28 protein-coding genes, 16 tRNA genes and 2 rRNA genes are annotated in these 40,736 nt (G+C 39.8%); 41 read left to right on the forward strand and 5 right to left on the reverse strand.

Annotation, left to right across the window (positions count from 1 at the left end; translation table 11 throughout):
* The 27 genes from H514_RS0111275 to ilvA form a co-directional block, all read left to right on the forward strand.
* Positions 1-286, forward strand: a 23S ribosomal RNA gene (locus H514_RS0111275); the annotation flags it as partial.
* A 136-nt stretch (positions 287-422) separates the two neighbouring features.
* Positions 423-538, forward strand: a 5S ribosomal RNA gene (gene rrf / locus H514_RS0111280).
* A 35-nt stretch (positions 539-573) separates the two neighbouring features.
* A tRNA-Asn gene (locus tag H514_RS0111285) sits at positions 574-648 on the forward strand.
* 1 nt (position 649) lies between these two features.
* Positions 650-741, forward strand: a tRNA-Ser gene (locus H514_RS0111290).
* Positions 742-753: 12 nt separating this feature from the next.
* Positions 754-828, forward strand: a tRNA-Glu gene (locus H514_RS0111295).
* Between the two features lie 9 nt (positions 829-837).
* A tRNA-Val gene (locus tag H514_RS0111300) sits at positions 838-913 on the forward strand.
* 57 nt (positions 914-970) lie between these two features.
* A tRNA-Met gene (locus H514_RS0111305) sits at positions 971-1,047 on the forward strand.
* Between the two features lie 75 nt (positions 1,048-1,122).
* Positions 1,123-1,199 (forward strand) — tRNA-Asp (locus tag H514_RS0111310).
* A 34-nt stretch (positions 1,200-1,233) separates the two neighbouring features.
* A tRNA-Phe gene (locus tag H514_RS0111315) sits at positions 1,234-1,309 on the forward strand.
* 8 nt (positions 1,310-1,317) lie between these two features.
* Positions 1,318-1,390 (forward strand) — tRNA-Thr (locus H514_RS0111320).
* A gap of 13 nt (positions 1,391-1,403) precedes the next feature.
* Positions 1,404-1,489: transfer RNA gene (locus H514_RS0111325), tRNA-Tyr, on the forward strand.
* A 26-nt stretch (positions 1,490-1,515) separates the two neighbouring features.
* Positions 1,516-1,589 (forward strand) — tRNA-Trp (locus H514_RS0111330).
* 12 nt (positions 1,590-1,601) lie between these two features.
* Positions 1,602-1,677: transfer RNA gene (locus H514_RS0111335), tRNA-His, on the forward strand.
* A gap of 10 nt (positions 1,678-1,687) precedes the next feature.
* A tRNA-Gln gene (locus tag H514_RS0111340) sits at positions 1,688-1,762 on the forward strand.
* A 13-nt stretch (positions 1,763-1,775) separates the two neighbouring features.
* Positions 1,776-1,850, forward strand: a tRNA-Gly gene (locus H514_RS0111345).
* 63 nt (positions 1,851-1,913) lie between these two features.
* Positions 1,914-1,987 (forward strand) — tRNA-Cys (locus H514_RS0111350).
* 7 nt (positions 1,988-1,994) lie between these two features.
* Positions 1,995-2,076: transfer RNA gene (locus H514_RS0111355), tRNA-Leu, on the forward strand.
* 276 nt (positions 2,077-2,352) lie between these two features.
* Entirely contained in the window at positions 2,353-3,102 is a 750-nt protein-coding gene (locus H514_RS0111360) for an SDR family NAD(P)-dependent oxidoreductase (RefSeq protein WP_027447072.1), read from the forward strand.
* 263 nt (positions 3,103-3,365) lie between these two features.
* Complete coding sequence (ilvD, locus tag H514_RS0111365; protein WP_027447073.1) at positions 3,366-5,048, forward strand: dihydroxy-acid dehydratase; 1,683 nt, start codon at positions 3,366-3,368, stop codon at positions 5,046-5,048.
* Positions 5,049-5,765: 717 nt separating this feature from the next.
* A complete protein-coding gene (gene ilvB, locus H514_RS0111370; RefSeq protein WP_154657371.1) occupies positions 5,766-7,484 on the forward strand; it encodes an acetolactate synthase large subunit in 1,719 nt (572 codons plus the stop codon).
* On the forward strand, positions 7,481-7,999 hold the full coding sequence (ilvN, locus tag H514_RS0111375) for an acetolactate synthase small subunit (RefSeq protein WP_027447075.1): 519 nt from the start codon (positions 7,481-7,483) through the stop codon (positions 7,997-7,999). Before ilvB ends, ilvN begins: the two co-directional genes overlap by 4 nt.
* A 36-nt stretch (positions 8,000-8,035) precedes the next feature.
* Entirely contained in the window at positions 8,036-9,070 is a 1,035-nt protein-coding gene (ilvC, locus tag H514_RS0111380; protein WP_027447076.1) for a ketol-acid reductoisomerase, read from the forward strand.
* Positions 9,057-10,601: a 2-isopropylmalate synthase gene (locus H514_RS0111385; protein WP_027447077.1), complete on the forward strand. Its 1,545-nt coding sequence runs from the start codon at positions 9,057-9,059 to the stop codon at positions 10,599-10,601. Before ilvC ends, H514_RS0111385 begins: the two co-directional genes overlap by 14 nt.
* 24 nt (positions 10,602-10,625) lie before the next feature.
* Positions 10,626-11,726: a 3-isopropylmalate dehydrogenase gene (gene leuB / locus H514_RS0111390; protein ID WP_027447078.1), complete on the forward strand. Its 1,101-nt coding sequence runs from the start codon at positions 10,626-10,628 to the stop codon at positions 11,724-11,726.
* 19 nt (positions 11,727-11,745) lie between these two features.
* Positions 11,746-13,152 (forward strand): 3-isopropylmalate dehydratase large subunit, encoded by a 1,407-nt coding sequence (leuC, locus tag H514_RS0111395; protein ID WP_027447079.1) that lies wholly within the window; start codon positions 11,746-11,748, stop codon positions 13,150-13,152.
* Positions 13,153-13,165: 13 nt separating this feature from the next.
* The gene (gene leuD, locus H514_RS0111400; protein WP_027447080.1) at positions 13,166-13,744 is read left to right on the forward strand and encodes a 3-isopropylmalate dehydratase small subunit; all 579 of its coding nucleotides are present in this window, start codon (positions 13,166-13,168) and stop codon (positions 13,742-13,744) included.
* A gap of 9 nt (positions 13,745-13,753) precedes the next feature.
* The gene (gene ilvA / locus H514_RS0111405) at positions 13,754-14,749 is read left to right on the forward strand and encodes a threonine ammonia-lyase (RefSeq protein ID WP_027447081.1); all 996 of its coding nucleotides are present in this window, start codon (positions 13,754-13,756) and stop codon (positions 14,747-14,749) included.
* Between the two features lie 120 nt (positions 14,750-14,869).
* On the opposite strand, the gene H514_RS23990 is transcribed toward ilvA, so the two are convergent.
* From H514_RS23990 to H514_RS0111430, 5 genes are all read right to left on the reverse strand, one after another.
* Positions 14,870-16,531 (reverse strand): ATP-binding protein, encoded by a 1,662-nt coding sequence (locus H514_RS23990; RefSeq protein WP_027447082.1) that lies wholly within the window; start codon positions 16,529-16,531, stop codon positions 14,870-14,872.
* A gap of 196 nt (positions 16,532-16,727) precedes the next feature.
* Positions 16,728-17,609, reverse strand: coding sequence for a metal ABC transporter permease (locus tag H514_RS0111415; RefSeq protein WP_027447083.1), 882 nt, complete (start codon positions 17,607-17,609; stop codon positions 16,728-16,730).
* Positions 17,606-18,475, reverse strand: a complete 870-nt coding sequence (locus tag H514_RS0111420) for a metal ABC transporter permease (RefSeq protein ID WP_027447084.1) — start codon at positions 18,473-18,475, stop codon at positions 17,606-17,608. Before H514_RS0111420 ends, H514_RS0111415 begins: the two co-directional genes overlap by 4 nt.
* Positions 18,476-18,480: 5 nt before the next feature.
* The gene (locus H514_RS0111425) at positions 18,481-19,230 is read right to left on the reverse strand and encodes a metal ABC transporter ATP-binding protein (RefSeq protein ID WP_027447085.1); all 750 of its coding nucleotides are present in this window, start codon (positions 19,228-19,230) and stop codon (positions 18,481-18,483) included.
* Between the two features lie 16 nt (positions 19,231-19,246).
* Entirely contained in the window at positions 19,247-20,173 is a 927-nt protein-coding gene (locus H514_RS0111430; RefSeq protein ID WP_027447086.1) for a metal ABC transporter solute-binding protein, Zn/Mn family, read from the reverse strand.
* A gap of 360 nt (positions 20,174-20,533) precedes the next feature.
* Here H514_RS0111430 and H514_RS0111435 point away from each other — a divergent pair.
* From H514_RS0111435 to odhB, 14 genes are all read left to right on the forward strand, one after another.
* Positions 20,534-20,607, forward strand: a tRNA-Gly gene (locus H514_RS0111435).
* Positions 20,608-20,798: 191 nt separating this feature from the next.
* Complete coding sequence (locus H514_RS0111440; RefSeq protein ID WP_027447087.1) at positions 20,799-22,508, forward strand: ABC-ATPase domain-containing protein; 1,710 nt, start codon at positions 20,799-20,801, stop codon at positions 22,506-22,508.
* Positions 22,509-22,544: 36 nt separating this feature from the next.
* Positions 22,545-23,696, forward strand: a complete 1,152-nt coding sequence (gene queG, locus H514_RS0111445) for a tRNA epoxyqueuosine(34) reductase QueG (protein WP_027447088.1) — start codon at positions 22,545-22,547, stop codon at positions 23,694-23,696.
* A 53-nt stretch (positions 23,697-23,749) separates the two neighbouring features.
* A complete protein-coding gene (locus H514_RS0111450) occupies positions 23,750-24,280 on the forward strand; it encodes a methylated-DNA--[protein]-cysteine S-methyltransferase (protein WP_027447089.1) in 531 nt (176 codons plus the stop codon).
* A 24-nt stretch (positions 24,281-24,304) separates the two neighbouring features.
* Complete coding sequence (locus H514_RS0111455; RefSeq protein WP_027447090.1) at positions 24,305-24,703, forward strand: hypothetical protein; 399 nt, start codon at positions 24,305-24,307, stop codon at positions 24,701-24,703.
* A gap of 79 nt (positions 24,704-24,782) precedes the next feature.
* The gene (locus H514_RS0111460) at positions 24,783-25,655 is read left to right on the forward strand and encodes an amidase domain-containing protein (RefSeq protein WP_027447091.1); all 873 of its coding nucleotides are present in this window, start codon (positions 24,783-24,785) and stop codon (positions 25,653-25,655) included.
* Positions 25,656-25,701: 46 nt separating this feature from the next.
* Positions 25,702-26,175 carry a tRNA (uridine(34)/cytosine(34)/5-carboxymethylaminomethyluridine(34)-2'-O)-methyltransferase TrmL gene (trmL, locus tag H514_RS0111465; protein WP_027447092.1) on the forward strand — a complete coding sequence of 158 codons (474 nt, stop codon included), beginning with the start codon at positions 25,702-25,704 and terminating at the stop codon, positions 26,173-26,175.
* 181 nt (positions 26,176-26,356) lie between these two features.
* The gene (locus H514_RS0111470; RefSeq protein WP_027447093.1) at positions 26,357-27,577 is read left to right on the forward strand and encodes a hemolysin family protein; all 1,221 of its coding nucleotides are present in this window, start codon (positions 26,357-26,359) and stop codon (positions 27,575-27,577) included.
* A gap of 407 nt (positions 27,578-27,984) precedes the next feature.
* Positions 27,985-29,880: a PrkA family serine protein kinase gene (locus H514_RS0111480; RefSeq protein ID WP_027447094.1), complete on the forward strand. Its 1,896-nt coding sequence runs from the start codon at positions 27,985-27,987 to the stop codon at positions 29,878-29,880.
* Between the two features lie 217 nt (positions 29,881-30,097).
* A complete protein-coding gene (locus H514_RS0111485) occupies positions 30,098-32,083 on the forward strand; it encodes a diguanylate cyclase (protein WP_027447095.1) in 1,986 nt (661 codons plus the stop codon).
* Between the two features lie 114 nt (positions 32,084-32,197).
* Positions 32,198-33,739 (forward strand): exopolyphosphatase, encoded by a 1,542-nt coding sequence (gene ppx, locus H514_RS0111490; protein WP_027447096.1) that lies wholly within the window; start codon positions 32,198-32,200, stop codon positions 33,737-33,739.
* A gap of 171 nt (positions 33,740-33,910) precedes the next feature.
* Entirely contained in the window at positions 33,911-36,013 is a 2,103-nt protein-coding gene (locus H514_RS0111495; RefSeq protein WP_027447097.1) for an RNA degradosome polyphosphate kinase, read from the forward strand.
* Positions 36,014-36,221: 208 nt separating this feature from the next.
* Positions 36,222-39,083, forward strand: a complete 2,862-nt coding sequence (locus tag H514_RS0111500; protein WP_407946863.1) for a 2-oxoglutarate dehydrogenase E1 component — start codon at positions 36,222-36,224, stop codon at positions 39,081-39,083.
* Positions 39,070-40,374 carry a 2-oxoglutarate dehydrogenase complex dihydrolipoyllysine-residue succinyltransferase gene (gene odhB, locus H514_RS0111505; protein WP_027447099.1) on the forward strand — a complete coding sequence of 435 codons (1,305 nt, stop codon included), beginning with the start codon at positions 39,070-39,072 and terminating at the stop codon, positions 40,372-40,374. The genes H514_RS0111500 and odhB overlap by 14 nt, the downstream gene beginning before the upstream one ends.
* Positions 40,375-40,736 lie beyond the last annotated feature (362 nt).

A 40,736-nucleotide genomic window follows, 5' to 3' on the forward strand; every position in this document is an offset into this window, starting at 1 on the left:
TCCGTCGTGGGCGTTGGAAATTTGAGAGGAGCTGTCCTTAGTACGAGAGGACCGGGATGGACACACCGCTGGTGCACCAGTTGTTCCGCCAGGAGCACAGCTGGGTAGCTACGTGTGGACGGGATAAGTGCTGAAAGCATCTAAGCATGAAGCCCCCCTCGAGATGAAATTTCCCATCACTTCAAGTGAGTAAGATCCCTTGTAGACGACAAGGTTGATAGGTCAGAGGTGGAAGCGTGGTGACACGTGCAGCTGACTGATACTAATCGATCGAGGACTTATCTATCTCTATTGAAAAAACCGTTACGATGTCTCTTATCTAGTTTTGAAGGTATATTAATTTTTTTAAATTTACTCTTGATTTCTTTTTATAAGGGTTATATAATATATCTTGTCCTTGAATTGAGGGCACAACAAAATTGTCTGGTGGCTTTGGCGAAGAGGTCACACCTGTTCCCATGCCGAACACAGAAGTTAAGCTCTTCAGCGCCAATGGTAGTCGGGGTTTCGCCCCCGCAAGAGTAGGACGCCGCCAGGCAATCTCCATTATAACTTATTCACACTTTCTATTATTCCAACGTAGCTCAGTGGTAGAGCTATCGGCTGTTAACCGATCGGTCGCAGGTTCGAATCCTGCCGTTGGAGCCATGGAGAGCTGTCCGAGTGGTCGAAGGAGCACGATTGGAAATCGTGTAGGCCCATACCCGGGTCTCGAGGGTTCGAATCCCTCGCTCTCCGCCACTTTCAGATATTGGCCCGTTGGTCAAGTGGTTAAGACACCGCCCTTTCACGGCGGTAACACGGGTTCGAATCCCGTACGGGTCACCACTTTTACATGGAGGATTAGCTCAGCTGGGAGAGCACCTGCCTTACAAGCAGGGGGTCGGTGGTTCGAGCCCGCCATCCTCCACCATTCATTTTAATCACATATCAGTGATTATCTCATAGAATAAGTTAGATTTTATATTATCGCGGGGTGGAGCAGTCTGGTAGCTCGTCGGGCTCATAACCCGAAGGTCGCTGGTTCAAATCCAGTCCCCGCAACCAAATTTATTCACTTACTATGTCGAATATTTATCACAGCTAGTGAAGAATAGTAGTACTAGAAAAGTGAAACCAAATGGTCCGGTAGTTCAGTTGGTTAGAATGCCTGCCTGTCACGCAGGAGGTCGCGGGTTCGAGTCCCGTCCGGACCGCCATTTTCAATTAAATAGTTTCTCTTTATTACATAGTGGCTCGGTAGCTCAGTCGGTAGAGCAACGGACTGAAAATCCGTGTGTCGGCGGTTCGATTCCGTCCCGAGCCACCACTTACAATGCAGGCCTAGCTCAATTGGTAGAGCAACTGACTTGTAATCAGTAGGTTGGGGGTTCAAGTCCTCTGGCCTGCACTGTTAAAAAAGTGGAGGGATAGCGAAGTTGGCCAAACGCGGCGGACTGTAAATCCGCTCCCTCTGGGTTCGCAGGTTCGAGTCCTGCTCCCTCCACCATTTTATTTAAAACTAAAAAATAGCGTAGGGGTATAGTTCAACGGTAGAACAGCGGTCTCCAAAACCGCCGATGTGGGTTCGATTCCTACTACCCCTGCCATTTTAAATTGTGGCGGTTGTGGCGAAGTGGTTAACGCACCGGATTGTGGCTCCGGCATTCGTGGGTTCGATCCCCATCAATCGCCCCATTAAAAATATTGGGCCATAGCCAAGCGGTAAGGCAACGGTTTTTGGTACCGTCATGCGCTGGTTCGAATCCAGCTGGCCCAGCCATAATTCAAATTGTGCAGAAGTAGTTCAGTGGTAGAACACCACCTTGCCAAGGTGGGGGTCGCGGGTTCGAATCCCGTCTTCTGCTCCATTTCTTTATTAAGAAGAACATTTAGTCATATTGATCATAATATGATAATATATATGAAGTAACGGCGGCATAGCCAAGTGGTAAGGCCGAGGACTGCAAATCCTCTACCACCGGTTCGAATCCGGTTGCCGCCTCCAATTATTTGCCGGTGTGGCGGAATTGGCAGACGCGCACGACTCAAAATCGTGTTCCTCACGGAGTGCCGGTTCGAACCCGGCCACCGGTATCGTAAAACTTAAGATGTCAACAGAAGTCGCTAAGTAAAGCGATTTTTTTTATGTCCAAAAAAAGTGTAAAAAACAGTTGTGTTGCGCTGAAGAAAATCTTCTTAGGGTGACGTGACCTTTCAAAGATCTTATCCTTCGTTAAAAAACGGAGGATTTTTTTTGTTAAAAGGTAAGTAACATAAGTCGTATATGTAAGCATTCCATTTAACGAAAATGGGAATAATGTGATAGAACGGAAAATGTAATATTCTAATATTACTTTGGAGGTATTTTTTATGAATAAGGTTGCAATTGTTACTGGCGCTGGTAGTGGTTTAGGACAATCCACAGCAGTACGACTAGCAGAAGAAGGCGTGAATATCGTTGCTGTAGATGTTGACCAAGAAGGTGGCCAGAATACAGTTGAGATGGTAGAAAAGTTAGGACAAGAAGCACTGTTTATTAAGGCAGATGTTTCAAAACCTGAAGAGGTAAAAAAATATGTTGATCAAACGGTAGAACATTTTGGGACAATTGACTACTTCTTTAATAATGCAGGGATTTCTGGGAACGGAAATTACTTCTTAGATAACTCAGTTGAAGATATTGAAAAAGTAGTAGGGATAAATTTATTAGGGGCTCTTTATGGTGTCCGTTATGTGGCAGATGTAATGGTTAAGAACGGAAAAGGTGCTATTGTTAATACTGCTTCAAGCGCTGGGGTTATAGGACAAGACTCTGTAGTGACATACTCTGCTACAAAACATGGTATTGTAGGTTTAACCAAGAGTATTGTTGCGGAATATGGTAAAGACGGATTGCGTGCCAATGCTATAGCTCCTGGACCTACTGAAACACCAATGGTTAAAGATTTTTTTGATGCAAATCCAGAAATGAAAGAAAATGCGGAGAAAGGAATACCTCAAAGGCGTTTAGGTACTCCAGAAGAAGTTGCTGAACTAGTGACGTTCTTATTAACTTCTAAAGCTGAGTACGTTAATGGGGAAGTTATTCGTATTGATGGTGGATTCACCAATACGAAATAGATTGTATGTGAAACATGATCAGGATTTAAAACGCTTGGGAACTTTATCCCGAGCGTTTTTTTCTTTTAGGATATACCAAAATCCCATTTATAATATTTTTATTTCAGTACTTCCCACCCTTTACTTACACTACGATTGAACTGCCTCCCATACATATTAACTCATATCAATTATTTACGAAAGAATTAAATTTTTCAGAAAAAATTATTGAACATTAAAACAAAGAGTCCTATAATTATGCGAAAGAAAAGGTGGGATTTAGAATGACAAAAGATTTACGGATTAATAGTAAAGTTTTTAGTGAAAGTGCTATGAGAGCACCGAACCGAGCAATGCTTCGCGCTGTCGGTGTTACGGATGATGATTTTAATAAGCCAATGATTGGCATTGCGAGTACATGGAGTGAAGTGACCCCATGTAATATACACCTTGATGATTTAGCGGTTAATGCAAAAAAAGGGGCAAGAGAAGCAGGTGGCTTACCTTTAATCTTTAACACAATTACTGTGTCTGATGGGATCTCAATGGGAACGCAAGGCATGCGTTATTCATTACCAAGTCGAGATGTAATCGCCGATTCTATTGAGACCGTTGTAGGTGCACAGAACTTGGATGGACTCGTTGCGATCGGCGCCTGTGATAAAAACATTCCAGGTTGTATGATTGCTATAGCAAATGCTGAAGTACCATCTGTTTTTGTTTATGGAGGCACAATTGCACCAGGGTCTCATAAGGGAAAAGATGTAGATATTGTATCTGTCTTTGAAGGAGTCGGTAAATATAATCAAGGCAATATTGATGAAAATGAACTAAACGCTATTGAGTGTAGCGCATGCCCTGGGGCTGGCGCATGTGGTGGTATGTACACAGCAAATACAATGTCTTCTGCTGTGGAAGCTATGGGGATGAGTTTACCGGGGAGTTCATCAAATCCAGCTGAATCGGACCACAAAGCTAAGGATTGTGAGGCTGCCGGAGAAGCAGTTAGATACTTACTTGAGGAGAGTATTTATCCGAAAGACATTATGACAAAAGAAGCTTTTGAAAATGCGATTACTGTCGTAATGGCACTTGGAGGCTCGACGAATGCCATTCTCCACTTGCTTTCTATGGCTCATGCAATTGAAGTGGATTTAACCATGGAAGACTTTAATCGAATTCAAGAAAAAACACCACACATTGCGGACTTAAAACCTAGTGGAAAATATGTAATGCAAGACCTTCATAAAGTTGGAGGGGTACAAGCAGTTATGAAGCTTCTTTATGACAATGGCTATTTACATGGAGATTGCTTAACTGTTACCGGTAAGACAGTTGCAGAGAATTTAGCAGAAGCCCCATCTTTAGAAGAGGGACAAGACATTATATCGTCATTTGATAATCCTAAGCGCGAGGATGGACCTTTAATTACATTGAAAGGCAACTTAGCTCCAAGTGGTGCTGTTGCTAAAGTGTCTGGTGTTAAGGTTGAACGTCATACAGGGCCAGCTCGTGTATTTGATACTGAAAAAGAAGCCACAGAAGCTATTCTGAATAATTCTATTCAAGAAGGAGATGTATTAGTTATACGATATGTTGGTCCTAAAGGTGGGCCAGGTATGCCTGAAATGTTATCGATCTCTGCTTTATTGGTCGGAAAAGGCTTAGGGGAAAAGGTAGCATTATTAACAGATGGTAGATTCTCTGGGGGAACCCATGGACTAGTTGTGGGGCATATAGCACCTGAAGCCCAAGTCGGAGGACCAATTTCTGTATTAGAAGAAGGTGACCTCGTAACAATCGATTCAAACAAAAAAGAGATATTTATGGATGTAACGAATGAAGTACTAGAAAATCGTCGTAAGCATTGGGAAGCACCACCTCTTTATAAGAAAGGGATCTTGGGCAAATATGCTCATAATGTATCATGCTCATCAAAAGGTGCTGTAACGGACTATAAAAATTAAATGGTTAATTGATCGAAAATAACTCCAGTTAAAACACTGGAGTTATTTTTAATATAAACCTTTTATATTAAAAAAAATTTTCGAAAAATTATATAAATAAAAATGCTTTTTTGCTAAGGATGTAAACGCATACAAATATATCTCTCAATTTTGAAATATCAAAAAATTTTAAATAATCTGTTGACCATTGCCTAAAAACGTTATAAGATTGTCAGCACCTTGAACTTACACACAAGAACAAAGCTTTGAATAGAAATGAAGATCTAATAAGAATATAATTTAAAATTTTTAACAAAAAAATAATGATGAACTCAATGACGGGAAAAAGGAACATGTTCAGTGTATTCACAGAGATCTAGGGTTGCTGGAAGCCTAGAAGTACACGTTGTTCTGACATCATCTCTGAGTGACAAGTTGAACGGTTTATCTTACTAGGCTTGTCCGGGTACTTGAACCAGTACCTGTTACCAAAAATAGGCTGACGCACTCAGCCTGTTAAGATAGTATTCGTGAGGATGCTATGAACTTGGGTGGTACCGTGAAAAGAAAGGCTCTTTTCTCCCCAATGATTCTGAATATTTCGTTAATTCAGGATTATAGGGAGCAAAGGGTCTTTTTTTATTCAATTAGCTCCTAAGAGAGACACCTATTTAGCCTTTGTTAACGAAAAGAGTGTTTATAACTAAGTGATATTGAAGGAGGTATGGAGAAGTGAACATGAAGGCAAGACATGAAGTGGAGCAGCACACAAATGAAGTTGTCACTGGAGCAGATGTTCTAATCGACGCATTGGTGGATGAAGAAGTAGATACGTTATTTGGTTACCCTGGTGGCGCTGTCTTACCCATCTATGATGCTATTTACCGAAGTCAAGCATCATTCAAACATGTACTTTCTCGTCATGAACAAGGTTCTATTCATGCCGCTGAAGGTTATGCCAGAGTAACCGGAAAACCTGGTGTCGTTCTTGCCACTTCGGGGCCGGGTGCAACCAACTTAATTACCGGAATTACAGATGCCATGATGGATTCTTTGCCTTTAGTTGTTTTTACAGGGCAAGTGGCAAATAGCGTAATTGGAACCGATGCATTTCAGGAAGCTGATGTGCTAGGGATCACTACACCAATTACCAAATACAATTATCAAGTTAAAAACGTTTCCGACATCCCCAAAACAGTGAAGGAAGCTTTTCATATTGCCACTTCAGGACGTCCGGGTCCAGTTGTTATCGATATTCCTAAGAACATTTCCTCTACAGTTGAATTAGACCAACTTGAAGAGGAGTTTTCACTGCCGGGGTATCAACCGACGACGCAGCCGAATCCTTTGCAAATTGTAAAACTAGCTGATGCCCTAAAGAATGCAAAGCGTCCTCTAATCCTTGCAGGTGCAGGAGTAACATTTGCGGAAGCATCAGATCAGTTAAAGGAATTCGCTGAGAAATATGACATCCCTGTAACGAACACTTTACTCGGATTAGGAAGCTTTCCGGGGTCCCATTCACTCTCCTTAGGAATGGCTGGAATGCACGGAACATACACAGCGAACATGGCAATTTACGAATGTGACCTTTTAATAAATATTGGGGCAAGATTTGATGACCGGCTTACAGGAAACTTAAAGCATTTTGCGCCGAAAGCTAAAGTCGCTCACATTGATATTGATCCTGCTGAAATAGGTAAAAATGTTCCGACTGACATTCCAGTTGTAGCAGATGCAAAAGAAACATTACAGGCACTGTTAAACACAAGCATTGAAAAGCCAGATCATGATGAATGGCAGGATGAATTGCAAGCAAATAAAACCAATTATCCGTTGTGGCATGATAGATCGAATGAGCTTATTTCTCCTCAATGGTTACTTGAACAAATTTTTAATGAATCAAATGGAGAGGCCATCGTCACAACAGACGTCGGACAGCACCAAATGTGGGCAGCTCAATATTATCAATTTGATAAACCAAATCGATGGGTAACATCAGGCGGACTAGGAACAATGGGATTCGGCTTTCCAGCAGCAATCGGTGCACAATTTGGTGCTCCTGACGATTTAGTTGTTTCTGTTGTAGGGGATGGAGGGTTTCAGATGACTTTTCAAGAGTTGTCTATTCTTAAAGAAAGAAACCTTCCTGTAAAAGTGATCATCCTCAATAACGAAGCTCTAGGAATGGTTAGACAATGGCAGGAAAGCTTTTATGACGAAAGATATTCAGAATCCATCTTTTCCTCGCAACCAGATTTCGTAAAGCTTGCTGAAAGCTACGGAGTTAGAGGGTTAAAGGTTGATAAGGAAGAGGATGTAGTTGAAATGCTGCAAGATGTATTCGCTTATGATGGTCCAGTCGTTGTTGATTGCAGAGTTGTTCAACAAACCAGTGTTTATCCGATGATTGCTCCTGGAAAAGGGATTCATGAAATGATAGGGGTGACGAAATGAAACGTATAATCACGGCTACGGTCCAAAATCGAGGTGGTGTTCTCAACCGAATTACAGGGATGCTTCATAAGCGCCAATTCAATATCGAGAGTATATCCGTAGGAGCTTCAGAAACTGAAGGAGTATCCAAAATGACTTTCGTGATTGACGTAAGTGATAATCAAAGCCTCGAACAACTAACGAAGCAATTAAATAAACAAATCGATGTTTTAAAGGTATCAGATATTACCGATAAGGCCATAGTCGCAAGAGAGTTAGCCCTTATCAAAGTGACTGGAAGCGGGCAGTTACGTTCAGAGATACAAGGAATTATTGCTCCATTTCGTGCATCAATCATCGATGTTAGCAAGGAAAGCTTAACCATTCAGGTAACAGGTAAGCCAGATAAAGTGGAAGCGCTAATCACATTGTTGAAACCTTATGGGATAAAAGAACTAACGAAAACCGGAGTAACCTCCTTTTTAAGAGGGCAGCAACCTAAGCAGGTTACAGAGCTTAACTCTTATTCAATATAAAATTTATAAAAATAAAAAGTAGAAAGGAAGATGAATATGTCAAAAGTACTTTATGAGAAAGATATCCAAAAAGAGGTTTTACTAGAAAAGAAGGTAGCGGTTGTAGGTTATGGTTCCCAAGGCCATGCTCATGCACAGAATCTACGTGAAAGTGGCTATGACGTTGTTGTAGGACTTCGACCAGGTAAATCTCAACAAAAAGCAGAGGAAGACGGTTTTACAGTTAAGCCTGTTGCTGAGGCAGTAAGTGAATCAGATGTTGTTATGGTTCTATTACCAGATGAACTTCAGCCTTATATCTATCAGGAAAGCATTAAACCAAATCTGCAAGCTGGTAATGCCATTGCATTTGCTCATGGATTTAATGTTCATTTCAGCCAAGTTGTACCTCCTTCAGACGTTGATGTATTCTTAGTAGCTCCTAAGGGACCAGGACATCTTGTGCGTCGTACTTATGAAGACGGAGGTGGAGTTCCAGCTTTATATGGCGTTCTTCAAGATGTAACAGGAAACGCAAAAGAACTGGCACTAGCTTATTCACAAGGAATTGGTTCAGCTAGAGCAGGGGTTCTTGAAACGACATTCCAAGAAGAAACGGAAACCGACTTATTTGGAGAGCAAGCTGTACTTTGTGGAGGACTTACGAGTCTAGTAAAAGCAGGATTTGAAACATTAACGGAAGCTGGATATCAACCAGAGGTAGCCTACTTTGAGTGCTTGCATGAAATGAAACTAATCGTTGATTTGATGTATGAAGGTGGATTGGAAAACATGCGCCACTCCATTTCTGATACTGCTCAATGGGGAGATTTCGTTTCGGGCTCTCGAATTGTTGATGCTCAAACAAAAGAACGTATGAAAGAAGTATTAGGAGAAGTACAATCAGGTGAATTTGCAAAAGGGTGGATCCTTGAAAATCAAGCAAACCGACCTAAATTTAATGCAGTGAATGCAAGAGAAAATCAACATCCAATTGAACAAGTAGGAAGGGAGTTACGAGAGTTAATGCCTTTTGTTAAAAAACCAATCCAACAAAAGCAAAAGGATGTGAAAGCCAATGTCACGACTTAAAATTTTTGATACGACGTTAAGAGACGGTGAACAATCTCCTGGGGTTAATCTAAATCAACTAGAAAAATTAGAAATCGCTAAACAACTTGAGCGTTTCGGTGTAGATCGGATGGAGGCGGGATTCCCCGCTTCCTCTCAAGGTGATTTTAATGCAGTGAAAAAGATTGCTGATACGATCCAACACGCATCTGTTACAGGATTAGCAAGAGCGGTGAAATCGGATATCGATACAGCATGGGGTGCTTTGAAAGGTGCAGCAGAACCTCGCCTGCATATTTTTCTAGCTACTTCACCTATCCACATGACGTATAAGTTGAAGCAGACTCCAGAACAAGTCATGGATACAGCGGTAAGTATGGTCTCTTATGCTAAAGAGAAGTTTCCGAAAGTGGAATGGTCTGCAGAGGATGCATCCAGATCGGATTGGAACTTCCTAGCTCGCATTATTGAAAAGGTGATTGATGCGGGGGCTGATGTTATTAATCTACCTGATACGGTTGGGTATTCAACACCTCAAGAATACGGAGAATTATTTAAATTTGTACGTGAAACAGTTCCAAATATTGATCAGGTAAGTCTTTCGTGTCATTGCCATAATGACTTAGGAATGGCGGTAGCAAATACCATTGCTGCAATAGAAAATGGTGCTACCCAAGTGGAAGGTACCATTAATGGGATTGGAGAGCGTGCTGGTAATGCAGCATTGGAAGAAATCGCAGTTGCCTTAAAGATTCGCTCAGACTATTACGATTATTCCACTGATCTTCAGCTAGAAGAAATTAAACGTACAAGTGATTTAGTAGCAAGACTAACCGGAATGAATGTTCAGGCAAACAAAGCGGTAACAGGGAATAATGCATTTGCCCATGAGTCAGGAATTCACCAAGACGGGGTTTTAAAGAATGCATCAACCTATGAAATTATCACCCCTGAAATGGTTGGGGTTAAATCAAATTCATTATTCCTTGGGAAACATTCAGGCCGTCATGCATTTGTAGATAAAGTAAAAGAAATGGGCATTGAGCTTAGTGAGGATCATATAAAAGAAGCATTTAAACGTTTTAAAGAATTAACGGATCACAAAAAAGAAGTAACCGATGATGATGTATTTACATTATTAATGGAAGTGCAAACCGATACAGAACCATTCAATAAATATGAGCTAGAAATGTTTCAGGTTCAGTATGGTACAGCCAATATCCCAACTGCCACTGTAAGGTTGAAAAATCCTGAAGGAGAAGCCGTACAGTCAGCCCGTACAGGACAAGGTAGTGTTGAAGCACTATACGAAACGTTAGATGAATTAATAGAAGAGGATGTACAGTTAGTAGATTACCAACTAAGTTCAGTAGGTCGGGGTAAGGACGCTCTAGCTAACTCGCATGTACAACTATTAGTCAATGGAGAAAAGGTAAATGGGAGAGCTACAAAACAGGATGTAGTCGAATCATCTGCCAATGCATTTTTAAATGCCGTAAATCGCTATATCATGCAGCAGGTCACATTTGATAGTAAAGAAGTCGTCAAATAACAGGCGTTTTGAGGAGGGTAAACTGTGAACAAACAACTAATAATGCTTCCAGGTGATGGTGTTGGTCCAGAAATTATGGAATCAGCTAAGGTGGTTCTCAATACGGTAGCAAGTGAATACGGCCATACCTTCACATACCACCAGCATGCCATTGGTGGTGATGCAATTGATCGATATGAAACACCTTTACCGGAGGAAACCATTAATGCATGTAAAAATTCTGATGCTATTCTATTAGGTGCGGTAGGAGGAAGTAAATGGGATTCCCTTCCTGGTCATATGAGGCCAGAAAAAGGGTTGCTTGGGATACGTAAAACATTAGGCTTGTTTGCTAACTTACGACCGGTAAAAGGGTTTGCTCCTTTACTTCACACATCGCCTTTAAAAGAAGAGATCATTAAGGATAGCGATATCTTAATTATTCGTGAATTAACAGGTGGTCTTTACTTCGGTAAACCTAGTGAAAGACGTGACAATGCAGTAGTTGACACCCTTTCTTATCACCGAAGTGAAATGGAACGAATTATTGATAAAGCCTTCCAAAGCGCGAGGTTAAGGAATAATCACTTAACTTCTGTTGATAAAGCAAATGTATTAGAGTCGAGCCGACTTTGGCGTGAAATTGTAAATGAAAAGAGCAAGGAATATCCTGACGTTACAGTAGAGCATGAACTCGTTGATGCTGCTGCCATGAAGTTAATTACGCAGCCTAAGCAATTTGATGTCATGGTAACGGAGAATCTATTTGGTGATATTTTAAGTGACGAAGCATCTGTTTTAACTGGATCATTAGGAATGTTGCCGTCTGCTAGCATTCGATCTGATGGAGTGGGGCTTTATGAACCTGTACACGGATCGGCTCCCGATATTGCAGGAAAAGGGGTTGTTAATCCGCTAGGCATGATTTTATCTGTTGCTTTAATGCTACGACACTCCTTTCAACTTGAGGAAGAAGCAGCGAAGATTGAAAAAGCCGTTAATGAATGTCTAGAGCAAGGTTATCATACAGCAGATTTGCATATTGAAGGTGGTAAGCAAGTTGGAACGAAAGAAATGACCAAAATGGTAGTGGATCATATCACATCTAACAGTGTCTCAGATTGTATCTGTAGTATGTATGCCTAATTGAAGGAGGTGCGTTAAATTGGTACAACCTAAAACCATTATTGAAAAGATTTGGGAGAAACACGTTGTGCATGAGGAGGAAGGAAAACCCGATCTACTTTATATTGATTTACATCTTGTTCATGAGGTAACTTCTCCTCAAGCTTTTGAAGGCTTGCGCATGAATAATCGAAAAGTTCGTCGACCGGATTTAACCTATGCCACGATGGACCACAACGTTCCTACAAAAAATCGAGATGTCATAAAAGATCAGGTTTCTCAAAAGCAGATGGAAACGTTAAAGAAAAACTGTGAAGAGAATGGAATTACACTAGCGGACATGAACAACCCGAACCAAGGGATCGTGCACGTTATTGGTCCTGAGCTGGGGCTAACACAACCGGGTAAGACCATTGTTTGCGGTGACAGTCACACATCAACACATGGTGCATTCGGAGCTCTTGCTTTTGGTATTGGTACAAGTGAAGTTGAACATGTGTTAGCTACACAGTCCTTGTGGCAAGATCGCCCCAAAACCCTAAACGTCCATGTTGAAGGAGGTTTGGGAACTGGTGTTACAGCGAAAGACCTTATTTTGGCGATCATTGCTAAATATGGTGTTCGCTTTGGAACGGGTCATGTTATAGAGTTTACGGGAGAAGCAATCCGAAACTTATCGATGGAAGGCCGTATGACAGTGTGCAATATGTCTATTGAAGCAGGAGCTCGTGCTGGATTAATCAGTCCCGATGAAAAAACAGTGGACTACTTAAAAGGGAAAAAACATGTTCCAGAGGGAGAAGCATTTACAGAGCTTGCTGAGCAATGGAGAGAATTAGCCACGGATGAAGGTGCTGTCTATGATAAAACGCTAACCATTGATGCAGACGAGGTAGAGCCGCAAGTTACCTGGGGAACCAATCCAGGTATGGGTGTACCAGTGAGTGGAAGAACCCCTGGCTTGGACGAAGTGGAAGATGTAGAAGGTGTAGAACGAGCGTTAGAGTATATGGGACTGGAAGAGAAACAGCCGATCTCCTCTATAGGTATTGATCATGTATTCATTGGATCATGTACAAATTCACGTCTAAGTGATTTGAAAAAAGCAGCTGCCATTGTGCAAGGTAAGCAAGTAAATGAAAATGTAAGAGCCATAGTCGTTCCGGGATCGTTTAGTACGAAATTACAGGCTGAAAAAGAAGGTTTAGATACGATATTTAAACAAGCAGGGTTTGAATGGCGCGAGGCTGGTTGTAGTATGTGTTTAGCAATGAATGACGACATTGTCCCACCAGGTGGGAGATGTGCATCAACTTCTAACCGAAACTTTGAAGGAAGACAAGGCAATGGAGCACGAACGCATTTAGTTAGCCCTGAAATGGCAGCAGCGGCTGCTATTGAAGGGCAGTTTGTAGATGTTCGACAGTTTGCAGGAGTATTAAATTAGGAAGTGATAGGGAATGGAAGCTATTCAAGAGCATACAGGACTTGTGTATCCATTAAATCGAACAAACGTTGATACAGATCAGATTATTCCAAAGCAATTTTTAAAGCGAATTGAAAGAAGCGGATTTGGCCAATTTCTATTTTATCATTGGCGGTTTGATGATGATGGGAATCAAAGAGCTGATTTTGGGCTGAATAACCCTAAGTATGAAAATGCCACAATTTTATTAGCGGGTGAAAATTTCGGATGTGGTTCATCCAGGGAACATGCACCTTGGGCATTATTAGATTATGGGTTTCGCGTGATCATTGCTCCCAGTTTTGCGGATATTTTTTATAATAATGCTTTAAAAAATGGAATTATCCCAATTCAAATGGACCAAGAACAGCTTGATAAATGGATGGAGCAAGCAGAGCATTCAACGTTAACGTTAACCGTAGACCTAGAAAATCAAACGGTAAAAAATACGGAACAACAAGCCGTACACTTTGATATTCCAGCTTATCACAAGGAAAAGTTGTTAAATGGCTGGGATGAAATTGCATTAACACTACAGCATGAAGATAAGATTGAGGAGTATGAAAACGTATAAAAAAGAGGAGTGAAGTACCTTGGGAATTGCTTAACGGGTGATAAAGTTCGGACTGCGATGGAACGTCTAAAGCCTATCGTTCATCAAACACCATTATTAACATCAACGACAACAAATGAGTTACTAGGAAAAGACGTTTATTTCAAGATGGAAAACCAGCAAAAAACAGGGGCATTTAAGTATAGAGGAGCTAGCTTTAAAATGATGCAGCTCCCTGAAGAAGAGTTGAATAAGGGAGTTGTCACCGCCTCAGCAGGAAACCATGCACAAGGTGTAGCCCATGCGGCAGCTCAGTTAGGTGTGAAGGCGACTATATTCATGGCAGAAAAAACGCCGTTGGCAAAAGTAGAAGCAACTCGATCTTATGGTGCCGAAGTCGTGTTAACCGGGGAGAATTTCCAAGAAGCCTATGAAGCTTCTTTAAGGAAACAGGCCCAAGATGATTGTGTTTATATACATCCATTTGATGATTACGACATCATGGCAGGGCAGGGTACTATTGGATTGGAAATGCTAGAGCAAGAAAAACAAATGGATACCATTTTAGTTCCAATTGGTGGCGGAGGTCTTATTAGTGGCGTAGCAGTTGCTGTTAAGGAACAGAATCCAAACGTTAAAGTTATAGGCGTTCAGGCTAGTAAAGCTACAGCAGTATATGAGAACTATCACCAGAAAAAGTTTAACAACCATAACTCTTCACCTACAATTGCAGAAGGAATTGCGGTCAAACAACCAGGAACAAATACCTTACCATTAATTAATCAATATGTAGACGACATCGTAACTGTAACAGATGAAGAGATTGCATCTGCTATGGTCTACATGCTAGAGCGTAATAAGTCTCTAATTGAAGGGGCAGGAGCTGCAACGCTAGCAGCTTTATTTACCCATAATAAGCTTATTCAATCAAAGCATTGTGGGGTAGTTGTTAGTGGAGGTAATATGGATATCAGTGCTTTACCCAAAGTTCAAAAACTAGCTAAGAGGATGCATTTTACAGCATAGGATATCACTAAATCTGTCGATTACAACAATAGTAGATCAAGAATAATAAAAAGCACATGCGGTCTCGTATTTGAGGTCACATGTGCTTTGATTTTTGGGGCCATAATATTAATTGGGCAATTAATGCTGTCCCGATGAAGTACACTTTGTTTCACTGACAAGAGGTAATGTAATCGTGAATGTTGTACCTTGTCCAGGATTAGATTGAACATTTATTGTACCTTCATGTTTTTCAATTAAGTTATAGCAAACCATCAGGCCTATTCCGCTTCCTTTTTCTTTAGTTGTATAAAAAGGTTCAGCTACATGTTTTAGAATGTGATCTGGAATCCCTTTTCCGTTATCCGTAACATCAATTTTGACCTGGTTATGATCTTTGTAAGAATGGACCTTGATGTTTCCCTCATCCTCTATGGATTCGATCGCATTTTTTAAAAGATTGATAAACACCTGTTGAAGCTGTTCTTTATTACATCTGACAAAAAGGTTATGTTGGAAGTCTTCTTGGATATTTACTTGTTCTGTTTCTGCTTGAAACTTCATTAACCCGCAAACATGTTTGAGAATTTCGTTAATCTCAATTGTGTCCATAGTCATTTGTTCTGGCTTACCTAAGACCAATAACTCTCCGGCTATAAGCTCGATTCGTTCAACTTCTCTGCCGATAATAGAGTATATATCTAGATCAAGGCTTCCCTCTTTAGCTAATTCAATAAATCCTTTAATAGCTGTAAGAGGATTTCTAATCTCGTGTGCATTACTGGCTGCTAACTGACTAATCATATCTAATTTTTGACTTCCTTTTTTGTCTTTCATATCTCTGGCAATAGTAATCGTCGCTTCCACAGTTCGTTCTTCGTTTAAAAATGGAAAAGAATACATCTCTACTTCTACGGTATTTCCTTTACTTGTCGTGAGTTTTACCTCTATTGGAGAGCCCGAATGATCTAACGGATTCTTCTCTGGAAATTTTTCTTGGATAATATCTATTAGAGAGAGATGAACTAAATCATGAAAGTCACATTCCATTAAGGTTGTTGCAGCTTCATTCACATAGGCGATTGTCCCATTTGAACTAATAAACACTGGATCTGGTAATTGATCTATTAGCTTAGAGTATTGTGTATGTAAGTTTTCGATTGTTTCGTATTGTTTTGTATCATGCATGATGGAAGGGGATAATCGTTCATTTTCATAAAAACTAGATGAAACAAATTCATTGTCGGACATAATGTACTGATGATGCTTCATCAACTCCATTTGTAAACTTGCAGGTAACTCTTCTCCATCATACGCGCATACTGAAAACGTGTTCATCTCGTTTACAAAATCATCTACATTCATCTCGTACTTTTTTATTAAATCCATAAAGCATGCTTGATTTGCACACCACTTTACTTTACCCCAGGTTCTTATCGGAATCCCTTCTTGAAGAAAGGGGGTTAATAGGGGTGAAAAAGAAGATATGACAGTATCAATGTCAAAAATATCATTGCTTGTATAAAACTCATGACGATCAGAGAATAGGATGGATGCAACCTTCTCTTGGTCAAAACCTTTATGTATGAGTTGTTCTGTTATTGTATTAAAAATATGTGGTTCATCAATGAATACAACAGCTTGTCCTAATGATAAGCCGGAGGAAATAAATGATGTAGCGTTTTCGAGGTATTTTTCAGGGTCTGTGGAAGTGTATAAGATATGAGTACCATTTGTAATTGTAGTATTTTGAGTGAATGCAATGTCAGGGCTCAGCACATGTTCAGGGGTTAGTAAGGGCATTTTTTCTACCTACTTTCTAAGAAATAGTTGATGCAGTACTAAAAATCATTTAAACATGTATTCACAAGGTGTTTCATTTTCCTTATTTTAGCATATTTTTGTGGTTTTAATGAAGAAAAATAAATTTCTAAGTAATAAAAATAAGCCTTACTACAACCATAGTAGTAAGGCTTTTTGTTACTTAGATATTTTGTTTTTATACACTTTGTTGCATCTTTTTCCTACGGAACCATTTTGCAATCATGCCATGCTTAGGACTCAGTAAGAAGCACAGTGTAAATAATAAACCTGTTGCTGAGGCAATAGCTCCTGAAATGGAAACGTCGAATAGTACGGCTCCTCCATAACCAACCAATGCAGACAACGCTCCTATAACACCACTCAGGATAAGCATCATACCAAATTTATCTGTTAGAAGATAAGCACTAGAGCCAGGGACAATAAGCATAGCTACAACTAGGATAGCCCCGACACTATCAAATGAAGCAACTGTTGAAAAGGACACCATCGTCATAAGCAGGTAGTGGATAAAGACTACGGGTACCCCAATCGATAAAGCTAATTGTGGATCAAATGTACTTATTTTTATTTCTTTATAGAGAAGTAGAATGATTGATATATTTAAAAGTAAGACCCCACCAAGCATCCATACAGCCGTAGGTCCGAGATCGACCCCATTAATCGTGAGGGTATCCCAAGGAATAAATGCGATTTCTCCCATTAAAGCGTGCTGAACATCTAAGTGAACATTATCTCCTATGAAAGAGATGAGAACGACTCCCAGCGCAAACAGGGAAGTAAATACAACTCCAATTGCAGCATCAGATTGTACGCCACTTGAATCAAGGGCTTGCACCATAACGGCTGTTAATACACCTACAATAGCTGCACCAATTAACATAGGCACACCGTTCAAGGATTGTGTGACCAAGAAGGCTCCTACAATTCCAAGTAATACGGTGTGACTGATGGCATCAGCTAGCATCGCCATTTTTCTTAAAACAAGTAGTGCTCCGGTAACACCGCAAGTCACCCCAACGAGACACCCTGTTAGAATAATCCATGCACTATAACTCATGTCGTTCTCACCGCCTTTATTATCAATCCTTTACGTGCGCCGAACAGTAATGAAACAAGGAAGATTACTGATGCACATAATACAATTAGGGGACCTGTCGGAAGCCCATCTCCTGCAGTGCTAATCAATGTACCAACGACACCAGAAATGCCACCTATACATCCTGATAAAAAGGCCATTCTCCCAAGGCGATCAGTCCAATACCTGGCTGCCAGAGGAGGTGTGATGAGAAGTGCAGCAATTAAGACAACACCAACCATTTGAATTCCGACTACTACGATTCCTACAACTAAGCCCATTAGGATTAGGTTAAAAAGGCTTACCGGTAAACCGATCCCTTTGGCATACTGTGGATCAAAAATTGATATTTTCAATTCTTTAAAGAACAGTGCACTTACAATAATGATAATGAGAGATCCCAATGCAATGACCTGTATATCACTTTTGACCATTGCTGCTGCCTGACCAAAGATGAATTCATCAAGGCCACTTCGATTTCCTTTTGTATTTTTGGTGATATACGTTAATAGGACAATACCAAAACCAAAGAAAACCGAGAGTACCACACCTATGGATGCATCTGTCTTTATTCTTGAATGTTTCACAATAGCTTGGATTAAATAGGTTGCTAACAATCCCGTACAGGCAGCGCCAACTAGAAAGAGGGGGATGGATTTAACGTTAAAAATAATATAGACTGCACAAACTCCAGGAAGTGTAGCATGAGCCATAGCATCCCCGATTAAGCTCTGTTTCTTCAAAAGTACGAAACTACCGATCAAACCACTTGCAAAGCCAAGGATGATTGAACCCAGCAAAACCCACTGCGTATTAGCACTTGAGAGAAAATTTAAAAACTCACTCATTCAAATCATCCTCCTTGCATCATGACTTGATTATTTCCAAGGAATGAAATGGAACCACCATATGTGCGTTGTAAATTATCCATAGTGAATACATCTGATGTGGGTCCGCATTCAATAGGTTTCTTGTTTAGTAATAAACAGTGATCAAAGTAGTCTTTTACGGTTTGTAAATCATGGTGTACAACGAGAACTGTTTTGCCTTGTTCTTTCCATTCTTGCATCAACTTAATGATGGCTCTTTCTGTTGCAGCATCCACTCCAACGAATGGTTCATCCATAAAATACACTTGGGCATCTTGAGCTAGTGCACGTGCTAGGAAGACACGTTGCTGCTGACCACCTGATAGCTGACTGATTTGTCGGTCAGCGAATTCTTCCATACCAACTTTCTTCAAGCAATCTAAAGCGTATTGCACTTCTTTTTTATTAGGGCGCTTAATCCAACCGATGTGACCATAGCGACCCATGAGTACAACATCTAAAGCGTTTGTCGGGAAGTCCCAGTCAACTTCACTACGTTGTGGGACATATCCTACCAAGCTCCGTTGTTTTTTATATGGTTTTCCGTAAACCGTAACTTCTCCAGAAATGGTTGGGATCAGGCGTAAGATTGCTTTGATCAGTGTAGACTTTCCAGCACCGTTTGGTCCGATTATCCCCGTTAAAGATCCTTCAGGAATACTGAAATTCACATCTTCCAATGCATATTGTTTATCGTACGTAACGGATAAATTTTGTATCGTTAAAGCGTTCATGGAAAATCTCCTTTCCTTATTTAAGAGCGTTTACGATCGTTTCGATATTGTGTTTGAACATCCCGATGTAAGTGCCTTCTTTTGTGTCTTCAGGTCCCATAGCATCTGAGTATAATTCCCCGCCAATTTTTACGTTATGGCCATTTTCTTTTGCACCTTCAACAACGGCATTAATGGAACGCTCAGATACACTACTTTCAACAAATACGGCTTTGATGTTTCGTTCTGATAGAAGATCTACAATTCTTTGTACATCCTTTAGTCCAAATTCCGATTCCGTACTTAGACCTTGTAAACCTCTAACTTCTAGCCCGTAAGCTTTACCAAAGTAGTGGAAGGCGTCATGGGCAGTTACAAGTACACGGCTTTCTTCTGGGATTTTATTGATTTGCTCTTTAGCATATTTATGAAGTTCATCTAGCTTTTGCTTATAGTTTTCAGCATTTTTTTCATAAGCCTCTGTGTTATCAGGATCTAAATCACTTAAACCCTTAGCGACTTCATCAACTGTGTATTGCCACATGGTTACATCAAACCATACATGTGGGTCATAGATTTCAGGGTTTTCCGGATCAGCATCCATTTTTTCTTCAGGTATGCTTTCTGCGACAGCGTAAGTAGGCTTTTGTTGGCGCATCTTTTTGAATACTTTGTTCATTTGACCTTCTAAGTGATGGCCATTGTAAAAAATAATATCAGCTTCTTGAAGCAACTCGATGTCACTGTGTGTTGCTTTATATAAATGAGGATCTGTTCCTGGTCCCATTAAGCTTTCAACCTCAACATTATCTCCGCCAACGTTTCTAGCAACATCAGCAATTTGGGCAATTGTTGTCACAACTTTCACTTTTTCGTTTCCGTTTTGATCTTCTGAAGCAGCTTCATTGTTACATCCAGCTAGTAGTAATGCTGGGAATACAAGTAAGATTAATAGTTTTTTCATCTTTCCATCTCCTTTAGTACAAGTTAATATTGTTGGTCATATGCAAAAAATAAAATAAAAAAAATCGCTCTTAAAACTTTAATAAAATATATGCCTTGTTTTTATATATGTGCACAAATAATAAAAAATTAACTTCGTCTATGAAAGTTTCCTTAGTGCAAAATATATACCCTGAGCAAAAATAAGTCAACAGCTTAGCTTAAATTAGACAAAAGAAAAGATTTCGACAAAATTTTTAAGTTTTTATTGATCTTATATTAAGGATTTGTTAATATAAAATTTGTGAGCGATGAGTTGTTCATACAACCACGCAAATGACTGATATAAAGCAGTTTTGAAGCTTGTTTTTTAAATCTTGATGCGGGTGTAGTTTAGTGGTAAAACCTCAGCCTTCCAAGCTGATGTCGTGGGTTCGATTCCCATCACCCGCTCCATATTATGTTGCCAACGCAGTGTTTCGTTTAAAGGTGTGGAAACGAAGCATTGCGTTTTTTCATGCGCAATTTTAACTCACGAGTTTACTATATTTAGTGGATCTCGTGTTTTTCTTATATACAAAACGGATACATTGTAAGGTAGAGCTATTAAACATTAGCAGTCTTTACCTAAGAAAGGGTGTATTTGTATGAAACAATTGCAACAAAACCTACGAAGAATTGATGGGAAAAGTTATAAAGCTTATAAAGATATACAAGGAACTTATACATTTCAAACCTATGATGTAGCGATCGACTATGTTCAGGGAGATCCATTTGCGGCGCCCTCTAAAATTCGATTAATCATTCCGAATTCAACAAGAGAGATTCGACCACAATGGAAAGAGACAAAATCTCGTAAGTTATATGCAGAAGATGTGATTGCTCGTCATGTTGCAAAGGCTGTTGTTAAAGATAAATCTATGATCAAAGGATCAGGAAAGAGTGGAGCCATCTCCATCGACGCACCGGGTCAAGAAATTATAGACCGCACAGCTGTATCGATTGAAAATAATCAGATAGTGGTCTGCCTTTCTATAGGCCTACCCGCGAATGGGCGTCGTATTAATGGAAAGGAAGCAGAGAAGCTATTTTTTGAAGCGATTCCTTCTATATTAGAGCGTTCTGTATTTTCCATGAACGATCATGTTTTTGAAGAAGTATGTCAGTTAGCAGATCAACACTATGCGATTAAGAAAACAATGAAAGAAAATGGTTGGGTTTCCTTCGTAGCGGATGGTTCTATTCTTCCTCGGGAAAGTGGGATTAGTAATCGCCCTATGAAAAATGCGATTCCTTTTGAAAGTCCAGAAGCGAACCGTGTATCGATTGATATTCCTCACCGTGATGAGCCTCTAACAGGCATGGCCTTAAACAAAGGAATTGTGCTTATTGTTGGAGGAGGTTACCACGGAAAAAGTACCCTATTGAAAGCAATGGAACGTGGGGTGTATCCTCATGTTAAGGGAGACGGACGTGAATATGTTGTAACAGATGAGGATGCAGTGAAGGTTCGTGCTGAAGATGGGCGACATGTATCAAACGTAAATATTTCACCATTTATCAAAAATCTTCCGCACGGCGAAGACACGGTCCAATTTACAACAGAAAACGCAAGTGGCAGTACCTCTCAGGCAGCTAATGTTATGGAGGCTATTGAAGCCAGTGCATCAACACTATTGATTGATGAAGATACGAGTGCCACAAACTTTATGATTCGTGATGAACGAATGCAAGAACTAGTTGTGAAAGAAAAAGAGCCAATCACGCCGTTTATTGATAAAATTAAGCAATTACGTGATAGCTTAGATGTATCAACTATTTTAGTTATGGGCGGTTCTGGCGACTATTTTGAAGCAGCAGATGAAGTGATTATGCTAGACCAATACCTCCCTTATAATGTAACTGAAAAAGCACGTGAAATTGCAGAGCAACATCCATTCCATCGTGAGCGAGAAGGTGGGGAAGAGTTTGGAGTGATTCCTAAGCGTCATTTCCAACCTAAGAGTTTGGATAGTCGTAAAGGGAAAAAGTCTAAGGTTCAGGCAAAAGGTCGTACACTTATTTTAATGGGCCAACATGAAATTTCCCTCCATTATGTAGAACAGTTAATCAACGTATCTCAAACACGAATGATTGCTGAAGTTCTATTACATTTAGAGCAAAAAGGCTGGTTAAAAACGAAGCGTAGCTTACCTGAGTTACTTGACGAAATTGAAAAGCAGATGGATACGAAAGGGTTAGCTTCCTTTACGCCATTTCCACAACAGCACCCAGGTGACCTAGCTCGACCACGACGCCATGAAATTGCTGCAACACTGAATCGTATGCGTTCTAGCCAAGTGGAGCAATTTCAATAAAAACGTTACAATAATCTCAGGAAAGGAGGGAAAGGAATGGACATTCACGAACTAAAAGCAGATATGATTGAGTATAGTCAGTCGATTGGGATAGATAAGATTGGTATTGCATCACCTGATGTGTTTACTGAACTCAAGGAACGACTTCGAGCTCAACAAGAGAACGGGTACCAATCAGGTTTCGAAAAGGGAACAGTGGATGAACGAACTCAACCCCAAAACCTAGTTCCGGAAGCCAAATCGATTATTTCCATCGCACTTGCCTATCCATCTAAATTACAAGATGCTCCTCAAAGTGTAAAAGGTGACCGACGAGGCCTATTTTGTCGCGCTTCTTGGGGGCAAGACTACCATGATGTTCTGCGTGATCGTTTAAATAAACTAGCGGAATATTTAGAGGAGAAGTATCCTGGTTTTGTTTTTCGTTCCATGGTGGACACAGGAGAGTTGTCTGACCGTGCTGTAGCTGAGCGAGCAGGTATTGGTTTCACCGGAAAAAACACGAACTTGATAACGGAAGAGTTTGGTTCCTATGTGTATCTCGGTGAAATGATTACAAACATTCCTTTTTCTCCTGATGATCCTGTTGAAGATAGCTGTGGGGACTGTAACATTTGTGTAGATGCCTGTCCGACAGGTGCATTGATTCAGGGCGGTCAATTGAACGCACAAAAATGTATAGCATTTCTAACGCAAACGAAGGGCTTCTTACCTGATGAGTATCGAGGAGTGATTGGGAATCGTTTGTATGGATGTGACACATGTCAAACCGTTTGTCCTAAAAATAAACGTAAGCGGAATTTAATACACGAAGAATTTCAACCAGACCCTGAAAAAGTGAAGCCGAAGCTTAAACCGCTATTGTCCATCTCGAACCGGGAGTTTAAAGAAACATATGGAGAGATGGCGGGGTCATGGAGAGGCAAAAAACCAATCCAACGTAATGCCATACTTGCGTTAGCTCATTTTAAAGATGACTCAGCTAATGATGATTTAGTTCGACTTATGAAAGAGGACCCTCGTCCAGTTATTCGTGGAACGGCTGCATGGGCGTTAGGAAAGATTGGGAACCCTGATGCATATGATTCCATTATGCTAGCAAAACAAAAAGAAAACGATGCTGAAGTAATAGCGGAAATGGAAAAAGGGATAAAATTACTAGAAAAAGAGCCTAAACAACTTTCATAAAAATTGAATACCATGTACAATGATGGAAAATCTTTCAACAAGAAGGGGTTATTATGTCAAAACGTTCCTTTCTTTATTATGATGAAATGGAGTCGCCAGTAGGTCCTCTTACGTTATTTGCAACAGATAAAGGCCTGTGTCGCATTGATTATGGAAGCTTACGGGATGTAGAGTCGAAGGTTAGTAGCTGGGCAAGAAAATATTTTTTATGTGTAGAATTTGTTCACGATGCAGAAAAGTTCCAAGACGTGAAACAACAATTGCAAGAGTATTTTGCAGATCAAAGAGATGATTTTGATCTACATTTCGACTTTTACGGAACCCCATTTCAGAAACATGTATGGAAAGCTTTAAGAGATATTCCATATGGCGAAACACGGTCTTACAAAGATATAGCATTAAAGATTCAAGCTCCACGTGCTGTTAGAGCAATTGGGGGAGCGGTAAATAAAAATCCCATTTCAATCATCTTTCCTTGTCATCGCGTAATCGGGAGCAATGGGGCTCTTGTTGGCTACGCGGGTGGACTTGATAAGAAAAAACAATTATTATCACATGAGCATGCAAGCGTCGCTTCTCTTTAGAGGAGTGGCGCTTGCATTTTTTGGTTGGGCTGTGTTCTTGAGGGAGGCGACAGAATTGCTCGGGTAAGCGACGGAATCCCTCGGGTATGCGATGGGATCGCTCGGGTAAGCGACGGAATCCCTCGGGTAGGCGAAGGAATCCCTCGGGTAGGCGAAGGAATCGCTCGGGTAGGCGAAGGAATCGCTTGGGTAGGCGAAGGAATCGCTTGGGTAGGCGAAGGAATGGCTCGGGTAAGCGAAGGAATCGCTCGGGTAGGCGACAGAATCCCTCGGGTAGGTGATGGAATCCCTCGGGTAGACGCCGAATTCCCTCGCCCCCTGCACTGCCTCCTCGCACTTTATCTCAATTCCAAGTCTTCCACAAACAGGGGCTTTAATAGAAGAACGACTAAAATAGTAACAATAAGAAAAAAGTGCATGTAAAATGGACCCTCAAACACCAGGTTAACTTTATCATATAAAACAGAATCCCCTCATAAATTGTAGGAGAGGGGGGCTGCCCATGTCGTTCGTGAAAAAACTTAATTCCTATTGGCAAAGTCAAATAGAGCAAGTGAAATTTAATCGAATGGATGAGGAGTCATGGATTTCTAAAAAGGTATGTAAACACGAAGAGCGTGGAAATCATGTGGCGCGTTTAATGGCTGAAGGAGTACCTTTTCGAACAGTCCAGCCTTCAGGGCATCATATTATTGTAGATTACACATTATATGTGACTCTCTTCATTAAAAATGGGAAAGAGTTTTATATAGAAGAAGCGGAGAAACCTCACCGAGCTACGTTTAAAAATGGCGACCTTATTTCAGATGTTCCTATAGAATCAAGTTTACATGATGAGCCAAGGCAAAATGGTAGTCTTGAGTGGGAGGATGCCACTCCTTTAGATACGAGGTTTACTTATGACCGTCAAAAAGCTGTTCAATATGCTAATCGTTGGTGGAATGATTATAACCCAGCTTATCGCGCCTTTGAGAATGATTGTACCAATTATATTTCACAATGTCTTCGTGCAGGTGGTGCACCAATGTGGGGATCACCTAATCGTTCTAAGGGATGGTGGTACTCTGCTAAAACCTGGAGTTATAGCTGGAGCGTTGCCAATGCTATGAGGTGGTACCTAAGTGGAGCACAACAAGGTATACAAGGAAAGAGGTTGGAAAGGGCTTCTGATCTTATGCTAGGTGATGTGATCTGTTACGATTTCGAAGGAGATGGGCGATGGAATCATACAACGATTGTGGTAGCTAAGGATGCAAATGATGAGCCATTAGTAAATGCGCATACGTCGAATAGCTACCATCGGTTCTGGAACTACGAGGACTCCACTGCCTATACACCTCAAATTCAATATAAATTTTTCCGAATTGGTGAATGAAAATATGATATAATACTCAGGTTAGTACAAGGAAGAGGTGAACGTGATGCCACTCCATATTGTGTTGTATCAACCTGAGATTCCCGCAAACACGGGAAATATAGCAAGAACATGCCTAGCAACGGATACAGTTCTCCATTTGATTCGTCCACTTGGATTTTCCACAGATGATAAAATGCTTCGTCGAGCTGGATTGGATTATTGGCATGATGTTGATATCCGTTATTATGACGGTATAGAAGAATTATACGAGTCCTTTCCTGAGGGGAGCTTTTACTATATTGAAAACTTCGGAACAGGGTATTGGACGGATTTTGATTATAGTGACCCGGAAGAAGATATTTTGTTTGTCTTTGGAAGGGAAACAGATGGAATCCCCACATCCTTGCTTGAAGGAAAGGAAGAACGTTGCCTGCGTATTCATATGAATGATAAAGTGCGTTCATTGAATCTATCCAATACAGCAGCTGTAATTGTATATGAAGTGATGAGGCAGCAGGGTTTTCCTGGATTAAAGTAATTCTTAGGTGTCATAAAAAATATTTAGGGGAAGGACTAATCTTAAAGGGTTAGTCCTTTTTCATTTCGATTTATTTCCTTTAAAAAGCTGTTAAGTTTATAATAAAAGCTCTAGTTCGTTTATTTTACATAATATCAACATTCACTATTACTAAGACCATAATATAGGAGGACATATCCTTGTGATTATTGCCATCATATTCTTGTTATTCGTCTCGCTTTTTTTCTCTGGAAGTGAGACAGCTTTAACAGCGACCAATAAGATGAAACTTCAATCGAGGGTCAACCAAAATGATAAAAAAGCAGAAAAGCTTTTAAACCTAATATCTCGCCCCAGTGAGTTTATTACAACGATATTGATTGGGAATAATATAGCGAATATTTTGCTACCAACACTTGTTACGACTCTCGCTATTCAATATGGGTTTAGTGTTGGTGTCGCATCAGCTATTTTAACAGTTACCATTATTATCTTTTCTGAAGTTATTCCAAAGTCTGTTGCAGCAGCGTATCCCGATCGTATTGCTTTAATGGTGTCTCCGGTGATTCGTTTTTTTGTATTAGCATTTAAGCCGGTTACCATTGTCTTGAATTGGCTGACTGGATTTGTGACCAAAGCGATCGCTAAAGGGAAACCAAGTGAAGTTACCATATCGAAAGAAGAGTTACGAACAATGGTGGACGTAGCAGATTCAGAAGGAACGTTTAATAAGGCTGAATATCAACGAATTAAAGGTGTTTTAGACTTCTATAAACTAAATGTAAAAGATGTACTGAAAACACCCAGAGTAGAGATTACTGCATTACCAAGTACGGCATCCTATGAAGAAGTACGAGAGGTCGTTATTCAAAATCCATATACCCGTTATCCGGTTTATGGTGAAGATATGGATGATATTATAGCTATTTTCCATTCCAAATATTTAGTTTCCTGGTCTATGGATAGTGAAAAACCTTTGAAAGACTTCTGTTATAAGGACCCATTGATTGTGTATGAGTTCCACAATGTTGAGTGGGTATTTCGTAAAATGACCAAGGAGAAGAATCATATGGCTATTGTATTAGATGAATATGGTGGTACGGAGGGAATCCTCACTCATGAAGATGCTATTGAAGCCATGATTGGTTTAGAAATTGAAGACGAAATGGATACCGAAGAAGATTCTATTGTAGAAAAAATGACAGCAACCGAAATCATCTGTCATGGTAAAATTACGTTGCATAAATTAAACTCATTATTTGAAACAGACATACCCGAGGATAAAGATGTATTAGCGGGTTATTTATTAGAAGAGTTCAGTGAATTCCCTGAGGAAGGCTCGGTATTAGAAAAGAATAACTTAACATTCAAAATATTAGAGATTGAAGGAAGAAAAATTAAAAAGGTCAAGATTATAAAATAGGCTTGAGATTGGATTCTCATATAAAAAACGCTCAGAGCATGAACTCTGAGCGTTTTATGATTTATTTAAGTTATCTTTTCGTGTCGTAGCCAGCTGTGAAGATCGATACAATAAACGTCACGACGACACCCATTAGTAAAGTTAATTTCATGGTATTGGCCTCCTTATGTAATACAAACGTCTATAGTCGCTATTATTTATTATACCCAAATTATACAAAAGTGTGAATGGAAAAGTAAAATGATGATGTATTTTTCATGTTGTTGTCACATTTATCCTTCGAATGGAATTATCTTACTAAAATGAAAAAGAATCGAATGTTCCAACTCAAACTCATTTTTCTCCCACCCTCGTCATAGACTGTACTAATTAGCAAATGCCCAACATCGACAGGGGAGGTCTTTTACGTGGACATTTTAAAAAAAATTCAAGACTACCGGGAAGAAGAGGAAAATTTGAAGTGGGAAGGGACGTTTGCAGAGTATTTAGAGATGGTGAAAGAACGACCATATCTTGCACAGTCTGCGCATTCACGTGTTTATAATATGATCAAACATTCGGGCATTGAGGAAGAAAATGGGAAGTTCAACTACAAGTTTTTTGATAACGAAATTTTCGGCTTAGAAGAAGCAATGGAACGATTAGTAGAAGAATATTTTCACCCAGCAGCGATGCGCTTAGATGTTCGAAAACGAATCTTGCTTTTAATGGGACCGGTAAGCGGTGGTAAATCTACATTAGTGACCTTATTGAAAAGAGGATTAGAGCGCTTTTCTCATACAGATGAAGGTGCAGTTTATGCGATTAAAGGCTGCCCAATGCATGAGGACCCTCTACACTTAGTACCTCATCATTTACGTGATGATTTTGCAGACGAATACGGCATCCGAATTGAAGGAAATCTTTCACCTCTAAATATGATGCGTGTTGAAGAAGAGTATGGAGGACGCATTGAGGATGTGAAAGTCGAGCGAATCTTCTTCTCTGAGGATAAGCGAACAGGGATCGGTACCTTCAGCCCGTCAGATCCAAAATCTCAGGATATTGCAGATTTAACTGGATCGATCGACTTTTCAACCATTGCTGAATATGGATCGGAATCAGACCCTCGCGCATATCGTTTTGATGGTGAGCTGAATAAAGCAAACCGAGGCATCATGGAGTTTCAGGAGATGCTGAAATGTGATGAGAAGTTTTTATGGCACTTGCTTTCTCTTACACAAGAAGGAAACTTTAAAGCGGGGAGATTTGCCTTAATAAGTGCTGATGAGATGATCATCGCTCACACCAACGAATCGGAATATCGTTCGTTTATTGCCAATAAGAAAAATGAAGCATTACACTCGCGTATGATTGTTATGCCTGTACCTTATAACTTAAAAGTGACACAGGAAGAGCGAATTTATGAAAAGATGATTCGCGAAAGTGATATTAAAGATGTACACATTGCTCCTCATACTTTAAAAGTAGCGGCAATGTTTACGATTTTGACACGTTTGAAAGATTCGTCAAATAACCAAGTAGATCTGCTGAAGAAGATGCGTCTTTATGACGGGGAAGTGGTCGAAGGCTTTAGTGATGTGGATGTAGAAGAGCTGAAAAATGAGCATCATGATGAGGGGATGAGTGGGATTGACCCTCGTTATGTGATTAACCGTATCTCATCAACGATTATTAAAAAAGAAATGACATCTATTAATGCACTTGATGTATTACGTTCCTTAAAAGATGGATTATCCAGTCATGCCTCCATTTCTAAAGAAGATAAGGAGCGTTATCTCAACTTTATCTCAATTGCACGAAAAGAGTACGATGAGATTGCAAAGAAAGAAGTGCAAAAAGCGTTTGTGTACTCTTATGAGGAATCAGCTAAAACGCTTATGGATAACTACCTTGATAATGTTGAAGCGTACTGTAATAAAACGAAACTACGTGATCCACTTACAGGTGAAGAATTAAATCCAGATGAAAAGCTGATGCGTTCCATAGAGGAGCAAATCGGAATTTCGGAGAATGCGAAAAAAGCATTCCGAGAAGAGATCCTAATTCGGATTTCAGCCTATGCTCGTAAAGGTAAAAAATTCGATTACTCTTCACACGAACGCCTGAGAGAAGCGATTCAAAAGAAACTGTTTGCTGATCTGAAAGACGTGGTTAAAATCACAACATCTACAAAAACTCCTGATGAGCAGCAGTTGAAGAAGGTGAATGAGGTGATTGCTACCCTTGTAGATAGCTATGGGTATAACTCATCATCAGCGAATGAATTGTTACGTTATGTGGGTAGTTTGTTGAATCGATAAATAAAATTAAATCAGATACCAGTCTACATGAGAGTGTGGGCTGGTATATTTTTATGGGATAAGAATATGGTGATGCCAAGTCATCTAAGAGACTTGATTGAAGGTGAAATGATTTCTATCATAATAGATTTAAAAAAATAAGAGTAAAGTAGGACATTTTGCTTATTTGTTGGTAGAATTTAGTTATCAAGTCTTTTTGTATATGGGGGGAGTATGAATGTTTTTAGATTTAACCATGAATGTTGCGGTAATCATAGCTTATTTATTTATTATAGGAATGTTATCAAAGGAAATACATAAAGGATATATTTATCAAACTATATTCCATCGTTTAGATACACAACTTGTTGCTGGAGTATTATTTGGAGTCCTTGGCATTATCTTAATGTTATTTAGCATTCAAGTTAATGCTGAGGTGTTCGTTGACTTAAGACATATTGCTACTGTTATAGCGGCTATGTTTTTTGGGGTTCCAGCTGCTTTGGGATCGGCGTTCATCATTGGTATAGCGCGTGTGGTTTTAGTTGGTGGTTTTTCAGAGGTCTCTATAACAGCCATGTTACTCATGTTTGCTATCGGCATTGTTTGTGCGCTTATGACAAAATTACCGTTTATACCAGCTATAAAATTTATCATTATGAATGTGGTTAGCATAGCTATAGTTTATTTGGCACTGTACTTCACTCTCGGTGTTTTTAATAATAACTATGAAGCTTTAATGAGTATTTATAGAGTAGATTGGATTATCGCTTTAATTGGAGGCATTATATCCTTCTATGTTGCAAATTACATCTTTCAATCAAATCAAAACTTTTATAAATTACAGGAATTCAATCAAAAGTTAGAGGAATCAAACTATCAATTGGAAGAGATGAAGAATCAACTTGCTCATAGAGAACAACAATATAAGTCTCTATTTGAATACAATCAAAGTGCAACCTTCACACTTGATTTATTTGGACACTTTCAGCAAATAAATAAATCAGCTGAAGTTATCACTGGATACTCTAAAGATGATTTACAAGGGTCAACTTTTATACCTCTAATCGATAAAGAATGTATTGAGGATACACTTTTGAATTTTAACAAGGTTAAAGAAGGGGAGTCTGTTACGTTCCAGACTGAACTTGTTCATAAGGATGGGGCGATCATAAGCCTTACTGTTAATACTGCCCCTATTATTATTGAGGAAGAAATTATTGGTGTAATAGGAGTTGCACATGATATATCTGTACAAAAACAAATAGAGAAGAAGGTTAAGGAAAGTGAAGAGCAATATCGCAGCTTAATTCACCTTTCTCCAGAGGTTATCTTTGTTTTAAAGGATACAAAGATTGAGTTTATAAATGATAAAGCTTTAAGTTTCATAGGAGTAAATCAAGTTGAAGAGCTTGTAGGAGAATCTATATTTGAGTTTATCCACCCAGATGATCGTGAAATAGTAGCATATCGAATCACTAGAGCAATGGAAACGAATAAGGTAAGTAAGCGACTGAATGATATTCGATTCCTACATAGAGAAGGAAATATTGTTCAAGCTAATGTTGGGACAAAGCTGATTAAATACAATGGACATAAAGCTATAATGGGAATCATCCATGACGTCACAGAGCAAAAAGAGATTGAACAGCAATTGAAAGATGCCAATCAAATGTTACGTGAACTATCACAATTAGATGGGCTTACAGGAATTCCGAATCGACGTTATTATGATGAAACCTTAGCCACGGAGTGGGATGATGCTTTGGCTAATGGAAGAGCACTGTCCTTGCTCATGATCGATATTGACCATTTGTTATACAATGACACTTATGGACATCTACAAGGAGATGCTTGTCTTAAGCAAGTTGCTCGTTCAATAAAAGCTTCCGTTAATCGACCACGTGATTTCGTAGCAAGATATGGTGGAGAAGAGTTCTCTGTAATTTTACCAGAGACTAACTTGGATGGAGCACTAGTTCTAGCAGAAAAGATACGTTCAGATATAGAACACCTATCCATTCCGCATAAATCATCCAAAGTGAAACCAGTGGTCACGGTAAGTGTAGGGGTTGCTTCGATTTTCCCTAAAGAGCACATAAATACAGAAGATTTGATACAAACGGCAGACAGTGGATTGTATGAAGCAAAAGAAAATGGCAGGAACCAGGTTAAAGCAGATACGATTGATAACATTAAATATAAAATTGCTCTAAAGACTTAATCAGATTTTATGTCGAATCCTCAGGTGACATGAGCTTACGATTAAGGCATAAAGAGGTGTAAATATGCTATACTGAAACCATTCTAGAACCACATTTATAAAGGTGGGTAACTTTTGGACAAACATCATTATGCCATTATCGATATAGGGTCGAATACGGTTCGACTAGTGATCTATCTTCGGAATAAGAGTGGAAGGTTTAAAGAAGTAGAAAACGTAAAAGCCGTGGCTCGCCTGCGTAATTATTTAGAAGATACTGGTGAGTTGAATGAAGACGGTATCCAAAATCTATTAAAGATATTAAAAAGTTTCAAAGAGGTAACGGACTCTTACCAATTAGACCAGCTTGTTTGTGTAGCAACCGCAACCATTCGTCAATCCACAAATCAAGAGGAAATAATTGCGCGAGTTGAAGAACAGATCGGTTACAATATGATCATTTTATCTGAACGAGAAGAGGCGTATTATGGTTATTTAGCTGTGGTAAATTCCACCTCAATAACAGACGGAGTTACCATCGATATTGGTGGTGGAAGTACGGAAGTAACCTATTTTGAAAACCGCAAAATTCAATATTCTCACAGCTTTCCGTTCGGTGCATTGACGCTGAAAAACATGTTTGTCAAAGGTGAAGTGCCTACCGAACATGAAATGAAAAAGCTTAGTGGTTATCTTAAGGATCAGTTCGAATCACTGCCTTGGTTAAAAGGTCGGCAAGTCCCGCTAATCGGGATAGGAGGAAGTGCTCGTAACCTTGCTCAAGTAGACCAATCCTTAAAAGAATATCCACTTGCAGGTCTTCATCAATACAGTATCAAAGACCATGATATCCAATTTATAAAGCAATATTTAATGACTTTAAACTTTAAGAAACTACAAAAGGTAGAAGGTCTCTCGAAAGATAGAGCAGATATTATTTTGCCAGCTATTGAGGTTTTCGATTCTTTATATGATATTGTGGGTGCAAAATCTTTTGTATTGAGTAGAAAAGGATTGCGTGATGGTGTGTTTAATGAACAACTAACAACAGATTTTGGCATTTCAATTTTTCCAAATGTAATTGAAGAAAGCTTTAATGAACTAGCTTCTGATTTCGATATCAACTATAAGCATGTGCTTAAAGCAACCGATATAGCTATGAAAATTACGAATGAGCTTCAAGAGCATGGAGATGGAGACTTTTCTTTCACAGAAGAGGATGTAAGTCTTCTGAAAAGAGGAGCTTTTGTTTATAACTTAGGAGGTTATATTGATTCAGAATCTAGCTCTCAGCACACCTTTTATTTACTAGCTAATCGAACAATTGACGGTCTCTTTCATAAGGACCGCTTGAAGGTAGCGTTAATTGCATCATTTAAGAGTAAATCGATTTTTAAACAATTTGCTCACCCATATAAGCATTGGTTCTTAAAAGACGAGAAGAAAAAACTTCGCTTACTAGGAGCTATTACGAAATTTTCTTTTAGCTTAGATTCGACTAGGAGAGGAATTGTAGAAGACATTCGAGTGGATGTTCAAAAAGAAGAATTGCATATGCAAGTGTATTGTAATCAGGAATCTTTACCAGAAGAATATCAAGTAGAAAAACAGAAAAAACATCTTGAAAAAGCGATTAAACGAAATGTACACGTTTGTTTCCAACCATATGAGGGGTAGCATAATAAAGCTATCTCTTTTTTTTATTTAAAAGTTATAACATCAAGCCTAATATCAAAGTATCACTTTGTTAACAATATCTTCATATCAAATTCATATCTGCTTTATAATCACTTGGTAAAATTCAAGTGACTCATATGTCTCAATACAGAGGAAGGGTGATGGAGACGAATGAAACAAACAAATGAATTAGGGAATCCTCTTTACTACAATAATAGAGAATTGAGTTGGCTTGCTTTTAATGAGCGGGTATTGCAAGAATCCTTAGATAAGCATAACCCTTTATTAGAACGACTGAAATTTTTAGCGATATTTAGCTCAAACTTAGATGAATTTTTTATGGTTCGGGTAGCTGGACTAAAGGATCAGGTGAAAGCAGGTTTTAACAAACCAGAAAATAAAGCAGGATTAACACCCAAAGAACAACTCTCCAAGATCTCAGATAAAAATCATAAGCTAGTTGATATGCAGTACTCTACATATCAAAACGTGCTCCTTCCCATGTTAAAAGAAGAGAACATCTCATTTGTCTCGATGAATGAACTCACTCGAGAACAGTATCGGGTGATGGAAGAATTCTTTGATGAACAAATCTTTCCTGTCTTAACACCTATGGCTGTCGATGCATATCGTCCCTTCCCTATGCTTCTAAATAAGAGTATTAATTTAACGGTTGTACTTGAAGATGAATTTGACGTAGAAGAAGAAGGTCATAAAACGGCTATTGTACAAGTTCCTTCTGTATTAAATCGATATGTAGAACTGGACGCCTCCAACGAAAAGGTTCGTAAGTTTATAATGCTTGAGGATATCATTAGTCACTTTCTATATAAGATGTTTGCTGGTTATATAGTTAAATCTGTGACAGAGTTCCGGATCACACGAAATGCAGATATGACAATCCATGAAGAAGGTGCTCGTGATCTTCTAAAAGAGATTGAGAAAGAATTAAAAAAGAGGAAATGGGGGGCAGCAGTACGTCTTGAAATAAAAAAAGATCAGTATGACCCCAAAGTACTTCAATTTCTTTTAAATGTTCTGGAAATCCATCGAAAAGACGTATATGAAGTTGATGGCCCCTTGGATTTAACCTATCTTTTTAAATTCTATGGGGATCTGGAGGATGACAAAGACCACCTTGTGTATGGAGGGCTTATTCCACAACCCCCTAAAGACGTCGGCTCTGAAGAAGATTTATTTGAGCTTGTAAATGAACGAGATATCTTTCTTCACCACCCTTATGAATCATTTCAGCCAGTCGTTGATTTTGTTGAGGATGCTGCAGATAATCCGGATGTATTAGCTATCAAGCAAACCTTGTATCGGGTTAGTGGAGATTCACCTATTATAGAAGGGTTAAAGCGTGCTGCAGAAAATGGTAAGCAGGTTACGGTATTGGTTGAGCTTAAGGCACGTTTTGACGAAGAAAATAACGTTCAATGGGCAAAAGAACTTGAGAAATCTGGTTGTCACGTTATTTACGGGATGAACTATCTAAAAACACATAGTAAAATTACGCTGGTCGTGCGTAAGAGGAAGAATAGAATCGACCGATTAGTTCATCTCGGAACAGGAAATTATAACGACCAAACTGCCAAATTATATACGGATATGGGAATTATTACTTCTAATCGTAAATTTGGGATCGATGCAACGAACTTCTTTAATTATTTGAGCGGCTACACAGAAAAACCGAATTACCACCACATCTCAATGGCTCCTTTTGATATTCGAAGAGATTTCTTAGCTTTAACGGATCAAGAAATTCAAAGTCATAAACAGCATGGCAATGGTCGTATTATTGCAAAAATGAACTCTCTGACAGATAAAAAGATTATTATGAAACTTTATGAAGCATCACGAGCGGGAGTCAAAATTGATTTAATCGTCCGTGGAATTTGTTGTTTACGGCCTGGTATTAAAGGGGTAAGTGAGAACATACGTGTCACAAGTATTGTTGGAAGATTTTTAGAGCATAGTCGCATCTATTATTTCCATAAAAATGGTGAAGGGAAAATGTACCTCTCTTCAGCTGATATGATGACAAGGAATATGGAAAAACGAGTTGAATTGTTATTCCCTATCTATGATGGGGGCATAAAAAAGCGCCTGCAAAACATATTGAAAATTATGCTTGAGGATAACATGAAAGCACGAGTTCAAGATTCAGATGGAAATTACCACTATGTAAAAAGGGACAAAGGTGAAAAACCAATTGATAGCCAACTTGAGCTGTTTTCTATGGCCTATACAGTTGGTGAAGATGAAGAATAAGCTATAGAATTAGCACCATTGTTTTCATTTTTCAATGGTGCTTTTTCTTATTTTTACACTTTTCTTCAACAAATTTCGAATTTTTTTTTGTTTTCATGAAAAAAACTAGGGTAAAGTAGTTGAAGAAGAAAACGGAAAATCATTATAATAGAAGATGAGTTTGCAAACGTTTACGTCAGAGAAAGCGAACTTCTATTGGAGGTAGTAAATCGTGTCGAATAATGGGTCTAATGAAAACATTTGGGAACAATTTCATGGCCCCAACATGGGGTACATTGAAGAACAGTACGATCTATACTTAGATGACCCTGCAAAAGTTGACCCGTCCTTAAAAGATGTATTTGATCAATACGGAGCACCTGATTGGATGGATGCTCAAGGCGGCGGAACTTCTGTACAAGGGCCATCAGCTGGAGATATTCAAAAAGTAACCTCAGCAATGAAATTGGTTGAGGCTATTCGTCGTTACGGTCATATGGAAGCGGATATTTATCCAGTAGGGCAAAAAGAAGAGCGTTATTCTCCTACACTTGATCTGAAAACATATGGTTTATCAGAAAAGGATTTGGAATCAATTCCAGCTAAGTGGATCTGGAGTGAGGCTCCTAACCATATATCTAATGGTCTACAAGTTGTAGAAACGCTGAAGAAACGTTATTCAGGTAAGATTTCATTCGAAGTAGATCATGTGAATAATGATCAAGAGCGTGAATGGCTTCAGAATACAATTGAGAACGGAGATTATGTGAAAGAGTTTTCGGCAGATCAGAAGAAACAAGTGTTAAAACGATTAGCCCAGGTAGAAGGATTTGAACACTTCCTAGGCAAAACGTTTGTAGCACAAAAACGTTTCTCTATCGAAGGTTTAGACGTTATGGTACCGATGCTTGATCATATGGTTCAAGCAGCATCAGAGGATGATGTCGATCATATTATGATGGGGATGGCACACCGTGGTCGATTAAACGTGTTAGCTCACGTATTAGGGAAACCATACGATATGATTTTCTCCGAGTTTCATCATGCACCAAACAAAGAGTTAGTGCCTTCAGAAGGTTCAATCGGGATTAACTATGGTTGGACAGGGGACGTAAAGTATCACTTTGGAGCAAGTCGTGAGGTTGAGAAGGATGAAGAACGTACGACTCGAGTGACACTTGCACATAACCCTTCGCACTTAGAGTTTGTTGATCCTGTTGTACAAGGCTTTGCACGTGCAGCACAGGATGACCGTAGTAATCGTGGTTGGGCTGAACAGGACACAGGAAAAGCATTTCCTATTATGATTCATGGGGATGCAGCATTCCCTGGTGAAGGTGTAGTGGCAGAAACTTTAAATATGAGTGATTTACCAGGTTATCGTGCTGGAGGATCTCTACATCTTATTGCGAACAACCTTGTAGGATTTACAACAATTGAAAAGGATGGGCGCTCTACTCGTTATGCAAGTGACCTGGCTAAAGGGTATGAGATTCCAATTGTTCACGTAAATGCAGATGATCCAGTGGCTTGCTTATCCGCGATTAATCTTGCGTATGAGTATCGTAAGAAATTCCATAAAGATTTCTTAATTGATCTTGTGGGATATCGTCGTTATGGCCACAACGAAATGGATGAACCGCGTGGAACACAGCCACAGTTGTATAAAAGTATTGATCAACATCCAACGGCTGCTACACGTTATGCAGAACAACTTCAAAATGAAGGAGTTCTTACTGAAGAAGAGTACAACAATATGCAAGAAGAAGTTCACCAAAACCTTCGTGATATTTATGAAAACATGAAGGAAAACGAAACAGGTGAAATGGATGAACCGAATGTACCTGAAGAAATGGTGAATGGTCTTGAATCCATTGAAACAGCTGTACCATTAGATGATTTGAAAGCCTTAAACAAAGGCTTACTCAAGCGTCCGGAAGGCTTTAATGGATTGAAAAAACTAGAAAAGATTCTACAGCGTCGCGAAAATGTACTTGAAGAAGGAAATAAAGTTGACTGGGCTACAGGTGAATCATTAGCATTTGCTTCAATCCTTAAAGATGGAATGCCGATTCGTTTAACTGGACAAGACAGTCAACGAGGTACATTTGCTCACCGTCATCTAGTGCTACATGATGTAGAGGATGGCTCTACGTATTGCCCTATGCATGGCTTAGAAGAAGCAAATGCATCCTTTGAAGTGTATAATAGCCCATTATCTGAAGCAGGTGTGTTAGGCTTTGAATACGGCTATAGTGTACACGCTCCTGAGACTCTTGTTCTTTGGGAAGCACAGTACGGCGACTTTACGAATGCGGGTCAAGTTATAATTGATCAATTCATTTCTGCTGGACGTGCAAAATGGGGCGAAAAATCTAGCCTTGCACTTCTTTTACCACATGGATATGAGGGACAGGGACCTGAACACTCTAGTGCTCGCTTAGAGCGTTTCTTAACGTTAAGTGCCGAGTATAACTGGACGGTAGCGAACGTTACGTCCTCAGCACAATACTTCCACTTACTGCGTCGTCAAGCGGCGATTGGAAATAAAGATGCTGCACGTCCTCTGGTACTCATGACGCCGAAGAGTCTAATTCGTAACCAACGCGTTGCTTCAGAAGGGAAAGCCTTCAGTGAAGAGTCCTTTAAGCCACTTATGGAGCAACCAGGTCTTGGGAAGAAGAAGACGAAGGTAAAACGCCTAGTTATCGGAAGCGGTAAAGTCATGATTGATTTAGAAGAACAAATTGATAATGAAAAAGACCGTGATTGGGATTGGCTGCATATCGTTCGAGCAGAACAAATTTATCCATTCCCTGAAAAGCAATTAGAAGAGATCTTGGACTATTATTCCAATATTGAAGAAGTGGTTTGGGTTCAAGAAGAGCCACGTAATATGGGAAGCTGGGATTTCGTAAAAGAAACCCTCTATCGTCTAGTGAAGAAAAATCAAGAGATCAGCTATATTGGACGTCCTAAGCGTTCATCACCAGCTGTTGGGGAACCAAATATACACAAAACTGAACAGAACAGAATCATCCAGGAAGCACTAAAGCTATCTAAAGGAGGAGATTCCAATGAAGGAAATTAAAGTACCAGAGCTCGCAGAATCCATTACAGAAGGTACCGTAGCCGAATGGCTAGTTAGCGAAGGAGACCAAGTCGAGAAAGGCGATGCCATTCTTGAGCTTGAAACAGATAAAGTAAACGTTGAAGTGAATTCAGACTATAGTGGTGTCCTCGCTGAAGTTCTCGTTCAAGAGGGCGATGATGTAGAAGTAGGCGACACAATTGCCAAAGTAGACGAGAGCGGCGAAGGTGGCGGCTCCTCCGATAGCAAAGAGAAAGAAGAACCAAAAGAAGCGTCTCAGGACGATTCTAAGCAAGAGCAACAGGATGAAAAGCAAGAAGAGAAACAAGAAGCTAAAGAACAACAGGGTGGAGAAGAGCAGGATCCAAACAAAGAATCCATTGCATCTCCAGCTGCACGTAAAAAAGCACGTGAGCTAGGCATTGACCTAAGCAAAGTATATCCTAAGGATCCACTAGGCCGTATACGCCCAGAGGATGTTGAGGAAGCAGCGAAAAAAGGGAAAGAAGAGCCTGCAAGCTCAAAAGGCGGAAGTGGCAAAAAAGAGAAGAAGAAAGAAGACAAGTCTTCTGAGAAAACGGAATTCTCTAAGCCAGTTGAGCGCGAGAAAATGTCTCGTCGTCGCCAAACGATCTCTAAGCGTCTTGTAGAAGCGCAACAGAGTGCAGCCATGCTTACAACATTTAACGAAGTCGATATGACAGCTGTTATGAACCTTCGTAAAGAGCGTAAGGATCAGTTCCAAGATAAGCATGATGTAAAACTTGGTTTCATGTCCTTCTTCACGAAAGCCGTTGTTGGTGCTCTTAAAGAGTTCCCACTTCTTAACGCTGAAATCCAAGGCGATGAAATTGTGAAGAAACAATTCTATGATATCGGTATGGCGGTATCTACAGATGACGGACTCGTTGTACCAGTTGTACGTGACGCGGACCGTCTAGGCTTCGCTGGTATCGAAAAAGAAATCGGCCGTCTTGGAAAAATGGCTCGTGATAAAGAGCTTGGCCTTGATGACCTACAAGGTGGTTCCTTCACAATTACAAACGGAGGAATCTTCGGCTCATTACTATCTACACCAATCTTGAATACTCCACAGGTTGGTATCCTTGGAATGCACAGCATCCAAAAACGCCCGATGGTAATGCCAGACGACTCCATTGAGGTTCGCCCTATGATGTACATCGCTCTTTCTTACGACCACCGTATCGTAGACGGAAAAGAAGCTGTACAGTTCCTAGTGCGCATTAAAGAAATGATTGAAGATCCTTATAACCTACTATTAGAAGGTTAAGGAATATGTAAGAAGCCCATTGGCACTGGCCAATGGGCTTCTTTTTATGTTTAGAAGCTTATTACAAGCCCCCTTATGTGGAAGACTTAGTTTCGAGATAAAGTGTCGTATGGTTCCGTTGCTTTTGTGGAGAGCGGCGGGCTGGGGAACGGGGGGCGTTCCTGCTGCCCCACACGACGTGGGGTAGTTCGGTGTTGCTACAGGAAGTAGCGGTTTTAACCGAACTTCATTGTTAACTTTAAAGCCTCCTCATTCGCAAGCTCTCTGCGGGGTCTCGTCACTCCGTTCTTCCGCTGGAGTCAACCCGTTCCACAGCCCACCTTTGCCGAATGGTGACTAACGGAACCGCCGTAGTTCTGGGA

The organism is Pontibacillus marinus BH030004 = DSM 16465 (assembly GCF_000425225.1).
In the GTDB taxonomy this organism is placed as follows: Bacteria; Bacillota; Bacilli; order Bacillales; family BH030062; genus Pontibacillus; species Pontibacillus marinus.

What these genes read in the sequence shown, in the direction of transcription:
- H514_RS0111385 (WP_027447077.1), top strand. Translation starts at nt 9,057, where the DNA reads ATGTCACGACTTAAAATTTTTGATACGACGTTAAGAGACGGTGAACAA.
- trmL (WP_027447092.1), top strand. Translation starts at nt 25,702, where the DNA reads ATGCCACTCCATATTGTGTTGTATCAACCTGAGATTCCCGCAAACACG.
- ilvN (WP_027447075.1), top strand. Translation starts at nt 7,481, where the DNA reads ATGAAACGTATAATCACGGCTACGGTCCAAAATCGAGGTGGTGTTCTC.
- H514_RS0111360 (WP_027447072.1), top strand. Translation starts at nt 2,353, where the DNA reads ATGAATAAGGTTGCAATTGTTACTGGCGCTGGTAGTGGTTTAGGACAA.
- H514_RS0111485 (WP_027447095.1), top strand. Translation starts at nt 30,098, where the DNA reads ATGTTTTTAGATTTAACCATGAATGTTGCGGTAATCATAGCTTATTTA.
- H514_RS0111430 (WP_027447086.1), bottom strand. Translation starts at nt 20,173, where the DNA reads ATGAAAAAACTATTAATCTTACTTGTATTCCCAGCATTACTACTAGCT.
- ilvD (WP_027447073.1), top strand. Translation starts at nt 3,366, where the DNA reads ATGACAAAAGATTTACGGATTAATAGTAAAGTTTTTAGTGAAAGTGCT.
- H514_RS23990 (WP_027447082.1), bottom strand. Translation starts at nt 16,531, where the DNA reads ATGCCCTTACTAACCCCTGAACATGTGCTGAGCCCTGACATTGCATTC.
- H514_RS0111415 (WP_027447083.1), bottom strand. Translation starts at nt 17,609, where the DNA reads ATGAGTTATAGTGCATGGATTATTCTAACAGGGTGTCTCGTTGGGGTG.
- queG (WP_027447088.1), top strand. Translation starts at nt 22,545, where the DNA reads ATGGACATTCACGAACTAAAAGCAGATATGATTGAGTATAGTCAGTCG.
- H514_RS0111420 (WP_027447084.1), bottom strand. Translation starts at nt 18,475, where the DNA reads ATGAGTGAGTTTTTAAATTTTCTCTCAAGTGCTAATACGCAGTGGGTT.
- H514_RS0111440 (WP_027447087.1), top strand. Translation starts at nt 20,799, where the DNA reads ATGAAACAATTGCAACAAAACCTACGAAGAATTGATGGGAAAAGTTAT.
- ilvB (WP_154657371.1), top strand. Translation starts at nt 5,766, where the DNA reads ATGAAGGCAAGACATGAAGTGGAGCAGCACACAAATGAAGTTGTCACT.
- odhB (WP_027447099.1), top strand. Translation starts at nt 39,070, where the DNA reads ATGAAGGAAATTAAAGTACCAGAGCTCGCAGAATCCATTACAGAAGGT.
- H514_RS0111460 (WP_027447091.1), top strand. Translation starts at nt 24,783, where the DNA reads ATGTCGTTCGTGAAAAAACTTAATTCCTATTGGCAAAGTCAAATAGAG.
- H514_RS0111425 (WP_027447085.1), bottom strand. Translation starts at nt 19,230, where the DNA reads ATGAACGCTTTAACGATACAAAATTTATCCGTTACGTACGATAAACAA.
- ilvC (WP_027447076.1), top strand. Translation starts at nt 8,036, where the DNA reads ATGTCAAAAGTACTTTATGAGAAAGATATCCAAAAAGAGGTTTTACTA.
- H514_RS0111495 (WP_027447097.1), top strand. Translation starts at nt 33,911, where the DNA reads ATGAAACAAACAAATGAATTAGGGAATCCTCTTTACTACAATAATAGA.
- H514_RS0111450 (WP_027447089.1), top strand. Translation starts at nt 23,750, where the DNA reads ATGTCAAAACGTTCCTTTCTTTATTATGATGAAATGGAGTCGCCAGTA.
- leuD (WP_027447080.1), top strand. Translation starts at nt 13,166, where the DNA reads ATGGAAGCTATTCAAGAGCATACAGGACTTGTGTATCCATTAAATCGA.